The following is a 47,134-nucleotide window of genomic DNA, read 5'->3' as shown; positions in this document are numbered from 1 at the left end:
GGATATCCCCTGAGTTGAAAGCCGGATAAGGCCAAAACAAACCGCCATTGTACCGCTCGAGCGCTCAGTTATCCACATGTGGAAACATTCCAAGCCATGACAAAACAGTCAGTTAGCGGCCAAAACGCCTTCACGGAGTTGTGAATAAGCTCTGTGGATAACCGGGCTTGAAGTCTATGCACAACCCTGACCTAAGACCTGTGGATAAAACCTCTGTGGATAATGGGCAATTCTATCCACAGCCTTTACCCATGGCTGCCACAGGCGCAGCACCTGTTACCGACAAAGTTTCAAATCTCTGGAAGCCTCTTGATTATTGACGTGGAGCTAGTTATCCACAGAAGGTTGTCCACCTAAGATTTATAAGTTCTTTAGAAAAGCTTTTTATATCTCTCTTCTTTTTTCTAATTTTGTCCCCGCCCGTCCTACCGAGCAACCTCGCGGTGCCCCGTTCTCAGAAGTGCCTTCTATAAGGAAAGACTGGTTGGAAATTGACCTATGGGCTTGCTTTCTCTAGAATCGCCGATCTCTTAAAAAGGGGGCCATTCCGGCCCGTAGTCGACAAACCCAGGTAACAACGCCATGAAACGTACTTTCCAACCAAGCACCATCAAGCGCGCTCGCACCCACGGCTTCCGTGCCCGTATGGCTACCAAGAACGGCCGCGCTGTTCTGTCGCGTCGTCGTGCCAAAGGCCGTAAGCGTCTGGCCATTTGATTTTTCGGCACAGGTGGTGAGTCAGGACTTCAGTCGGGAAAAGCGACTGCTTACACCCCGGCACTTCAAAGCGGTCTTCGACTCCCCAACCGGCAAGGTTCCAGGGAAAAACCTGCTGATCCTTGCTCGCGAGAACGGCCTGGATCACCCGCGCCTCGGCCTGGTGATCGGCAAGAAGAGCGTCAAGCTCGCCGTTCAACGCAATCGCCTCAAGCGCTTGATGCGCGATTCCTTCCGGCTCAACCAGCAAGCACTGGGTGGCATGGATATAGTGATCGTCGCGCGCAAGGGATTGGGTGAGATGGAAAACCCGGAATTGCACCAACACTTTGGCAAGCTCTGGAAACGTCTGGCACGCAGCCGGCCCACTCCAGCGGCAGATGCCAATTCCGCAGGGGTAGACAGTCAACATGCGTAAACTGGCCATCGTCCCGATCCAGTTTTACCGTTACGCCATCAGCCCCCTGATGGCCAATCACTGTCGTTTCTACCCCAGTTGCTCCTGTTACGCTCTGGAAGCCATTGAAAACCATGGCCTCTTGCGTGGCGGGTGGCTAGCCGTTCGTCGCCTGGGGCGTTGTCATCCGTGGAACGACGGCGGTTTCGATCCCGTTCCTCCCGCTCCTTCCTCCCGAACTTCTTCGATAGCCGAGTAATCATGGATATTAAACGCACGATCCTGATCGTCGCCCTGGCAATCGTGTCCTACGTCATGGTCCTCAAGTGGAACGAGGACTACGGCCAGGCTGCCCTGCCGACTCAGAATACTGCTGCCAGCACTACTGCCCCGGCGTTGCCCGACGGCGTACCGGCCGGTAACGCCAGCGCCGATGTGCCAAGCGCCAATGCCGAATCCAGCCCTGCCGAACTGGCACCGGCCGCGGTCAGTAAAGACCTGATTCGGGTCAAGACCGATGTCCTGGACCTGGCTATCGATCCGGTCGGTGGTGACATCGTCCAGCTGAACCTGCCCAAGTACCCACGCCGCCAGGATCACCCGGATATTCCGTTCCAGCTGTTCGACAACGGCGGTGAGCGTGTCTACCTGGCACAAAGTGGCCTGACTGGTGCCAATGGTCCCGATGCTCGCTCGTCCGGTCGCCCGCTATACGCGGCCGAGCAGAAGAGCTACCAATTGGCTGACGGCCAGCAACAACTGGTGGTCGACCTCAAGTTCAGCGATAACGGCGTCAATTACATCAAGCGCTTCAGCTTCAAGCGCGGTGAGTACGACCTGAACGTCAGCTACCTGATCGACAACCAGAGCGGTCAGCCGTGGAACGGCAATTTCTTCGCCCAACTCAAGCGTGACGCCAGTTCCGACCCGTCGTCGAGCACGGCCACCGGCACCGCGACCTATCTGGGCGCCGCCATGTGGACTGCCTCGGAGCCTTACAAAAAGGTTTCGATGAAGGACATCGACAAGGGTAGTTTGAAAGAAAATGTGTCCGGTGGCTGGGTCGCCTGGCTGCAGCACTACTTCGTCACCGCGTGGATTCCTGAAAAATCGGATAACAACGTTGTCCAGACTCGCAAGGACAGCCAGGGCAACTACATCATCGGCTACACCGGCCCGGCTCTGAGCGTTCCTGCTGGCGGCAAGGCCGAAACCAGCGCCATGCTGTACGCCGGCCCGAAGATTCAGTCCAAGCTCAAGGAGTTGTCCCCAGGCCTGGAACTGACCGTCGACTACGGCTTCCTGTGGTTCATTGCCCAGCCGATCTTCTGGCTGCTGCAACATATCCACAGCCTGCTGGGTAACTGGGGCTGGTCGATCATCGTGCTGACCATGCTCATCAAAGGCCTGTTCTTCCCGCTGTCGGCTGCCAGCTACCGCTCGATGGCGCGCATGCGTGCCGTGGCGCCCAAGCTCGCCGCACTGAAGGAACGCTTCGGTGACGATCGCCAGAAGATGTCCCAGGCGATGATGGAGCTGTACAAGAAAGAGAAGATCAACCCACTGGGCGGCTGCTTGCCGATCCTGGTGCAGATGCCGGTCTTCCTGTCCTTGTACTGGGTACTGCTGGAAAGCGTGGAAATGCGCCAGGCCCCGTGGATGCTGTGGATCACCGACCTGTCGATCAAGGATCCGTTCTTCATCCTGCCGATCATCATGGGCGCTACCATGTTCATCCAGCAGCGTCTGAACCCGACTCCACCGGATCCGATGCAGGCCAAGGTGATGAAAATGATGCCGATCATCTTCACCTTCTTCTTCCTGTGGTTCCCGGCTGGTCTGGTGCTGTACTGGGTTGTGAACAACTGCCTGTCGATCACTCAGCAGTGGTACATCACCCGCCGTATCGAAGCAGCTACCAAAAAAGCGGCTGCTTGACGGGCTACTGCGCTAGCCTGTGAATAAAAACGCCCCTTCGGGGGCGTTTTTGCTATCTGTCGTATTTGTCGTAGAGGCTTTCGACCATGAACACTGTGCGTGAAACCATCGCTGCCATCGCCACCGCCCAAGGCCGCGGAGGCGTCGGGATCGTCAGGCTGTCCGGGCCATTGGCAGGCAAGGCCGGGCAGCTGATCACCGGCCGCACGCTGACACCACGCCATGCACACTACGGCCCTTTCCGCGATGAAGAGGGCCTGGTGCTGGATGAAGGCATTGCCCTGTTCTTTCCTGGGCCCAACTCCTTCACTGGCGAAGATGTGCTCGAACTGCAGGGCCATGGTGGGCCAGTGGTACTGGATATGCTGCTGCAGCGCTGTGTACAAGTGGGTTGCCGCCTGGCGCGTCCGGGGGAGTTCAGCGAGCGAGCGTTCCTCAATGACAAACTTGACCTGGCCCAGGCTGAAGCCATTGCCGACCTGATCGAAGCTAGCTCAAGCCAGGCTGCACGCAACGCGCTGCGCTCGTTGCAGGGGGAGTTCTCCAAACGTGTGCACGGCCTGACCGAAGCGTTAATTGCTTTGCGCATCTACGTCGAGGCTGCCATCGATTTTCCTGAGGAAGAAATCGACTTCCTTGCCGATGGCCATGTGCTTTCGATGCTCGATGCTGTGCGTGACCAGTTGTCTACCGTACAACGAGAGGCTGGGCAGGGCGCCTTGCTGCGCGATGGCATGACGGTAGTCATCGCCGGCCGGCCCAACGCCGGGAAATCGAGCTTGCTCAATCAGCTGGCTGGCCGGGAGGCCGCCATCGTGACGGATATCGCCGGTACTACACGGGACATTCTGCGTGAACATATCCACATCGACGGCATGCCGCTGCACGTGGTCGACACGGCAGGCCTGCGCGACACCGATGACCATGTGGAAAAGATCGGTGTAGAGCGGGCGTTGAAGGCTATTGGCGAGGCCGATCGAGTACTCTTGGTGGTTGATTCCACCGCGCCCGAGGCCAGCGACCCGTTCGCCTTGTGGCCTGAGTTTCTCGACCTGCGCCCCGAACCGGCCAAGGTCACGTTGATACGCAACAAGGCAGACCTCAGTGGCGAGCAAGTAGGGCTGGAACAGTCTGACGATGGCCATGTGACAATCACCCTGAGCGCCAAGGGGGACAACCAGGGGCTGCAACTGCTGCGTGACCACCTCAAAGCCTGCATGGGTTATGAACAGACTGCCGAAAGCGGCTTCAGCGCTCGCCGCCGCCACCTCGATGCCCTGCGCCAAGCCAGTTCGCATCTAGAGCATGGCCGTGCACAGCTGACTCTGGCAGGTGCCGGTGAGCTGTTGGCCGAGGACCTGCGTCAGGCGCAGCAGGCACTGGGTGAAATCACCGGCGCGTTCAGTTCTGACGACCTGCTGGGGAGGATATTTTCCAGTTTCTGCATCGGCAAATAGTCCACAGCTAGACAAGCTCAATGCCGCTCCCCATGGAGCGGCTTTTTTTTGCCTGAGATTTGGCCACTCGTCGGATCGTTGCGGGTAGCAGCGGGCTGTGCACAACTGATCCGACCGTCAGAGATGGCGAGTCCGGTGTACTGATATTCATCCACAGGCAGAAATTTCATGACAGGAGCCCTGTGGAAAACCCATCATAAGCCCTTTTGATAAACGGGCTTTTTTCATGGTGACAAATCCGCCTGTGGGTAAAGAGCCATTTAATCCACAGGCTGCTGAACGTTATCCATAGGCCTTAGGGTGGGTAAGCCACAGAGTTCAATTTCGCTGTAAACCACATGGATTGTGCCCTACAGAACTTTATCCACAGATAAGGCTGTGCATAAGAATAAACATAAAAACAAAGCTTTTTTAAATTTCTCTCTCTAATTTCTGTTGTCTGCCACTCATCCACAGGCTGGTCAAAATTTGCTCAGATGGTTTCTTTAAAGGGGGGTAAGTCCCTATACTTGTCTGCTTACCTTCTCTATTCGCAAAAACAGGCACGAGGTGCGTGGTGGATTTCCCTTCCCGTTTTGAAGTGATCGTCATCGGCGGCGGCCATGCCGGTACCGAGGCTGCGCTTGCGTCAGCACGCATGGGTGTGAAAACCCTGCTGTTGACCCATAACGTGGAAACCCTCGGTCACATGAGCTGCAACCCAGCGATCGGTGGCATTGGCAAGAGTCACCTGGTCAAAGAAATCGATGCGCTCGGCGGCGCCATGGCGCTGGCCACCGACAAGAGCGGCATCCAGTTCCGTATCCTGAACAACCGCAAAGGGCCGGCCGTGCGCGCAACCCGCGCCCAAGCCGACCGCGCCATTTACAAGGCGGTGGTACGCGAGATTCTGGAAAACCAGCCCAACCTGTGGATATTCCAGCAGTCCTGCGATGACCTGATCGTCGAACAGGATCAGGTCAAGGGCGTGGTCACACAGATGGGCCTGCGCTTCTTCGCGGAGTCCGTAGTGCTGACCACAGGTACTTTCCTGGGCGGCCTCATCCACATTGGTCTGCAGAACCATTCCGGCGGACGCGCCGGCGACCCGCCTTCGATTGCCCTGGCTCACCGTATGCGCGAGCTGCCGCTGCGCGTGGGCCGGCTCAAAACCGGTACGCCTCCACGTATCGACGGGCGTTCGGTGGATTTCTCGGTGATGACCGAACAGCCGGGCGACACGCCGATCCCGGTAATGTCCTTCATGGGCAACGCGCAGATGCATCCGCGCCAAGTCAGCTGCTGGATCACTCACACCAACAGCCGCACCCACGAAATAATTGCCTCGAACCTTGACCGTTCGCCAATGTATTCCGGGGTGATCGAGGGCGTGGGCCCACGCTATTGCCCATCGATCGAAGACAAGATCCACCGCTTCGCCGATAAAGAAAGCCACCAGGTGTTCATCGAGCCCGAAGGCCTGAACACCCATGAGCTGTACCCGAACGGCATTTCCACCTCGTTGCCATTCGACGTGCAACTGGAGCTGGTGCGCTCGATCCGCGGCATGGAAAACGCGCACATCGTGCGCCCTGGTTACGCGATCGAGTACGACTACTTCGATCCCCGCGACCTCAAGTACAGCCTCGAAACCAAAGTCATCGGTGGGCTGTTCTTTGCTGGCCAGATCAATGGCACCACCGGTTACGAAGAAGCCGGTGCCCAGGGCTTGCTGGCCGGTACCAACGCAGCACTACGTGCGCAGGGCCGCGACAGCTGGTGCCCGCGCCGCGACGAGGCGTACATCGGGGTACTGGTGGACGACCTGATTACGCTCGGCACCCAGGAGCCGTACCGCATGTTCACTTCGCGTGCCGAGTACCGGCTGATCCTGCGCGAAGACAACGCTGACCTTCGTCTGACCGAGAAAGGCCGCGAGCTGGGCCTGATCGACGATGATCGTTGGGCTGCATTCTGCGCCAAGCGCGATGGCATCGAGCGTGAAGAACAACGTCTGAAATCGACTTGGGTGCGCCCGAATACCGAACAAGGTCAAGCCATTGTGGATAAGTTCGGTACCCCGCTGGCTCACGAATACAGCCTGCTGAATCTGTTGGCGCGGCCCGAGATCGACTATGCCGGCCTGATCGAGGCTACTGGTGGTGATGCTATCGATCCACAAGTGGCCGAGCAGGTCGAGATCAAGACCAAGTACGCCGGTTACATCGACCGTCAGCAGGACGAAATCGCCCGCTTGCGCGCCAGCGAAGATACCCGGCTGCCTGTGGATATCGACTACACAGGCATTTCCGGCCTGTCGAAGGAGATCCAGAGCAAGCTTGGCCAGACCCGTCCTGAAACTCTGGGCCAGGCCTCGCGCATCCCTGGGGTAACCCCGGCGGCGATTTCCCTGCTGCTGATTCATCTGAAAAAACGCGGCGCTGGCCGCGAATTGGAGCAAAGCGCTTGAGTTCCTTGGTCACCCCGCAACATGCCGAAGAGTTGTCCACAGGTGCGCATCAGCTTGGTGTCGAGTTGAGCGCCGAGCAGCAGGAAAAGCTGCTGGGTTACCTGGCCCTGTTGATCAAGTGGAACAAAGCCTACAACCTTACCGCCGTGCGCGATCCTGACGAGATGGTTTCCCGTCATCTGCTGGACAGCCTCAGCGTGATGTCGTTTATCCACAGCGAACGTGACAGCTGGCTGGACGTGGGCAGTGGCGGTGGTATGCCTGGCATCCCCTTGGCTATCCTGCATCCGCAAAAGCGTGTGACGGTACTGGACGCCAACGGCAAAAAGACCCGCTTCCTGACTCAGGTCAAAATGGAGCTCAAGTTGGACAACCTTACGGTTATCCACAGCCGAGTGGAGGCCTTTACGCCGTCCTCTCCATTCAGCGGAATCATCTCGCGCGCCTTCAGCAGTATGGACAACTTCACCAACTGGACCCGCCATCTAGGCGACACCGGGACGCAATGGCTTGCAATGAAGGGGCTGCATCCTGCCGACGAACTGGTAGCATTGCCCGCAGACTTCACAGTGGAAAGCGAGCAGGCCCTGACCGTTCCAGGTTGCCAGGGCCAGCGCCATCTGCTGATACTGCGCCGCAAGGCTTGATTGGGAACACACGCAACAATGGCTAAGGTATTCGCAATCGCGAACCAGAAAGGTGGTGTCGGCAAGACCACCACCTGTATCAATCTCGCAGCATCGCTGGCCGCGACCAAGCGTCGTGTGCTGCTGATCGACCTCGATCCGCAGGGCAATGCGACCATGGGCAGCGGTGTGGACAAACACGAACTCGAGCATTCGGTCTATGACCTGCTGATCGGGGAATGCGACCTTGCCCAGGCCATGCACTACTCCGAGCATGGTGGCTTTCAGCTGCTGCCGGCCAACCGGGACCTGACCGCTGCGGAAGTAGTGCTGCTGGAAATGCAGGTCAAAGAAAGCCGTCTGCGTAACGCGCTGGCGCCTATCCGTGACAACTACGATTACATCCTCATCGACTGCCCACCGTCGCTGTCGATGCTGACGCTGAACGCGCTGGTGGCATCCGATGGCGTGATCATCCCGATGCAGTGCGAGTATTACGCGCTGGAAGGTCTTAGCGACCTTGTGGATAACATCAAGCGCATTGCGGCACGGTTGAACCCGCAATTGAAGATCGAGGGTCTGCTGCGGACCATGTACGACCCGCGTCTGAGCCTGAATAACGATGTTTCGGCGCAGCTCAAGGAACACTTTGGCGAGCAGTTGTACGACACTGTCATTCCGCGCAACATCCGCCTGGCCGAGGCGCCGAGTTTTGGCATGCCGGCGCTGGCCTACGACAAGCAATCGCGTGGCGCACTGGCCTACCTGGCCCTGGCCGGAGAACTGGTACGCCGTCAACGCCGTCAGTCACGCACTGCACAGACAACTTAAGGAATCCGCATGGCCGTTAAGAAACGAGGTCTCGGACGTGGGTTGGATGCACTGCTCAGTGGTCCGTCCGTCAGCGCGCTCGAAGAGCAGGCTGTGAAGATCGACCAGAAAGAATTGCAACACCTGCCTGTGGAACTGATTCAGCGTGGCAAGTACCAGCCACGCCGTGACATGGACCCCGAGGCACTGGAAGAACTCGCCCACTCGATCCGCAACCACGGGGTGATGCAGCCGATCGTGGTGCGCCCGATCGACGGTAGCCGCTATGAGATCATTGCTGGTGAGCGCCGTTGGCGTGCCACACAGCAGGCAGGCCTGGACACTATCCCGGCCATGGTGCGCGAAGTACCGGACGAGGCCGCCATTGCCATGGCCCTCATCGAGAACATTCAACGCGAAGATCTCAACCCGCTGGAAGAAGCCTTGGCTTTGCAGCGCCTGCAACAGGAATTCGAACTGACCCAGCAACAGGTCGCTGATGCCGTGGGCAAATCGCGAGTGACCGTGGCCAACCTGCTGCGGCTTATTTCGCTGCCGGAAGCGATCAAGACCATGCTCGCCCACGGTGATCTGGAGATGGGCCATGCCCGTGCTTTGCTCGGGCTTGAGGAAGATCGTCAGGAAGAGGGGGCGCGTCATGTTGTCGCACGTGGCCTCACCGTGCGCCAAACTGAGGCACTGGTGCGTCAATGGCTCAATGGCAAGCCTGAACCGGTAGAGCCGGGTAAACCTGATCCGGACATCGCACGCCTTGAACAACGGCTTGCAGAGCGCCTGGGCTCTGCCGTGCAGATACGGCATGGCAACAAGGGCAAAGGCCAGTTGGTTATTCGCTATAACTCGCTTGACGAGTTGCAAGGTGTGCTCGCACACATCCGCTGAAACAATTGCAATTGTAGCGAACAGTCGGAAATCACTACCCAAGAGTTGAATAGGGGTTAATCCACCCCTATACTCTGCGCGCATTTTGTCGGCACAAATTATGCCAAGTCGTTACTGACTTGTTGGTCGACTTCCGAGGAGCAGTTGTGATGGAAATCCGCACGCCAAACCGCCTGCCTTTCCATCGCTGGGCGGTTTTTCCGGTACTGCTGGCTCAATTCGTCGTACTACTGCTGGCAACCTTGGTGTTGTGGCAGTGGAAAGGGGCGGTCAGTGGATATTCAGGCCTTTGCGGAGGTTTGATTGCCTGGCTACCCAATGTGTATTTCGCCTGGAAGGCTTTTCGCTTTAGCGGAGCTCGGGCGGCACAAGCCATCGTCAAGTCGTTTTACGCGGGCGAGGCGGGCAAGATGATTTTGACGGCAGTGCTATTTGCACTGACCTTCGCAGGAGTGAAGCCACTGGCGCCGTTAGCAGTATTCGGCGTCTTCGTGTTGACCCTTTTGGTCAGCTGGTTCGCGCCCCTGCTGATGAATAAAAGACTTTCGAGACCTTAGGGCGTTTGAGGCAACCATGGCAGCAGAAACCGCTTCGGGCTATATCCAGCACCACTTGCAGAACCTGACCTACGGTCAACTACCAGACGGCAGCTGGGGCTTCGCCCATTCGGCTGCAGAAGCCAAGGCAATGGGCTTCTGGGCGTTCCACCTGGACACCCTGGGTTGGTCCGTCGCGCTGGGTCTGATCTTCCTGTTCATCTTCCGCATGGCGGCCAAGAAGGCGACTTCCGGCCAACCAAGCGGCCTGCAGAACTTCGTGGAAGTACTGGTGGACTTCGTCAACGGCAGCGTGAAGGACTCCTTCCACGGCCGTAGCCCAGTGATTGCCCCGCTGGCGCTGACCATTTTCGTCTGGGTATTCCTGATGAACGCCATCGACCTGGTTCCGGTCGACTGGATTCCTCAGCTGGCCATCCTGATCTCCGGTGATCCGCACATTCCGTTCCGCGCCGTGTCGACCACCGACCCGAACGCGACCTTGGCCATGGCCTTCTGCGTCTTTGCGCTGATCATTTTCTACAGCATCAAGGTCAAGGGCCTGGGCGGCTTCATAGGTGAGCTGACCCTGCACCCGTTCGGCAGCAAGAACATCTTCGTGCAGATCCTGCTGATCCCGGTCAACTTCCTGCTGGAATTCGTCACCCTGATCGCCAAGCCGATCTCCCTGGCACTGCGTCTGTTCGGCAACATGTACGCCGGCGAGCTGGTGTTCATCCTGATCGCGGTGATGTTCGGCGCCGGCATCCTCTGGCTGAGCGGCCTGGGTATCGTGCTGCAGTGGGCGTGGGCTGTGTTCCACATCCTGATCATCACCCTGCAAGCTTTCATCTTCATGATGCTCACCATCGTCTACCTGTCGATGGCTCACGAAGATAACCATTAAGACCGCCTGGCGTGTCTGATAGCCTTCCCCGCCTGTTTGGGGGGAGGGCTTAAAAAGTCCGCAAGGGCATGCTGTACCAAACGATTTGTTTTACCGCTTCAAACTAAAAACCTAACCAATACGACGTAAAAGTCGGGAGGAAAGATGGAAACTGTAGTTGGTCTGACCGCTATCGCTGTTGCTCTGCTGATCGGCCTGGGTGCTCTGGGTACCGCCATTGGTTTCGGCCTGCTGGGCGGCAAATTCCTGGAAGGCGCTGCTCGTCAGCCTGAGATGGTTCCGATGCTGCAGGTCAAAATGTTCATCGTTGCCGGTCTGCTCGACGCCGTAACCATGATCGGTGTTGGTATCGCTCTGTTCTTCACCTTCGCGAATCCGTTCGTTGGTCAGATCGCCGGCTAATCACTCGTCACTACGAGTTGATGGCTGTATGAATTAAGACCGAGCGAGGTGTTGGCGTGAACATTAATGCAACCCTGATTGGCCAATCCGTTGCTTTTCTGATTTTTGTACTCTTCTGCATGAAGTATGTATGGCCTCCGGTCATCACTGCCCTGCAAGAGCGCCAAAAGAAGATTGCCGACGGTTTGGACGCTGCCAACCGCGCAGCTCGCGACCTGGAGCTGGCCCAAGAGAAAGCGGGTCAGCAACTGCGTGAAGCTAAAGCCCAGGCAGCCGAAATCATTGAGCAAAGCAAGAAACGCGCTGCTCAGCTTGTCGAGGAAGCCCGTGAACAGGCCCGCGTCGAAGCTGACCGTGTGAAGGCTCAGGCTCTGGCCGAGATCGAACAGGAACTCAACAGCGCTAAAGACGCCCTGCGTGCCCAAGTGGGTGCCCTGGCCGTTGGCGGTGCCGAAAAGATCCTTGGCGCCACAATCGATCAAAACGCGCATGCGGAGCTGGTTAACAAACTGGCCGCTGAAATTTAAGCGAGGGCGATCATGGCAGAACTGACCACGTTGGCCCGACCTTACGCTAAGGCTGCCTTTGAGCATGCCCAGGCCCATCAGCAACTGGCCAATTGGTCAGCCATGCTCGGCCTGGCTGCTGCGGTTTCGCAAGACGAGACCATGCAGCGCCTGCTCAAGGCCCCGCGACTGACGAGCGCAGAAAAGGCCGCCACGTTCATTGACGTGTGCGGTGACAAGTTCAATGCACAGGCACAGAATTTCATTCATGTTGCCGCGGAAAACGACCGTCTCCTGCTTCTGCCGGAGATTGCCGCTCTGTTCGACCTGTACAAGGCCGAGCAAGAGAAATCCGTGGACGTGGAAGTCACCAGTGCCTTCGCGTTGGACCAAGAACAGCAAGACAAACTCGCCAAGGTTCTCAGTGCACGGTTAGGCCAGGAAGTGCGCCTGCACGCGTCGGAGGATGCCAGCCTTATTGGCGGCGTCGTCATCCGCGCAGGTGACCTGGTAATCGATGGCTCTGTTCGCGGCAAAATCGCGAAACTGGCCGAAGCATTGAAATCTTGAGTTTGAAGGGGCAGCAGAGCAATGCAGCAACTCAATCCTTCCGAAATTAGTGAAATCATCAAGGGCCGCATCGACAACCTCGATGTGAGCTCCCAAGCCCGTAACGAAGGTACCGTCGTTTCGGTTTCCGACGGTATCGTGCGCATCCACGGTCTGGCCGACGTCATGTACGGCGAAATGATCGAGTTCCCTGGCAGCGTATTCGGCATGGCCCTGAACCTGGAGCAAGACTCCGTAGGTGCAGTGATCCTGGGTGGCTATGACACCCTGGCCGAAGGCATGAGCGCCAAGTGCACCGGTCGTATCCTGGAAGTTCCGGTTGGTAAGGAACTGCTGGGTCGCGTCGTTGACGCCCTGGGCAACCCGATCGACGGCAAAGGTCCTCTGGGCAACACCCAGACCGACGCAGTCGAGAAAGTGGCTCCAGGCGTGATCTGGCGTAAGTCGGTAGACCAGCCTGTACAGACTGGCTACAAGTCCGTCGACGCCATGATCCCTGTCGGCCGTGGCCAGCGTGAGCTGATCATCGGTGACCGTCAGATCGGCAAGACCGCCATGGCCATCGACGCCATCATCAACCAGAAAGACTCCGGTATTTTCTGCGTTTATGTTGCTGTCGGCCAGAAGCGTTCCACCGTTGCCAACATCGTTCGCAAGCTGGAAGAAACCGGCGCCCTGGCCAACACCATCGTGGTCGTTGCCAGTGCTTCGGAATCCGCCGCGCTGCAGTTCCTGGCGCCATACGCCGGCTGCACCATGGGCGAGTTCTTCCGTGACCGCGGTGAAGATGCCCTGATCGTTTACGATGACCTGTCCAAGCAGGCCGTTGCGTACCGTCAGATCTCCCTGCTGCTGCGCCGTCCACCAGGACGTGAAGCGTACCCAGGTGACGTGTTCTATCTCCACTCCCGTCTGCTGGAGCGTGCGTCGCGCGTTTCCGAAGAGTACGTCGAGAAGTTCACCAACGGCGCAGTGACTGGCAAAACCGGTTCCCTGACTGCCCTGCCGATCATCGAAACCCAGGCTGGCGACGTTTCCGCGTTCGTTCCGACCAACGTGATTTCCATCACCGACGGTCAGATCTTCCTGGAATCGGCCATGTTCAACTCGGGCATCCGCCCTGCAGTGAACGCCGGTGTTTCGGTATCCCGCGTAGGTGGTGCCGCTCAGACCAAGATCATCAAGAAGCTGTCCGGTGGTATTCGTACCGCACTGGCTCAGTACCGTGAACTGGCTGCATTCGCCCAGTTCGCTTCCGATCTGGACGAAGCGACCCGCAAGCAGCTGGAGCATGGTCAGCGCGTAACCGAGCTGATGAAGCAGAAGCAGTACGCGCCAATGTCCATCGCGGACATGGCTCTGTCGCTGTACGCCGCTGAGCGTGGTTTCCTGACTGACGTGGAAGTCTCCAAGATCGGCAGCTTCGAGCAAGCACTGATCGCCTACTTCAACCGTGATCACGCCGAACTGATGGCGAAGATCAACGTGAAGGGTGACTTCAACGACGAAATCGACGCAGGCCTGAAAGCCGGTATCGAGAAGTTCAAGGCCACCCAGACCTGGTAAGCCGCAGCGGGGGCTCCGGCCCCCGCTTGCTAACCTGATAGGTGATACATGGCAGGCGCAAAAGAGATTCGCAGTAAGATTGCGAGCATCAAAAGCACGCAAAAAATTACCAGCGCCATGGAGAAAGTGGCGGTCAGCAAAATGCGCAAGGCACAAATGCGCATGGCTGCTAGCCGTCCTTACGCGGAGCGTATCCGCCAGGTGATCGGTCATCTGGCCAACGCCAACCCGGAATACCGCCACCCGTTCATGATCGAGCGCCCTGTGAAGCGCGCCGGTTATATCGTGGTGAGCAGTGACCGTGGTCTGTGCGGTGGCTTGAACACCAACCTGTTCAAGGCCCTGGTCAAGGACATGAGCGTAAACCGCGAACAGGGCGTGGAAATCGACCTGTGCGTGATCGGCAGCAAGGGTGCGACTTTCTTCCGCATCTTTGGCGGCAACGTCGTAGCCGCGATCAGCCACCTGGGCGAAGAGCCATCGATCAACGACTTGATCGGCTCCGTCAAAGTGATGCTGGACGCCTACCTGGACGGCCGTATCGATCGCCTCTCGGTGGTTTCGAACAAGTTCATCAACACCATGACCCAAAAACCGACGGTCGAGCAATTGGTACCGTTGGTGGCAACCCCGGATCAGGATCTCAAGCATCACTGGGATTACCTGTACGAACCCGACGCAAAAGAGCTGCTGGACGGCTTGATGGTGCGTTACGTGGAGTCGCAGGTGTACCAGGCGGTGGTCGAGAACAACGCTGCTGAACAAGCGGCCCGGATGATCGCCATGAAGAACGCCACAGACAACGCCGGTGATTTGATCAAAGAGCTTCAGTTGATCTACAACAAGGCGCGTCAGGCTGCGATCACCCAGGAGATCTCGGAAATCGTCGGCGGCGCTGCCGCGGTTTAACGGTTCAAAAATTCAGAGGATCCAGCTATGAGTAGCGGACGTATCGTTCAAATCATCGGCGCCGTCATCGACGTGGAATTCCCACGTGACGCGGTACCGAGTGTTTACAACGCGCTGAAAGTACAAGGCGCGGAAACCACCCTGGAAGTTCAGCAGCAGCTGGGCGACGGTGTGGTTCGTACCATTGCGATGGGCTCGACCGAAGGCCTCAAGCGCGGTCTGGATGTCGTCGACTCCGGCGCTGCCATTTCCGTTCCTGTTGGTAAGGCCACCCTGGGCCGCATCATGGACGTACTGGGCAACCCAATCGACGAAGCCGGCCCAATCGGCGAAGAAGAGCGTCGCGGTATCCACCAGCCAGCGCCTTCGTTCGCTGACCAGGCAGGCGGCAACGACCTGCTGGAAACCGGCATCAAGGTTATCGACCTGGTTTGCCCGTTCGCCAAGGGTGGTAAGGTTGGTCTGTTCGGTGGTGCCGGTGTCGGCAAGACCGTAAACATGATGGAACTGATCCGTAACATCGCCATGGAACACAGCGGTTACTCCGTGTTCGCTGGTGTGGGTGAGCGTACTCGTGAGGGTAACGACTTCTACCACGAGATGAAGGACTCCAATGTTCTCGACAAGGTAGCGCTGGTCTACGGTCAGATGAACGAGCCACCAGGAAACCGTCTGCGCGTAGCGCTGACCGGCCTGACCATGGCTGAGAAGTTCCGTGACGAAGGTAACGACGTTCTGCTGTTCGTCGACAACATCTATCGTTACACCCTGGCCGGTACCGAAGTATCCGCACTGCTGGGCCGTATGCCTTCGGCAGTAGGTTACCAGCCGACCCTGGCTGAAGAGATGGGCGTTCTGCAAGAGCGCATCACCTCCACCAAGGAAGGTTCGATCACCTCCGTTCAGGCCGTATACGTACCTGCGGACGACTTGACCGACCCGTCGCCTGCGACCACCTTCGCCCACTTGGACGCCACCGTCGTTCTGTCCCGTGACATCGCCTCCCTGGGTATCTACCCAGCTGTCGACCCACTGGACTCGACTTCGCGCCAGCTGGACCCGAACGTGATCGGCACCGAGCACTACGAGACCGCTCGTGGCGTTCAGTATGTTCTGCAGCGCTACAAAGAGCTGAAAGACATCATCGCCATTCTGGGTATGGACGAACTGTCCGAAGCCGACAAGCAACTGGTAGCCCGCGCTCGTAAGATCCAGCGCTTCCTGTCGCAGCCGTTCTTCGTGGCCGAGGTCTTCACCGGCTCGCCAGGCAAGTACGTTTCCCTGAAAGACACCATCGCTGGCTTCAGCGGCATCCTCAAAGGTGACTACGACCACCTGCCAGAACAAGCGTTCTACATGGTCGGCAGCATCGACGAAGCGATCGAGAAAGCCAAGAAACTGTAATCCCGGCGCCCCGCAAGGGGCGCTAATCAGGTTGAGGCAAGCAGATGGCTATGACAGTCCATTGCGATATCGTCAGCGCGGAAGGAGAAATCTTCTCCGGCCTGGTCGAGATGGTAGTAGCGCACGGCAACCTGGGCGATCTTGGTATCGCTCCAGGCCACGCCCCGCTGATCACCAATCTCAAGCCTGGTCCGATCACGCTGACCAAGCAAGGTGGCGATCGTGAGGTGTTTTACATCTCCGGTGGCTTCCTCGAAGTGCAGCCAAACATGGTCAAGGTTCTTGCCGACACCGTGCAGCGCGCTGCCGACCTGGACGAAGCTCAGGCTCAGGAAGCCCTCAAGGCTGCTGAGAACGCCCTGAACGCGAAAAGCTCGGACTTCGACTACGGTGCTGCCGCCGCACGCCTGGCCGAGGCTGCAGCTCAACTGCGAACCGTCCAGCAATTGCGCAAAGGCAAGTAATCCGGCCAAGCCGCTTACTTCCGTTGCGATTGAGTTAAAGGGTAGCCTCGGCTACCCTTTTTCTTTTTCTGAATTTCTTCTCAGGTCACGCCCCTGACCGCCCAGGATTGGTAGCCAGTCAATGTCCCTCGATATCGTTATTCTTGCCGCCGGCCAAGGCACCCGCATGCGCTCGGCGCTGCCCAAGGTGCTGCACCCTGTTGCCGGTAACTCCATGCTCGGCCACGTTATCCACAGTGCGCGCCAGCTCCAGCCTCAAGGCATCCACGTGGTGATCGGCCACGGCGCCGAGCAGGTGCGTGAGCGTTTGGCCGCCGATGACCTGAATTTCGTCATGCAGGACAAACAGCTGGGTACTGGCCATGCTGTTGCTCAAGCGTTGCCGGCGATCACTGCCGACACAGTGCTGGTGCTCTACGGTGACGTGCCGCTTATAGAAGTGGAAACCCTGCAGCGTCTGCTGGCCAAGGTCAGCGATAAGCAGCTAGGCCTGCTCACCGTCACTCTGCAGGACCCCACAGGCTATGGCCGCATCGTGCGCAACGACGAAGGCGAGGTTACCGCTATCGTCGAGCACAAAGATGCCAGTGAAGAGCAGAAGGCGATCAAGGAAGGCAATACCGGTATCCTGGCCCTCCCAGCGGCGCGCCTGGCCGACTGGATGGGCCGGCTGTCGAACAACAACGCCCAGGGCGAGTACTACCTTACTGACGTCATCGCTATGGCTGTGGCCGATGGGCTGGTGGTCGCCACCGAGCAGCCCCACGACCCCATGGAAGTGCAGGGCGCCAATGACCGTCGCCAGTTGTCGGAGCTTGAGCGTCACTATCAACTGCGTGAGGGCCGCCGGCTGATGGCTCAGGGTGTGACCCTGCGCGACCCCGCACGCTTCGATGTCCGTGGCCAGGTCACAGTGGGCCGCGATGTGCTGATCGACATCAACGTTATTTTTGAGGGCAAGGTTGTCATCGAAGACGACGTACAGATCGGCCCGAACTGCGTGATCAAGGACAGCACCCTGCGCAAGGGCGCGATCATCAAGGCCAACTCTCATCTGGACGGTGCGGTGATGGGCGAGGGTAGCGATGCCGGCCCGTTCGCCCGCCTGCGCCCGGGTAGCGTACTGGATGCCAAAGCCCATGTGGGTAACTTCGTCGAATTGAAAAATGCCCATCTCGGTGAGGGCGCCAAAGCTGGGCACCTGACCTACCTGGGCGACGCCGAGGTGGGGGCACGTACCAATATCGGCGCAGGCACTATCACCTGCAACTACGATGGCGCCAACAAGTTCAAGACCGTGATGGGCGAGGACGTATTCATCGGCTCCAACAACTCGCTGGTCGCGCCTGTGGATATCAAGAGTGGTGCGACGACCGCCGCCGGTTCGACTGTTACTCAGAACGTCGAAGCAGGCCAGTTGGCCGTCGCTCGCGCCCGCCAACGCAATATCGATGGCTGGAAACGTCCCGAGAAGATCGTGAAGGGCTGAGTTATACACAGCGGGTTCGATAAGAAGCCGACTTATGTGAATAAGTCGGCTTTTTTGTTGTCGTGATTCTTGAAGAAGCGGATTTATCCGCGATGAGCCTCACATTGCATCGGCAGGCCAGCATTCAAGGATAAAACCTGCACCTACGGGGCCGATTCGTCGGAATAAACTTATCCACAGCTTGACGGCGCCACGATCTTAGGTTTTGATTGCGATCATTATCTTTCGAATCGAAACTTAAGCGCTCATGTCGAAACGTAACACTCCTCAGCGTCGTCACAATATCCTTGCCTTGCTCAACGAACAGGGTGAGGTGAGTGTGGATGCTCTGGCACGGCGATTCGAAACTTCTGAAGTGACCATCCGCAAGGACCTCGCGGCCTTGGAGGCCAATGGCCTGCTGCTTCGCCGTTACGGTGGAGCCGTTCCCGTACCCCAGGAGATGCTCGTGGAAACCGCCCAACCGGTGTCGGCTTACAAAAAAGCCATCGCCCGCGCAGCGGTCGCCCGAATTCGCGAACACGCCCGCATCATCATCGACAGCGGTAGCACCACCGCCGCCATGATTCCTGAACTGGGACGTCAACCCGGCTTGGTGGTGATGACCAACTCGTTGAACGTCGCCCGCGCCATCAGCGAACTGGAGCACGAACCGGTGCTGCTGATGACCGGCGGCACCTGGGACCCGCATTCAGAATCATTTCAAGGCCAGGTCGCAGAGCAGGTGCTGCGCTCCTACGATTTCGACCAGCTGTTCATTGGTGCCGATGGCATCGACCTGCAGCGAGGTACCACCACGTTCAACGAGCTGCTCGGCTTGAGCCGAGTGATGGCGGAAGTTGCCCGTGAAGTGATCGTGATGGTCGAGTCCGATAAGGTCGGGCGCAAAATCCCCAACCTCGAGCTGCCCTGGGGCAGCGTGCATACCCTTATTACAGACGAACGCCTGCCCGCAGCGGCACGTGAACAAATTCAAGCTCGCGGCATCAACCTGATCTGCGCCGCGATCAGCCAGGAGCAATAACTATGTGTGGAATCGTTGGTGCCGTAGCCGAGCGTAACATCACAGCCATTCTCATCGAAGGCCTCAAGCGTCTTGAGTACCGCGGGTACGACAGTGCCGGCCTGGCCGTGTATACCCAGCAGGGCGAGCTGCAGCGCCGCCGCCGCATCGGCAAAGTCGCTGAATTGGAAGCCGCGGTAGCTGCCGAGCCGCTCAATGGCCAGCTGGGTATCGCCCACACCCGCTGGGCTACTCATGGCGCACCGACCGAGGGTAATGCTCACCCGCATTTCTCCAACAGTGAAGTGGCGGTTGTCCATAACGGCATCATCGAAAATCACGAAGAGCTACGCGAAGAGCTCAAAGCGCTGGGCTATGTGTTCAGCTCGCAGACCGATACCGAAGTCATCGTTCACCTGATCCACCACACGCTCAAGAGCAACCCGGACATCGCCGAGGCCCTCAAAGCTGCGGTCAAGCGCCTGCATGGCGCCTACGGCCTGGCCCTGATCAGCATCAAGCAGCCTGATCGCCTGGTGGCCGCACGCAGTGGCAGCCCGCTGGTGATCGGCCTAGGCCATGGGGAAAACTTCCTCGCGTCCGACCAATTGGCCCTGCGCCAGGTCACCGACCGCTTCATGTATCTGGAGGAGGGCGATATCGCCGAGATCCGCCGCGACCAGGTGAAGATCTGGGACCAGAGCGGCTTGCCGGTACAACGTGAGACCGTGCAGTACCACGAAGGCGCCGAAGCCGCCGACAAGGGCGCATACCGCCACTTCATGCTCAAAGAAATCCACGAGCAGCCAGCCGTGGTGCAGCGCACGCTCGAAGGCCGCCTGGGCAAGGACCACGTGATGGTTCAGGCTTTCGGCCCGCAGGCCGAGCAGCTGTTCGCCAAGGTTCGCAACGTGCAGATCGTCGCCTGTGGTACCAGCTACCATGCAGGCATGGTTGCTCGTTACTGGCTCGAAAGCCTGGCCGGTATCCCATGCCAAGTTGAAGTGGCTAGCGAGTTCCGCTACCGCAAGGTGGTGGTGCAGCCTGATACCCTGTTCGTCTCCATCTCCCAGTCCGGCGAAACCGCCGACACCCTGGCCGCCCTGCGCAATGCCAAGGAACTGGGTTTCCTCGGTAGCCTGGCGATCTGCAACGTGGGTATCAGCTCGCTGGTTCGCGAGTCGGACCTCACCCTGCTGACCCTGGCCGGCCCGGAAATCGGCGTGGCATCGACCAAGGCATTCACCACTCAGCTGGTCTCGCTGATGCTGCTGACCCTGGCCCTGGGCCAAGTGCGTGGCACCCTCGAAGCTGGCGTAGAAGCTGGGCTGGTGGAAGAACTCCGCCGCCTGCCTGCGCGCCTGGGCGAAGCCTTGGCCATGGACAGCACCGTAGAGAAAACCGCCGAGCTGTTCGCCGACAAGCACCACACCCTGTTCCTCGGCCGTGGCGCGCAATACCCGGTGGCCATGGAAGGTGCGCTGAAGCTCAAGGAAATCTCTTACATCCATGCTGAAGCCTACCCAGCAGGCGAGCTCAAGCACGGCCCGCTGGCGCTTGTGGATAACGACATGCCAGTGGTCACTGTGGCGCCGAACAACGAGCTGCTGGAAAAGTTAAAGTCCAACCTGCAGGAAGTGCGTGCCCGTGGTGGCGAGTTGGTGGTGTTCGCGGATGAGAACGCCGGTATGAGTAATGGCGAAGGCACCCATGTGATCAAAGTGCCGCACATCGTCGATGAACTGGCGCCGATTCTTTATACCATTCCGCTGCAGTTGCTCTCGTACTATGTTGCGGTGCTTAAAGGGACCGATGTTGACCAGCCGCGTAACTTGGCGAAGTCGGTGACGGTGGAGTAGGGCGCATAGTGTTCCGGAGCAGTTGGTTTCCGACAATAAAAGCGGTACCGCGACAATAAAAGCTGTCATGCGCGACCGCAGCCTTCTGTAGGGGCCGCGGTCGCGTGAGTCGGCACCACTCAGTTACGTTATCCAAGCAATCTCAGCATGCTCTCCATACCGCGTCTGCAAATTCAGCCTGAAGAGTCGATTCGCTCGTATCTGGAACGTTCTTTGTTCCTCAGCTGGGACTCTCATGCTGTCGACGACATCCGTAAACTTCAAAATAAGGTTCAGATTCTTCAAATCTGACCTGAAAGAAATTTCGGTTTTCTCGGGTGGGGTGGAAGCTACTGTTTCGATCGGCTGCATTTGAGCTCGGCGCGCAGCCTGCGCAGTTCGGCCTGCTGATCACTGTCTTGCTGACGCTGCTCTTGGGGCTTGCTGTAGACCTTGATCCAGGCGTGAAGGCTGTGTACGGACATCCCCAGCCGCTGGGCGACCTCGGCCACAGGTTTGCCTTCTCGGTCACTCGCTTGACCGCTTCGATCTTGAATTCTTTGGAGTAACGCTGGTGACTCATGGCACCTCCTATTTGGGCCTCATTTGAGGCTTGGAGGTGTCTAAGAAACCAGGCGCGAATCATTCAGCCGAGCCGAGCTTATCCCTACGTCACTCCTCGCAGGTGCAAGTCTAGCAATCAATCGCGCTTTGATAGATTCTGATAGAGCGACATCGGAACATCAATCAAATGGGATCAGCATGGTAAGCAAATCAGGGGAGTCTCTCGGCGGTCAGCGTGGGGGAGGTTCGAAAAAATCACTCAGCCCAACCTTAATCGATGTCGCCAAAGTCGCCGGCGTATCTCCCATCACTGTGTCTCGGGCACTGCATCGTCCTGAGGTAGTGAGCAAGGCTGCACGAGAGAAGGTTTTGACTGCTGTACGCCAAGTCGGGTACGTCTCGAACATGCTTGCCGGCAGCTTGGCGAGCAACAAGAGCCGCCTGGTTGCGATCCTGCTTCCAACTATTGCCAACTCGATCTTTGCCGACACAGTCCAAGCACTCATGGACTCGCTCACATCCGCTGGCTACCAAACACTTCTCGGACTCACTGGCTATTCCGCTGAGCAGGAAGAAAAGCTGATCGGCGCGTTGCTTGGCCGTCGTCCGGACGGGATCGTGCTCACTGGCACCCTGCATACCGAAGCCAGTCGTCAGCGGTTAGCTCAATCAGGTATTCCAGTAGTTGAGTCTTGGGATCTTAGTGAGAACCCACTGGACATGCAGGTAGGCTTCTCTCATGAAGCCGTTGGTGAGGCAATTGCACGCCACCTCATGGGCAAAGGGTATCAGCGTTATGGCGTCGTAAGCCTTGGCGACCCACGTGGTCTACGCCGCTGCAATAGCTTGGTCGCCGAGCTGGCACGTCACGGCTGCAGCAATGTGCCAACGGTAATCATGCCCCCGCCTGCTACGTTGGAGGTTGGCCGTGCAGGGCTGTGCCAACTCCTGGACGAAGGACACCATCCTCAAGTCATAGTTTGCAGCTCCGACACGGTCGCGCAGGGGGTACTGGCAGAGGCAGCTAGTCGAAACCTACGAGTTCCTGAAGATCTCGCAATCATGGGCTTCGGCGACTTGAGCAGCGCGGCTCAAGTGCATCCCCCCCTTTCTACGGTGCGCGTCGATGGCAAGTTTATCGGCGAGCAGATTGCCAAGGCCCTGCTAGACAGATTCCGCTATCCGGCAAGCAGTCACGAGCCGATTAGGGTCGACACAGGATTCCGCTTAATCGACCGTCAGAGCACCTGATACATCTTCATCACTTTTTTGAAAGCGACGAATGTGCTCTTGAATGATTGCGCAATCATTGTAAGATCAAAAACACGGTCACCTGCTGCCTACCTGCCGGTGGCTGTTTTTCGATCCAAAAATGGTTGCGCAATCATTGCGTAATCACAACCAGGGCCGAACATCACAACAAGGAAAACAACAGTGATCACTCCATCCTCAGAGGTGGCTAGGACAAATGTCCGCTACCTAATCCTGGCGATGATCTTCATCGTCACCGTATTCAATTATGTTGACCGCGCCACCCTGTCGATTGCCGCACCGGCAATGCGGGCTGACCTCGGCTTTGACGCCGTGACTATGGGCATCGCTTTCTCGGCATTTGGCTGGGCATATACTGCGATGCAGCTGCCCGGTGGTGTAATTCTTGACCGATTCGGGTCGCGTCTGGTGCTGGGCCTGAGCCTCATCATCTGGTCGAGCTTTACCTTTTTGCAGGGCTACGTCGACTTGTTCAGCTCGGCGTTTCTCGCGCTGTTCGTGCTTCGCTTCATGATGGGCGTGGCCGAGTCGCCGGCCTTCCCGGCCAACAATCGACTGACCGTAATGTGGTTCCCACGGCATGAGCGAGGTCTGGCCACGGCGATCTTCCAGTCGGCGCAATACTTCGCCTTGGCAGCGTTTACGCCGCTGATGGTGCTGCTGCTCAATAGCTTCGGCTGGCAACACGTGTTCTTCTGGACTGGCGGTGCCGGCATCCTAATTGGCCTGGCTTGGTTCAAATTTGTCCATGAGCCTCGCCGCGACAAACGCGTCAACCAGGCCGAACTGGACTACATCGAAAGCGGTGGCGGCCTGCCTGATATGGGTGATATCAAAACCCCCTTCAGCTGGGCGCGACTGCGTGATATTGCGGCCAACCGCATGATGGCCGGCATCTACCTGGGCCAGTTCTGCCTGACATCGATCACTTGGTTCTTCCTGACCTGGTTCCCCACCTACCTGATCGAAGCCAAGGGCATGACCCTCCTCAAGGTCGGACTAGTGGCAGCGATCCCACCTGTGGCTGGCTGCCTGGGCGGGATGATCGGTGGAGTATGGTCGGATTGGATGTTGAAGAAAGGTTTCAGCCTGACGGCTGCGCGCAAGACCCCAATCATCTGTGGCCTTCTACTGTCGAGCAGCATTGTAGTGGCCAATTACACCCAGTCGGTACCGCTCGTAATCTTGGTGATGTCCATAGCTTTCTTCGCAAAAGGCGTCGGCAACCTCGGATGGTGCATCGTCGGCGACATATCGCCCAAACGCGCCATGGGCACAAGCGGGGCGATGTTCAACTTCTGCGGCAACATCGCCAGCATCGTCACCCCCATCGCTATCGGCCTGTTGGTCAAGCAAGGCTCGTTTGATGCCGCGCTGGTCTACGTCGCTGCAATGGGCCTGCTAGGCGCCTTTGCCTACCTAGTCATCGTCGGGCCACTAACGCGTTTGGAGGTCGATGGCCTGGAAGACCCGGTTAGCTCATCCGACTCCAACCAACCTACCGTCTCTCAGCCTTTGCGTTGAAACATCACATTCGTCCATCAGGAGAGCCTCATGCTTACCCAAGAACAACAACATCTTTCCTCCGACCACGATCGCATTGCGTATGTGAAGGTCTCGTCAGTGTTCCTGCCACTGGCGAACCCAATCAGTGACGCCAAGGTACTCACTGGCCGACAAAAGCCAATGACTGAAATCGCGATATTGTTCGCTGAAATCGAAACAGAGGATGGGCACAAAGGTATAGGCTTCAGTTACTCCAAACGGGCAGGTGGACCAGGGCAATTTGCGCACGCCAAGGAGATCGCGCCTGCGCTGATCGGCGAAAATCCAAGTGACATTGCCAAATTGTGGACAAAGTTGTGCTGGGCCGGCGCTTCGGTGGGGCGGAGCGGACTTTCGACCCAGGCTATTGGTGCATTCGATGTAGCCCTGTGGGATCTCAAAGCAAAACGAGCCAATTTGTCGCTCTCTCGCCTGCTTGGTGCTCAACGTGATTCGGTGCGCTGCTACAACACCTCCGGAGGTTTCCTACACACCCCGCTCGACCAACTGTTGAAAAACACTGATCTTTCCCGTGAGAAAGGTATCGGTGGCATTAAGCTGAAGGTAGGCCAACCTGACTGCTCGATTGACCTCCATCGTGTGAGTACCGTTAGGGAACATCTGGGTGAGAACTTCCCCTTGATGGTCGATGCGAACCAACAATGGGACAGACCTACCGCCCAACGGATGTGCCGGCGATTCGAAGAATTCAACCTGGTATGGATCGAAGAGCCACTCGATTGCTATGACGCCGAAGGCCACGCGGCCCTTGCTCAGCAATTCGATACTCCAATCGCGACCGGTGAAATGCTGACCAGCGTGGCTGAGCACGCTGAATTCATCAAATTGCGCGGCGCAGACTACCTCATGCCAGACGCACCTCGTGTAGGCGGTATCACGCCATACCTGAAGGTGGCAGCGTTGGCAGAACAGGCTGGGGTGATGATTGCTCCACACTTTGCGATGGAGCTGCATGTGCATTTGGCGGCGACCTACCCTACAGAGCCATGGGTGGAGCACTTCGAATGGTTGGAACCGCTGTTCAACGAGCGACTGGAAACGCGTAATGGCCGCATGATTGTCCCGACCCGGCCTGGTCTGGGCCTGTCGCTCAGCGAGCAGGTGAAAACATGGACCGCCCAGATCGCAGAGGTTGGCAAACGCCCCTGAACAACCTCGCCAGCTACCGCTAATTTGAGTACTTGCTGACTCATATTATCGGTAAGCGTCCGGCGAACTCATCCTTCGAACTCCAGCTTTAAGGGCGATGGTGTCCGTGTATTTTTAAGTGGACGCCATCACCCTTATCGCCAGGATTTCCATGCGCCAACGGGCCTCTTAGACGCGTGCTTGACGCAGTGAATGGCCGGTGGGCTATCGACTGGTATAGCTTTCGCATGATAGAGGCTCTGGCCGGTGTCCTTAGAGGACAGCCTTGCCAATGCAGCGCACAGCCCAACGGACGAATGGCCCGAGTCGATGAAGAATGGTGGGCAAGGGAGCTTCTATCACACTTAGGGATAACTACGGCTATTCATGCCCGGCCAGAAGCGTTCGCAGCGCATCGCCAACGGCGCTTTTTCCTACGTTGTTGGGCCCGACCAGAACTTTCAACCCGGGGTGAAATTTCAGTTTTGTGTCACGCAGCATGCGGAAGTTTTTATGGTGAGTTCAGCGAGGTACATGAAGATCGTTTAATGTTCCATGCTGGCGAGAATGGAATCGATGAGGATTGTACGTTTTCCGATCATAAGGAGGTGAAATGCTAAAAATTCTGGGCAAGGCTTCTTCGATCAATGTTCGCAAGGTGGTTTGGACATGTGCCGAGTTGCAGATTCCCTTCGAGCGACAGGACTGGGGCTCTGGCTTCAGGAACACCGATACACCCGAATTCACTGCGCTGAACCCCAACGCAATGGTGCCGGTAATCGACGACGAGGGGTTCGTAATGTGGGAGTCCAACACGATCATTCGATACTTGGCGAACCGGGAAAATGCCATTCATCTTTATCCGGCAGAGGCGAAACCCAGAGCCCGGGTGGACCAGTGGATGGATTGGCAGGCTAGCGACTTCAATAAGTCTTGGGGCTATGCCTTCATGTCGCTAGTCAGAAAAAGTGTTACCCATCAGGACCCAGAAGCTCTGGCGCTAGGGTGTCGTGAATGGACTAGGCACATGGCGATTCTGGACAGACAGCTCGACAAAACGGGGGCGTACGTCAGTGGTTGCGAGTTCTCCCTGGCGGATATCCCGATCGGCCTTTCGGTGAACCGCTGGTTCGAAACGCCGCTGACCCACCCGGACTTTCCTGCGGTTAGTGCCTATTACGAGCGCCTGAGTGAGCGTACCGGCTTCCGGCTGCATGGCCGCAACGGCACGCCGTGAAGGGCACGTTCAAGGAAACCTAGGCTTATGTGGGGATATATTGCGCTCTATGTGCTGTTCGCAGCGGGCATCTATTGGTTGGATCGTAGTATTCATCGGCCGCTTTTCGTCCGAACTCAGAACCGACACTTTCGCTGGAAACTGAATTTCAATGTCAAACACTGGGCCGTCGACGAGTATCTCGCTGCGATGGTTATGACCTGTGCGTTTGTCTTGCAGGTCATGATGATGCTTCAGTGGTTGGGCAGCACACTTGATAAAACCTTGGCGAAGTGGATATTCGCGGTGCTCAGCCTGGGGTCGATAATGCTGGCTGTACGCTTGCTACGGCTGGTAGAGCGTTATACCCGGCACAAGGGATGGTTGACGGTACTGGCCGCATTGCTGACGGTAGCGGTGGGCCTCGTAGCCAGCGCTGAAGCTGACGCTTTCATCCTCGGGCAGACGCGTATCGAGCCGGGGCAGTTTCCCGGTGCACAGAAAACCCTGACATTCGTCTATTTGGTTTACATCTGGTATCTGGCAGCGAGTTTACTCCTGGCGATGGTGATGTTAATCGGTGCCTTGGTATTCGGCATGATGGCGCCGGCTTTCAAACAGCGTGTAAGGCGTAGCCACACTACTGCTATTTGCTGGAATCTTTTCGTACCCAGCTCGGACGGGTTCCGGCGCCAGTGGGTGAATGCATCGTGCGTGCTAGGCGTGATTTATACCGCCGTGATCCTTCTTGCGTTCTCCGAAGTAGTCAACAGCAAGCTCCGGTGGGCGTCACACGAGTTGTTGGTTTATGCGTCTTTTCACCTAGGCCCCGAAGACTGCGCGATGACTGGGTTACCTGCTGGCACACGGCTGGCGCTGTTGGCCGAAGGCGGGGTAGTAGTCGCCGAACCTGCAGGGGAGATGTATCGCTACAAAGAGCAGGCATGCTCGCTGCAGTCGCTTGAGCAAGTAGAGGCGGCGCGAGATGAACGAATCAGAGCAGCCAGATCCATTGATGATTACTTTTGAAAAGTATTGCTGGTTTGCCTGATCAACATGCCGGCTTTCATCGCAGCATCAGCAGCCTAACGGCCAAACCAGGGCTAAAGGTGAGAGCCGCTTGTGGTCGAAAGCAAGGCCGTTTTCCAAGCGTTCCTGAAACCCAAATACGACGCGCGCCAGAGGGTGAAGCAGGCTTCACCCATGCAGCCCACCGTCCGATGTCAGACCACGAACCGCGTTACCAGCTGATTCAAATTGATGGCCAATTGCGACATCTCACTGCTGGCGCTCGCCGTCTGGCTCGCACCGGCTGCGCTTTGCGAAGCCAGGTCGCGAATGCGCAGAAGGTTCTGGTCCACTTCACGCGCTACGTGGGACTGCTCCTCGGAGGCTGTGGCGATTTGCAGGTTACGTTCGTTGATCTGCGTGATCGCACTGGCGATTTCATCCAATGAGCTGCTCGCCTCCTGGGCGATACTCAGGGACTGGGTGGCCAGGTCACGGCTGGTATTCATCGCCTGAACCGCCTGCTCGGAGTCGGCCTGAATGGTTGCGATCATCTGTTCGATCTCTTGGGTCGACAACTGGGTGCGGTGTGCCAGCGCCCTGACTTCGTCTGCGACCACGGCAAAACCTCGGCCCTGTTCACCTGCGCGAGCCGCCTCGATTGCCGCATTCAGAGCCAGCAGGTTGGTTTGCTCGGCGATGCCGCGGATCACCTCGACGACTTTGGAGATATCTTGCGCGCGATCCGACAGGCCTTGGATTTGCTCGCTGGTCTGCTCCACGTTGCCGCTGAGCCGTTGAATCGACTTCAAGGTCTGCGCCACCCGCTCCTGACCACTTTGGGTGAAGCCTTGGGTACGTTTGGAGTCTTGCGAGGCGGATTCTGCATTACGAGCGACTTCATCCACGGCTGCGCTCATTTCGGTCACAGCCGTCGCCGCCTGGTTGACCTCGTCATTCTGAGCGACCAGGCCACGGCTGGAAGCCTCCGTCACCGCTGTCATTTCCTCGGAGGCCGAGGCCAACTGAGTGGATGAGTCCGAGATCTGCACAATGGTATTGCGCAAGTTCTCTTGCATCTGCGCCAACGCCTTGAGCAGCCGGCCTGCTTCATCGGCCCCAGTGACCTTCACGTCCTTGGACAGGTCACTGTTGGCGATGCGCTCAGCCACGGACAACGCATCGCTGATGGGGGAGACGATGCTTCGGGTCAGCAGCAGTGCTAGGCCCATGGTCAGCAGCACCACCCCGACAATGATCCCGATCACCAGCCAGCGACCTGTGGAGTAGAGGTTGGCTGCGGTCTGGCCCGCTTGTGCGGCCCCTTTGTCGTTGAAATCGGTAAGTTGATCGATCTGGTCTTCCATGGTGCTGGTCAGCGGACGAATGCTAGTGGCTACCAGATTGACGGCCTCAGCGATGTTGCCCGCGCTCATCAAGGGCACCAGCTGATCGAGCTGCTGCTGATAGGCCTGCGCGCTGGTTTTGACCGCAGAAAATAGGGTGCGCTCCTGATCGCTGGCAATCAGCGGCTCGTAGTTGGCTACGGCGTCCGACATTTCCTTGCGGTACTCAGGGAAGCTTTCCAGGGTTTTTTGAAGGCTACGGGGGTCTGCGATGGCGCGCTGAGTTTCCAAGCGCAGACGCAGCATCGAGGCGTTCATCACCGAGGTTTGGCGAATACTGGCCATCCAGTTGAGCTCGACGTCTTTTTCGATGTCCCGCAGGTTGCTCATTTGGGCGACTGCGAACACCCCAAGCACAACAACGAGCCCCACGATCAAGGAGAAGAACAGCGCTGCTCGCGGCGCCAAGTTGAGGTTTCTAACGTTCACGGACGGACTCCAAGACAAATGATGGCGGGCTGCCCCAGTTGTATCGGTTCGCTTCGCGGAAATTTGAGAGGGAGGAGGGCTTAAAAGAACTGGCTTCAAAGCTAGCCATGATCCAGGACAGCGCGCCGCCTTTGGCAGTTCTCGCACCTCAAGCCGCGCTTGCACGCGAGGCTTCACACACTGATTGATCTCATTCACGCATCAATTAATGAAAAATGAACGATTATCTCCAGCGCCGCTTTCGACGATCATTCCAGAAATAAGCACTTACAATTATTAAGAAACGCTGGAGATCCATCATGAGTCTGCCGTCAAGCTCGGTTTCCGAGGGCAAGTCCAAAGCCGGTATGGTCTTTCGGGTAACGTCCGGAAATTTCCTCGAACAGTTCGACTTCTTCCTGTTCGGCTTCTATGCCACCCACATCGCGGCGGCGTTCTTCCCCGCGTCCAACGAATTCGCGTCGCTGATGATGACCTTCGCCGTGTTCGGCGCAGGCTTCCTGATGCGCCCGCTGGGTGCCGTGATCCTGGGTGCTTACATCGACGACGTTGGCCGGCGCAAAGGGTTGATCGTCACCCTGGCGATTATGGCCAGCGGGACATTGCTGATCGTACTGGTGCCCAATTACGCCAGCATTGGCTTGCTTGCCCCTGCCTTGGTGCTGATTGGGCGCTTGCTGCAAGGCTTCTCGGCAGGTGCCGAGCTCGGTGGTGTGTCGGTATACCTGGCCGAGATGGCAACGCCGGGTCACAAGGGCTTCTACGCCAGCTGGCAATCGGCTAGCCAGCAGGTGGCGATCGTCGTCGCCGCGGCGCTGGGCTTTGCCCTCAACGAATGGCTGACCCCAAGCGAAATCTCCGATTGGGGCTGGCGCGTGCCGTTCGCCATCGGCTGCATGATCATTCCGGTCATCTTCCTGCTGCGTCGCAGCCTGCAGGAAACCGAGGAATTCGCCGCCCGCAAGCACCGTCCAACCATGAAGCAGGTGCTGGCTACCCTGGCTGCCAACTCCAGTATCGTGGTCTTCGGCATGCTGATGGTGGCCATGACCACCACCGCGTTCTACATGATTACCGTGTATGCGCCGACCTTCGGCAAGACCGTGCTGCAACTGAGCACCGGCGACGCATTGCTGGTGACCCTGCTCACGGCAGTTTCGAACTTCATCTGGCTACCCATCGGTGGCGCCATCAGTGACCGTGTAGGCCGCAAGCCGCTGCTGCTGGCGATGTCGCTGATGACCTTGATTACCGCGTACCCCGCGCTGACCTATCTGGCGCAGTCGCCCACCTTCGGTCACATGCTCGAAGTGCTGTTGTGGTTCTCGTTCCTGTACGGCATGTACAACGGCGCGATGATCCCGGCGCTGACCGAGATCATGCCGGTGGAGGTGCGCGTGGCAGGTTTCTCGCTGGCTTACAGCCTGGCGACTGCTCTGTTCGGTGGTTTCACCCCGGCAATCTCCACGTGGATGATCCACGTTACCAATGACAAGGCCGCTCCAGCTTACTGGATGATGTTCGCCGCGCTCTGTGCATTCGTCGCTACCTGGATGCTCTACCGTCGCCTGGCGCATCGTGCAGCGGTGGCCGCATGAGGACTTCAATGAAAGCGTTGCTCGCCGCGACATTGCTCGCAACCTGCAGCCTGGCACAGGCTGCAGAACTGACTGTCATGACCTCGGGCGGTTTCACCGCCGCCTACAAAGAACTGGGGCCAAAGTATGCCGCGAAAAGCGGTGATACCTTGGTCACCGTGCTGGGCCCGTCCATGGGTAAGGCGCCTGAGGCTATCCCCAATCGCCTGGCACGCGGCGAGCACGCCGATGTGGTGATCATGGTCGGCTACGCGCTGGACGAGTTGATCCGCCAAGGCAAGGTTGACCCATCATCGCGCGTCGAGCTTGCCGACTCTCGCATCGGTATGGTGGTCAAACAAGGGCAAGCCAAACCTGCCATCGGCACCCCGGACGAGCTGAAAAAGACCTTGCTGGCTGCCCGCTCGGTTGGCTACTCGGACAGCGCCAGTGGCGTGTATATCGAGAAGGAGTTGTACAAGAAGCTAGGCATCCAGGCCAAGCTTGCTCCAAAAAGCACCATGGTCGAGCGTGTGCCTGTGGCCTCGCAAGTTGCTCAGGGAACCTATGAACTGGGCTTCCAGCAGGTCGCCGAGCTGCTGCCCGTACCGGGTGTGACCTACGTAGGCAAGATTCCGGAAAGCCTGCAATCGGTCACCCGCTTCGCCGCCGGCATCCCTAAAGCCGCAGAGCACCCCGCCGAAGCTAAGCAGTTCCTCCAGTACCTGGCCTCGCCCCAGGTCCAGCCTGCGGTGCAGGCCACTGGGCTGGATTCAGTCGCCAGGTAAAACGCCAGGCAGTTCACGGATCAGCCTGATCATTTCCAGTGCCGCAGGTGTCAGCGTACGCCCTCGGCGCCGGAGCAGCCCCATCGTCCGGCTGACCTGTGGCTCGACCAGCGCAACGCTGGCGAGTATCGGATGGGGAGCCATCGGCAGGGCAATCGATGGCACTGCCGCAATACCCAGCCCCGCCTCGATCAAGCCCAGCAGGGTGGTTACGTGCCGAGCCTCGCATACGCTGTCTTTGCTGGTCTGCATCCCGGCCAGGGCTCGATCCAGCACCAGGCGGTTGCCCGAGGCTTTGTTCAAGGTGATGTAGTCGTGTTCATAGGCCTGCGCCCATGTCACCGACTGCGCTTTGGCCAAAGGATGATCGTGCCGACAGGCGATGACGTAGCGCTCTTCCAGCAACACGCTGAATTCGATCTCTGGGGCCAGGTTGCCGGTGAAGCTCAGGCCGAAGTCCGCTTCGCCCGATGCTACGGCGGCGCTGACTTCGTTGGCGGAAGCGTCATACAGATTGAGCCGCACTTTAGGGTATTGCGCGTGGAAGGCGCGGATTGCATGGGGCATGAAGTAGTAGGCCGCCGACGGTACGCACGCGATGGTCAGCGTACCGGTGCGCAGCGAGCCACCGTCGCCCACGCTCAGCAGCGCCAGGTCCAGGTCGTCGAGCAGTCGCTCGACTTGAGGCAGGAAGGCACGCCCCACATTGGTCAGCGAAACTTTGCGCGTAGTGCGCTCGAGTAGCTTGACCCCCAGTGCCGATTCAAGTTTTTCGATGCGCCGGCTCAGTGCCGACTGCGTGATACGAATGGTCTCTGCGGCGCGGCGGAAACTGCCTTGCTCTACCACAGCGCGGAAAGCCTGCAGGTCGTTCAGATCGAAGTTGATGCTCACCCGGTGGGCTCCGCTGGTTTGATCGAAAGCGTGCATCAATGGTATTTCGAAAAAACCGGCGGAGCCAGCAGCCTCAGATTTGCATGGCCATGCCGTGCACATTCATCGCAGCCTGACGCAGAGCCTCTGAGCGGGTAGGGTGGGGGTGGCAGATCAGGGCAATGTCCTCAGCGGAGGCTGCAAACTCCATGGCCACGCAGAATTCGCCGATCATTTCGCTCACGCTTGGGCCGACCAAATGCACGCCCAGCACTTCGTCGGTGTTGGCATCGGCAATGACCTTGGCGAAGCCTTCGGTTTCATGATTGATCTTGGCGCGGCTGTTGGCCGTGAACGGGAACTTGCCAACCTTGTAGGACCGGCCTTCGGCTTTGAGTTGCTCTTCAGTCTTGCCCACGGTAGCCATTTCAGGGCGGGTGTAGATCACGCCAGGGATCAGATTGTAATTCACCTCATGCGGCTTACCGGCGATGCGCTCGATGCAGGCTACCGCTTCGTCCTCAGCCTTGTGCGCCAGCATTGGCCCAGAGGTAACGTCCCCGATCACCCACAGGCCAGGGACTGAGGTGCGATGGTGCTCGTTGCTCAACATACCGCGCTTGTCAGGTTGAAGGCCCACGCTTTCCAGATTAAGACCTTGGGTATACGGACGGCGCCCGATGGCGACCAATACATAGTCGGCCTGAAGGGTCTGCGCGGGGCCACCAGCGGCCGGTTCGAGGGTGAGGTTGACACCCTCGGCGTCAGTCTTGGCCTGGGTGACCTTGCTGCCCAGTTTGAATGCCATGCCCTGCTTGGCCAGCGCTTTTTGCAGGGTCTTGGCGGTTTCTTCATCAGTACCAGGGCAGATGCGATCGAGGTATTCGATGACGGTGACTTGAGCACCCAACCGACGCCACACCGAACCCAGCTCCAGGCCGATCACGCCTGCCCCGATCACCACCAGGTGCTTGGGCACCTGTGGCAGGGCAAGGGCGCCGGTAGAGTCGATGATGCGCTGGTTGTCCACGTTCACCCCTGGCAGGGGAGTAGGCTCGGAGCCAGTGGCGATGACGATGTCCTTGGCTTGCAGCGCGGTTTCGCTGCCGTCCTCTGCCTTGACGATGACCCTGCCGGCGCCATCCAGGCGGCCCCAGCCTTTGACCCAGTCCACCTTGTTCTTGCGGAACAGGTATTCGATGCCCTTGGTCAGGCCGGCCACGCTCTCGTCTTTCTGTTTCATCATCTGAGCAAGATTCAGCGTTGGCTTGACCTCGATGCCGAGGTGAGCGAATTCATCGCCACTGGCGGCCTCGTAAAGCTCGGAGGCATGCAGCAATGCTTTGGACGGCATGCAACCGACATTCAGGCAAGTGCCACCTAGGGTTGGGCGGCCTTCCACGCACGCCACGCTCAGGCCCAATTGGCCCGCACGGATTGCTGCGTTATAGCCGCCAGGACCGCCGCCGATGATCACTACGTCGTAGGATTTCATGGGTGTGTACTCCAGATGAGGAAGCGCGAGAGGGGCATAAGATTAAGCTGAGAAGGTTGGATTGTATACAATCTAGGGGTTGCGACTGACCAGCTCGCTCTAGACTTTGGTCTGCACTACAGGAAACATCCCACGAATGAACTACTCTTTTCCGGCGACGTTCGAAATATCAGGCGTCGTGGCCTATTAGGGAATGGAGGGGTGATTCATGCTTGCTCAACTTCCACCGGCACTGCAGAGCCTGCATCTGCCGCTGCGGCTCAAACTGTGGGACGGTAATCAATTCGATCTGGGCCCAAGCCCCCAGGTCACGATCCTGGTCAAGGAGCCTCAGTTGATCAGCCAGTTGACCCATCCAAGCATGGACCAGCTGGGCACCGCATTTGTGGAGGGCAAGCTGGAGCTGGAAGGCGATATTGGCGAAGCCATCCGGGTGTGTGACGAACTCAGTGAAGCGTTGCTGGTTGATTCGGATCAAGCGCCGCCTCAGCGCCTTGCCCACGACAAGAGCACGGATGCCGAGGCCATTTCTTACCACTACGACGTCTCCAACGCGTTTTACCAACTGTGGCTCGATCAAGACATGGTCTATTCGTGTGCCTACTTCCGCGAGCCGGACAACACACTCGATCAAGCCCAGCAGGACAAGTTCGACCATCTGTGCCGCAAACTACGCCTTGATGCTGGCGAATACCTATTGGATGTGGGCTGTGGCTGGGGCGGGCTGTCGCGTTTTGCTGCTCGCGAATACGGCGCCAAAGTGTTCGGCATCACCTTGAGCAAGGAGCAGCTGAAGCTGGGCCGCGAGCGGGTAAAGGCCGAGGGCTTGGCGGACAAAGTTGATCTGCAGATTCTCGATTATCGTGACCTTCCTCAGGACGGCCGCTTCGACAAAGTGGTGAGCGTTGGTATGTTCGAGCATGTCGGGCACGCCAACTTGGCGCTGTATTGCCAGAAGCTGTTCGGGGCAGTGCGCGAGGGTGGGGTGGTGATGAACCACGGCATCACTGCCAAGCATATCGACGGCCGACCTGTGGGGCGTGGAGCAGGTGAGTTCATAGACCGGTACGTTTTCCCCCATGGTGAATTGCCTCACCTTTCAATGATCAGTGCCAGCATCTGTGAAGCAGGGCTCGAGGTGGTGGACGTTGAAAGCCTGCGTTTGCACTACGCCAAGACACTGCATCACTGGAGCGCGAACCTGGAGAATCAATTGCATAAGGCAGCCGCACTGGTGCCTGAGAAGACCCTGCGCATCTGGCGCTTGTACCTGGCCGGTTGTGCCTATGCATTCGAGAAGGGCTGGATCAACTTGCATCAGATTCTAGCCGTGAAACCTTACGCCGATGGGCACCATGACCTGCCTTGGACGCGTGAAGACCTTTACCGCTGAACCTGAAGGGGCCGCGTAAGCGGCCCCTTCAGCATTCAGAGGATAGGTGAAATCAGCCTCGCGATGCGCATACCCAGCTGTTGCACCCTGTGGGTGTCACGGCTGTCCTCTGCAGTGATCTCCCGAGCTTGCGCAAAGTCGTCCAGCAACATCGCCTCCACTTGATCGGCGAAGGTACGGTCTACAGTGAGCAAGGTGATTTCGAAATTGAGCCTGAATGAACGGTTGTCCAGGTTGGCACTGCCGACCGCACTCACCTCGTCATCCACCAGTACAACCTTCTGGTGCAGAAAACCCGGCTGATAGCGAAACATACGCACGCCAGCCCGAACTGCTTCGAATGCGAAAAGGCTTGATGCCGCGTAGACGATTTTATGGTCGGGGCGCGCGGGGATCAGTACCCGTACGTCCACCCCGCGCAGTACCGCCAGACGCAACGCCGCAAACACGGCTTCATCAGGGATGAAATAGGGCGTGGTGATCCACACGCGCTTGGTTGCCGACTGAATAGCTTCGATGAAAAACAGCGAGCAGGTTTCCTGCGGGTCCGCTGGCCCACTGGCAAGGGCCTGGCAGAGCACGCCATTGTCAGGATAGGTATCGGGCAGTATCAAAGGGGGCAGCTCGCGGGTTGCCCAGTACCAATCTTCGGCAAACGATTCTTGCAGGCAAGCCAGAACTGGCCCCTCGATCTGAACATGAGTATCGCGCCAGGGTGACAAGACTCGGTGTTTGCCTAGGTACTCATCACCCACATTGTGACCCCCGACAAAACCGATCAGGCCATCGATCACAACGATTTTGCGGTGATTGCGGAAATTTACCTGCAGGCGATTGAACCACCCGCGGCGTGTAGCGAAAGCATGAATCTGTACACCGCCATCACGTAGCACTTGGCTATAGCTGGCGGGTAATGCGTGGCTGCCCACCCCGTCGTACAGAACAAAAACTTGCACCCCTTCTGCCGCCTTACGCAGCAGCAATCGCTGAAGGGCCTGGCCCAATTCGTCATCATGGATGATGAAGAATTGCACCAGCACGACTTCGCGAGCCTGCTCGATGGCATTGAATATGGCATCGAAGGTGGCCTGACCATTGACGAGCAACCTGACTTGGTTGTTCGCCAGGCACGGCATCCGTCCCAGTTTTGGCATGGCGCGCAACGCGGCGTAGCTTTCTGACTCTCTGGCGGTCAGCGCTTCCTCCACCCACGGCCGCCAGTTCAGGTTGGCCATGGCAACGTGCATTTCCTGGTTGGCCTGGCGCCGAGCTTTGATGTAAGCGTTGAATGAGCGAGCCCCGAAAACCAGATAAGGAATCAGTGTGAAATAAGGTATGAAGAACAGTGACATCGCCCACGCGATTGCTCCTTGTGCGGTGCGCACGGTGAACACCGCATGCAACGCGGCGATGATCCCGAGCAAGTGAATCAGCCCGAGCACATAGCCGAAGAAGTAGGGGCTGTGGTAATCCATACGCATCCTGCCTGCCGAATACACAGCAGGTAACAGAACACGTTCCAGGTCTGCCTGCAACCTGAAAGCGGATTTGGCGTCTAACCCTGAGTCCGGCTCGATGGCCGGTTTTTCGAGGAGCGTTGTTTCATGAAAATTCGTCTTCCACTGTTGGCTCTGGCGTTGGGCCTGAGCAGTCCACTGGTACATGCACAGATGTTGCAACCTGGCCTGTGGGAGCTAACCACCAGCAATATGCAGGTCGATGGCAAGCCGTTACCTGACATGCAGTTCATGCTGGGCCAGTTGAAGAATCTACCGCCTGAACAGCGGGCCATGATGGAAGGGATGCTGGCCAAGCAGGGCGTCACCATAGGTGGCAATGGTGTGCGCTCGTGCCTGACGCCTGAACAGGTGCAGACCAACGACATTCCTTTGCAAGACCCTAAATCTGGCTGCACTCAGAAGATCACCGACCGTACAGATAATGTCTGGAAGTTTCAGTTCAGTTGCCCCAAAGCCCAAGGTACCGGGCAGGCAACCTTCCTCAGCGACAAGGAATTCACTACGCAGGTCAATGGCACATTCAATGCCTCGGGTGTTCAGCAGCAAGGCAGCATGAATACCCGAGCTGTGTGGCTTGGCAATGACTGTGGAACGGTCAAGCCACGTACTTGAGATTCACCACTGCCATTGGCTGGCGGCGACCGCATCGTGGGCATGCAGGCTTTCTGCATGCACCACACGTAGCTTGAACGCCGTGGCCCACTCCAACGCACGTAGCGCTTTATGCAAGCGCCTTGCGGCGTCCTCACAAAACATTAGGTTCTGCCCATTCGCCAACGCGAAGGCTTGTTCATCTGCGCGTTTTACTGCCGTCTGCACGGCGGTGCCAAGGCTGGCTTCGACCTGATCGATAAGCTCCTTGATAGGTAATGCAGCGAGATTGTTCTTCAGACGAACTTCGATCTGCGCCTCGCTCCGCTGGCTGTGGGGCGTGGCTACAATCCCTTCACTGCTGCCTAACCACTGCACCACTGCCTCGCGTTCGAGCGATTGCTCCGGGAAGTCTGCCTCGAACTGCTGCTGGATGAGTTGCCTGGCCAGCGCTGCCGAGCAAGGGCAAGTCGAGGAATAGGGCACACCGACAGATAGTTCCACGTGGAACATTTCATTCTCAATCTTGGCGCGCAGCGTGATTGGATAGTGCTTCCAGCCGGCGAGTGGGCTGATCAACGCAGGCCTTTTGAGAAGATAGTCAAAGCTAAGGTCGATGTACGCTGCGTCTGATAGACCTTCGTGGCTTGCAATAAAGTCTGCCAGCAGATGCCGCAGGGCCAAAGGGGTCAACGGCTGGTGTTCGAGCGATTCCAACGCAAGGTAGAGCCGAGACATATGGATACCCCTTGCTGTCCCATCGACCAGGCTGACGCCGGCACTGGCGATGGCCGCCATCGTTTGGCCGGCAAACTGGATGGGTAAAGCGATGCCGCTCATCCCGACCCAATCAAGTGGTGCGGTTTGCTCTTGGGGCTGTGTGGCGATGTCTGGAAGGGTCAGGCTAGTCATAGGGGTACCAGGCGTTGAGGTCAGCGACATCCGCCGACCAGGCTGCAATGCAAATTGAAACGTTGACCACTGGAGCTGGAGACACGGTTAAAGGTGGTCCAGCCAACGCGACGGCTATAGCCAAACCAAGCTTCACCATCGCTTGCCACGCCGGTGAATAACGTTAGTGAGCCGTAGCGGCTGTTGGTCTGCGCCCACAGCCGGCGTGTTTGGGTATCGAACCCGCGCAGGTAGAGCTGGGTACCTTCGGTACGCACGCTGTAGTAACTGCCCTTGTTATCCTGGCACGCCAGCAAGGTAGCGCTGCGGGTGCACAGCGCCAGTGAACTGCCTTGCGCTGATGCAACTGCAGGCAACGGCATCAGGCACAGCAGTATCAGGGCGAGGGACGACCGGGTCATGTGCGTATCCAGAGATGCGTTCGACGAGTGTGACTTGGCGAAATTGTATTGTTACTTTATAACATTGTGCAATGCATCGTTTCGAATGCGCAGCCTGAAGGGGTTTCACCATGTCCAATCGTCTTCCTGTCACTGTACTTTCCGGCTTCCTCGGTGCCGGGAAAAGCACCTTGCTCAATCATGTACTGCGCAACCGCGACAATCTCAGGGTTGCGGTTATCGTCAACGACATGAGTGAAATCAACATCGATGCCAGTGAAGTGCAGCGCAACGTCAGCCTTAACCGTGCCGAAGAAAAACTCGTTGAAATGAGCAACGGCTGCATTTGCTGCACCTTGCGCGAAGACCTGTTGGAGGAAGTGGCGCGGCTCGCGCAAGAGGGCCGTTTTGACTACCTGTTGATCGAGTCCACTGGGATCTCCGAGCCGTTGCCTGTGGCTGAAACCTTCACCTTCCGCGATGAACAAGGTCGTAGTTTGTCCGACATGGCGCGTTTGGACACCATGGTCACCGTGGTCGATGGCCTGAACTTTCTGCGTGATTATCAGCAAGCCGAGAGCCTGGCCAGCCGCGGCGAAACCCTGGGCGAAGAAGATGAGCGCTCCATCACTGACCTGTTGATCGAACAGGTCGAGTTTGCCGACGTGCTGTTGTTGAGCAAGATCGATCTGATCAGCCAGCACGAACGCGAAGAACTGATCGCCATCTTGCGCAGCCTCAACGCCCGCGCTCAGATCGTGCCGATGGTCATGGGCCAGGTCCCGCTGGGACGGATTCTAGATACTGGTCTGTTCGATTTTGATCAGGCCGCTCAGGCGCCCGGCTGGTTGCAGACTTTGCGCGGGGCGCACGTGCCTGAAACCGAAGAATACGGTATTTCGGCGAGCACCTGGGTAGCTCGTCGGCCCTTGCACCCACAACGCTTCTACGACTTTATCCACAACACCGGAAGCAACGGCCGGTTGCTGCGTTCCAAGGGCTTTTTCTGGCTGGCCAGTAAATATCAGGAAGCCGGTAGCTGGTCGCAGGCTGGCGGCATGATGCGCTATGGCCTGGCAGGGCGGTGGTGGCGGTTTGTACCGCGTGAGCATTGGCCGCAGGATGAGCAGAGCACAGCAGATATCCTCAAGCATTGGCAGGCAGACACCGGTGACTGCCGCCAGGAGTTGGTCTTCATCGGCCAGAACATTGATTTCGCACAGTTATCCACAGCGCTGGACGCCTGCCTGCTCAACGATGAAGAAATGGCCCTCGGGCCAAAAGGCTGGGCCAGGCTGCCTGACCCCTTCGGTGCATGGGATGCCGAGGTTGCTGCATGAACATGGCGTTGAAGACTGCGGCTATTCGTCAGGTTTTCGGTGAGGCGCCATCGGTGTTTACCGAGGTCTATCAGGACGGGGTAAACATGGCGGTCTGGCAGCGGCGCTTGCCAGCCCAGTTGGAAGACTTCGCAGTTTTGGCCGTCAGCCTCGGCCAGCCGTGGGCTGACCAGCGCGTTATCGATGTGAACGAACATGAACCGCCGGCTCTGCCTGGCTTGCTGCAGGAGGCAGCAGATCTGCAAGGTTACGAGAGCTTCGTGGCTGACGTGAAGTGGTTGGTGTCGGCCTATACCTGCCTGCTCGGCGCACGGCGGGTGGGGTTGCGATTAAGGGTGCTGCAAGGAGCGATGTGCCCGCGCTTTCATGTGGATAACGTGCCTGTGCGTCTGTTGACGACCTACGTGGGGCCCGGCAGCGAGTGGGTTGAAGAAGGCGCTATGGAACGGGTCGGCTTACACCTGGCTGAGGCCCCTGTGGATAACATTCGAAGCCTACGCGTGGGAGACGTTGCATTGGTCAAAGGCGAAAAATGGGCCGGTAATGAGGGCGCCGGGCTCATCCACCGCTCCCCGGCCAGCCAGCAGCGGCGACTGTTGCTCAGCCTTGACTGGCTGGCATGACGGGGCATAGTGGACTGAATTCCACTTAGAAGCGCTGGCATGCTGCGAAATATCCCCACCCACGTCATCGCTGGCCCCCTGGGGGCCGGCAAGACCAGCCTGATCCGGCAGCTAATGGCCCAGCGCCCGGCCAATGAACGCTGGGCGGTGCTGGTCAATGAGTTTGGTCAAATCGGTCTCGATGCGGCGCTGCTCAGCCATAACGATGACGGCATCGCCATCGGTGAGGTGGCTGGCGGTTGCTTGTGCTGCGTGAACGGTATGCCATTTCAGGTTGGCCTGGGCCGCCTGCTGCGTAAGGCGAGGCCAGATCGGCTATTCATTGAACCGTCCGGGCTGGGTCATCCATTGCAGTTACTCAACCAGTTGGGCAAATCTCCATGGGTCGGAGTGCTGGCGTTGCAGCCATTGGTCATGGTTTTGGATGGCCAGGCGTTAGCCAAGGGTGAGGAATTGCCCGAAGCTCAACAACAGGCTCTGCAGGCGGCAGGCTTGGTGCTGCTGAACAAGGCTGACACTGTGGATGATTTCGGTAAGCTGTTGATAAATAACAGATTAAAAGATATCAACAGTGTTTGGACCCAGCAGGCTCTGGTTGACATGAAAACCCTGCCCAGTTCATCCACAACACAACCGCTCGGTTTGCTTGTGGGTAATTTGGTGGATGCTGATCTGTCCACAGCCCCTGAGCCCCTGTGGATAGATAAAACCCTGCCGCTCTGTACTGCACTGTCAGGGGATGGCGGTTGGAGCATCGGGTGGCGCTGGCACCCGAGCCAGCAATTCGACCCGCAGCGCATGCAGGCATTTCTCGCCGCTTGGCCTTGGCGGCGCGCCAAGGGTGTTATCCACACCCAGCATGGCTGGCAATCGTTCAATGGGCTGGAAGGCCAAGTGCCGCAGTGGCAGCCCAGCGAATGGCGCAAAGATACGCGCATCGAGTTAATCTTTGAGCAGGCTCAGCCAGCACCACCTCTGCAGGTGGCGCTGGCGCAATGCTTGATCACATAAACGCGGCGCGCCTCAGTTGTGCCAGCGGTTATGCTCCTGGCGCCATTGCTGCATCTGAATCACATTGTCGGCCCGTGGCGGTGTCTTGATCTCGAACGGGTAGGGCGCCAGCTCAATCTGTGCGCTGTGGGCACCGAACTGGGTCACGCTGCCGGGGTGGCGCTGCTCGCCGGTGACGGTGAACTCGAAGGCATAGACCCGCGCCAGGCGTTTCCTGCCTTTGGCATCACGGATGAACGCGATGCGTTTGAGCGCAACGGCGTCATCCAGCAGTTCCAGATCGAGTTTGGCGCAATGCTGTTTGACCCGCTCCAGGGCCTTCTCGCGCAGCCCGTGGTTATGCCATAACCAAGCGCCTGCCGTGGCCAACAGCATCAGGACGAAGAGATTCTCCAGGGTCAACATTTACGTATGCTCCAAACAGGTCGAACCAGCTTAACTGCGCCACTGGCCTGTCGTACAGGTGGCGATCGAGTTCATACTGCGCGCCGCACAAACCTTGAAACAGCTTTGGAATCCGCTCCCATGAAACGTACTCCGCACCTGCTCGCCATCCAATCCCACGTGGTGTTCGGCCACGCCGGCAACAGCGCTGCGGTGTTTCCCATGCAGCGAGTTGGAGTCAACGTCTGGCCTCTTAATACAGTACAGTTTTCCAACCACACACAGTATGGCCAGTGGGCGGGGGAAGTGCTTGCTCCAGCGCAAATTCCTGCGTTGGTGGAAGGGATTTCCAATATTGGCGAGCTGGGCCACTGTGATGCGGTGCTGTCCGGGTACCTGGGCAGTGCCGCCCAGGGCCGGGCGATCCTCGCGGGTGTGCAGCGGATCAAAGCGGTGAACGCCAAGGCTTTGTATCTGTGCGACCCTGTCATGGGCCATGCCGAGAAGGGTTGCATCGTGCCGCAGGAGGTCAGTGATTTTCTGCTCGATGAGGCCGTGGCCAGCGCGGATATCCTCTGCCCCAATCAACTGGAACTCGACAGTTTTTGCGGGCGCCGTGCGCAATCGCTCGAAGACTGCGTGAGCATGGCGCGCAGCCTGCTGGCGCGCGGCCCGCAGGTCGTGTTGGTCAAGCACCTGGCGTATCCGGGGCGCCCTCAAGACATGTTCGAAATGTTGCTGGTTACCCGCGAAGAAAGCTGGCACCTTGGCCGTCCGCTGCTGGCTTTCCCACGGCAACCAGTAGGTGTGGGCGACCTGACCTCGGGCTTGTTCCTGGCTCGGGTTCTGCTGGGAGACAGCTGGCGACAAGCGTTCGAGTACACCGCAGCGGCGGTGCATGAGGTGCTGCTGGAAACCCAGGCCTGCACCAGCTACGAATTGCAACTGGTGCGGGCCCAGGATCGTATCGCCCACCCGCGCGTGCGGTTCGAGGCGCAGCGCCTGGCGGTCTAGATCGAATCGGTTTTCAGGTTCTGGTAGCGTTTTTCCAGTTCCTGACGGATCTGCCGGCGTTGCTGGCCTTGCAGGAAGCGGCGTTTCTCTTCGCTGGACTGCGGCTGGCGCGCAGGGACCGGCACCGGGCGACGGTTGTCATCTACTGCAACCATGGTGAAGAAGCAGCTATTGGAGTGGCGTACCGAGCGCTCGCGGATGTTCTCCGTGATTACTTTGATGCCCACTTCCATCGAGGTATTGCCGGTGTAGTTGACTGAGGCCAGGAAGGTCACCAGTTCGCCGACGTGCACCGGCTCGCGGAAGATCACCTGGTCAACCGACAAGGTCACCACATAGCTGCCGGCATAGCGGCTGGCGCAGGCGTAGGCCACTTCGTCGAGGTATTTGAGCAAGGTGCCGCCGTGTACGTTGCCAGAAAAGTTGGCCATGTCCGGGGTCATCAGGACGGTCATGCTCAGCTGGGCGTTTCCAGGTTCCATAGTGTGCTCACGGTGAAATTGCGCTGAATCGGGGCGGGTATCTGCTGACACTTCTGTTTCCCCCTTTCTGAAGGTTTGCCTTCCTTTTACGGGACGTTGCCCGATGTGGCGTCGTCACGCCTGCGTTGCCATTTGGGGCGGCTGATCAGCCGATCTGTTTCTGCATATTGCACCGGCAATTTGTGACGGGGTGCGATGTTACCCTGAGTACGCCCATGCAACATGGGCTTTCCTGCATTCAATACAGTATGTACTTGCTTCTTGCTTGGCTCGGCCTTGACAGAGGAGCGGTCTGCCCCGGCATTGAGCAACGTCGAAAAGGAGTATCGCGCCATGCATGCCATCAGCTTCATCCAGGACCTGGCAGTGATAATGCTGGTCGCAGGTGTCGTGACGATTCTTTTTCATCGGTTGAAACAGCCCGTGGTGCTGGGCTACATCGTCGCAGGCTTCATCATCGGGCCACACACCCCGCCCTTTGGGCTGATCCATGACGAAGACACGATCAAGACCCTGGCCGAGCTTGGGGTGATTTTCCTGATGTTCTGTCTTGGCCTGGAATTCAGCCTGCGCAAGCTGTTCAAGGTCGGTGCCACGGCGTTCATCGCGGCGTTCCTGGAAATCGTGCTGATGATCTGGATCGGTTTTGAGATCGGCCGGTGGTTCGGTTGGAGTACCATGGACTCGCTGTTCCTCGGTGCCATCCTGGCGATTTCCTCGACGACCATCATCGTCAAGGCGCTCAACGACTTGAAGATGAAGAACGAGCGCTTCGCCCAGTTGATCTTCGGGGTGTTGATCGTCGAAGACATTCTCGGCATTGGCATCATCGCCTTGCTTTCAGGCATCGCCGTAAGTGGTTCGGTGAGCTCCGGCGAGGTGTTCTCGACCGTCGGCAAGTTGTCGCTATTCATGATCGTGGCGCTGGTCATCGGCATTCTGCTGGTGCCGCGGCTGCTGGCCTATGTGGCCAAATTCGAAAGCAACGAGATGTTGTTGATCACAGTGCTGGGCCTGTGTTTCGGCTTCTGCTTGCTGGTCGTGAAGCTCGAGTACAGCATGGTACTGGGAGCCTTCCTGATCGGTGCGATCATGGCTGAATCGCGCCAGTTGCTGAAGATCGAGCGGCTGATCGAGCCGGTACGGGACTTGTTCAGCGCAATTTTCTTCGTTGCCATCGGCCTGATGATCGACCCCCAGGTGCTGGTCGATTACGCCTGGCCTATCGTGGTCATCACCCTGGCTGTGGTACTGGGCAAAATGCTGTCGTGCGGCATGGGCGCCTTCATAGCCGGTAACGATGGGCGGACCTCGCTGCGCGTAGGTATGGGCCTTTCGCAGATCGGTGAATTTTCGTTCATCATCGCGGCGCTTGGGATGACGCTGCAGGTCACCAGTGACTTTCTCTACCCTGTGGCAGTGGCGGTGTCTGCCATTACCACGCTGCTGACGCCTTACCTGATTCGCGCTGCCGACCCGCTTTCGCACAAGCTGGGTCATATGGTGCCAGGGCGTCTGGCGCGGGTGTTATCGCTTTATGGAGAATGGTTGCGCAGTATTCAGCCGCAAGGAGAAGGCGCCATGCTGGCGGCCATGATTCGGCGTATCTTGTTGCAGGTAGGTGTCAATCTGGCGCTGGTGATCGCAATCTTCTTCAGCGGCGGTTATTTCGCTGCGCGCATTGGCGCCTGGCTCAGCGAGTGGGTGACGGATGTCAGCCAGCAGAAGGCGCTGATCTGGGGCGCAGCATTGCTGCTGTCACTGCCGTTTCTGATTGCGGCTTATCGCAAGCTCAAAGCCCTGTCCATGCTGCTGGCCGAGATGGGGGTCAAGCCGGAAATGGCCGGGCGGCATACCCAGCGTGTGCGCCGGGTGGTGGCCGAGGTGATTCCGCTGCTCTCGCTGCTGGTGATCTTCCTGCTGCTGTCGGCCTTGTCGGCGAGCATCCTGCCGACCAGCGAGCTGTTGCTGGTGATTGCAGTGGTAGCAGCGGTGGTGGTGGCACTGCTGTGGCGCTGGTTTATCCGCGTGCATTCACGCATGCAGATAGCCTTGCTGGAAACGCTGGAGAACAGTCGCGACCACTCTCACTGACAGCGCCACAACGGGGCGTCAGCTCTCCAGCCAGACGTCCCGTGCCCAGTGCCACACCGATTCCCAGCTTTCTTCAGTGATGGCTTCTTCATCGCCATCCCAGAGCACCACGGTGCCGTCTTCCTCGACACAGTAATAGCTATCGCCGTCCTGGCACAGGGGGATAAGGTCGCGCGGTACGCCCGCTTCCCAGGCGTTGGCGGCCACATCAGGCAAAAAGGTGTGGGACTGCGGGTCGGTGCAGGTCACAGGCTCCAGGGAGCCATAAACCACATCGCTGACCGTCAGCAGAAACTCTTTGAAAACGAACGGAATGTTGATGAACAGCTGTTCTTCGATTTCGACCAGTTGATCCTCATCGGGAAGCTCCAGTGGCACTGGCACGGGTTCATTGGCTTCACGGAGTTGTTCGATCACTTCTTCCACGGTTACATCCTCTGACCTTGATGACAACGCTGCGGGTTATACCCTAGTAGCCCGCTCTGGCAAAAGCAAAACCCCGGGCAAGCCCGGGGTTTTTTGTGCAACGTGAGTCGGTTAACCGTTTTGGCGGATACCGGCCACCAGCCAAGGCTGGTTCTCGCCCTGGGCGCGCACCATGTGCCAGCTTTCGCTGAAAGCTTCGCCCTGGTCGAAGCGCGAAGTCTTCGACACGCCACGGAAGGTAAGGGTGGCGTCGGTGCGGTCGGCACGATCGTCGACGCCATCGAGCTGCACGTCGAGGTCATCGATGTAGGTGGACTGGAAGCCGTCACCCAGGTCAGCACGCTCGCGCTTGAGGAACTCGAGCATTTGCGGTGTGACGAACTCTGCGATCTTGTCCATTTCATTGGCATCCCAGTGCTGCTGCAGCGACTGGAAGTGGCTGCGGGCTGCGGCAAGGAAGCTTTGCTCGTTGAACCAGGCCGGGGCATTGATCACCGGCGCGGCTGTGGCAGCAGGCGCTGCCGAACCGCCGAAGATCGAAGGCTGAGCAGGCTGGCCATGGGCTTCACGCTGGAGCGGCGCGTGACCTGGCGCGGCCATTTGCGGCTGCTGCTGGCGACGGCGTGCTGCAATGAAGCGGAATACCAGGAAGGCGATCAGGCCGATGATCAGGAAGTCCATGATCTGCATGCCCTGGAAGCCGTCACCCATGAACATGGAAGCCAGCAGGCCACCGGCGGCGAGGCCGGCC

At 58.2% G+C, this 47,134-nt stretch carries 46 protein-coding genes and 1 pseudogene (1 of these 47 only partly in view); 35 read left to right on the top strand and 12 right to left on the bottom strand.

The features are described 5' to 3' along the window. The first annotated feature begins 582 nt into the window (after positions 1-582). The 21 genes from rpmH (at position 583) to glmS (ending at position 20,912) form a co-directional block, all read left to right on the top strand. Positions 583-717, top strand: coding sequence for a 50S ribosomal protein L34 (gene rpmH / locus HU725_RS22860; protein WP_003253163.1), 135 nt, complete (start codon positions 583-585; stop codon positions 715-717). A 13-nt stretch (positions 718-730) separates the two neighbouring features. Further along, on the top strand, positions 731-1,135 hold the full coding sequence (gene rnpA / locus HU725_RS22855; protein WP_081016619.1) for a ribonuclease P protein component: 405 nt from the start codon (positions 731-733) through the stop codon (positions 1,133-1,135). After that, positions 1,128-1,373: a membrane protein insertion efficiency factor YidD gene (gene yidD / locus HU725_RS22850; protein ID WP_081016618.1), complete on the top strand. Its 246-nt coding sequence runs from the start codon at positions 1,128-1,130 to the stop codon at positions 1,371-1,373. The genes rnpA and yidD overlap by 8 nt, the downstream gene beginning before the upstream one ends. Positions 1,374-1,375: 2 nt before the next feature. Continuing rightward, complete coding sequence (yidC, locus tag HU725_RS22845; RefSeq protein WP_060477650.1) at positions 1,376-3,052, top strand: membrane protein insertase YidC; 1,677 nt, start codon at positions 1,376-1,378, stop codon at positions 3,050-3,052. 86 nt (positions 3,053-3,138) lie between these two features. After that, the gene (gene mnmE / locus HU725_RS22840) at positions 3,139-4,509 is read left to right on the top strand and encodes a tRNA uridine-5-carboxymethylaminomethyl(34) synthesis GTPase MnmE (protein WP_186476112.1); all 1,371 of its coding nucleotides are present in this window, start codon (positions 3,139-3,141) and stop codon (positions 4,507-4,509) included. A 556-nt stretch (positions 4,510-5,065) separates the two neighbouring features. Continuing rightward, on the top strand, positions 5,066-6,958 hold the full coding sequence (mnmG, locus tag HU725_RS22835) for a tRNA uridine-5-carboxymethylaminomethyl(34) synthesis enzyme MnmG (RefSeq protein ID WP_186476113.1): 1,893 nt from the start codon (positions 5,066-5,068) through the stop codon (positions 6,956-6,958). Then, positions 6,955-7,605, top strand: a complete 651-nt coding sequence (gene rsmG, locus HU725_RS22830) for a 16S rRNA (guanine(527)-N(7))-methyltransferase RsmG (protein ID WP_186476114.1) — start codon at positions 6,955-6,957, stop codon at positions 7,603-7,605. Before mnmG ends, rsmG begins: the two co-directional genes overlap by 4 nt. Positions 7,606-7,623: 18 nt before the next feature. Then, a complete protein-coding gene (locus HU725_RS22825) occupies positions 7,624-8,415 on the top strand; it encodes a ParA family protein (RefSeq protein WP_060477646.1) in 792 nt (263 codons plus the stop codon). 9 nt (positions 8,416-8,424) lie between these two features. Continuing rightward, positions 8,425-9,297 (top strand): ParB/RepB/Spo0J family partition protein, encoded by an 873-nt coding sequence (locus tag HU725_RS22820; protein WP_186476115.1) that lies wholly within the window; start codon positions 8,425-8,427, stop codon positions 9,295-9,297. A gap of 149 nt (positions 9,298-9,446) precedes the next feature. Continuing rightward, positions 9,447-9,854, top strand: a complete 408-nt coding sequence (locus HU725_RS22815) for a F0F1 ATP synthase subunit I (RefSeq protein WP_008092225.1) — start codon at positions 9,447-9,449, stop codon at positions 9,852-9,854. A 16-nt stretch (positions 9,855-9,870) separates the two neighbouring features. Further along, complete coding sequence (atpB, locus tag HU725_RS22810; protein WP_186476116.1) at positions 9,871-10,740, top strand: F0F1 ATP synthase subunit A; 870 nt, start codon at positions 9,871-9,873, stop codon at positions 10,738-10,740. A 144-nt stretch (positions 10,741-10,884) separates the two neighbouring features. Next, positions 10,885-11,142, top strand: coding sequence for a F0F1 ATP synthase subunit C (atpE, locus tag HU725_RS22805; RefSeq protein WP_003097235.1), 258 nt, complete (start codon positions 10,885-10,887; stop codon positions 11,140-11,142). 56 nt (positions 11,143-11,198) lie between these two features. Next, positions 11,199-11,669: a F0F1 ATP synthase subunit B gene (locus HU725_RS22800; protein WP_003253189.1), complete on the top strand. Its 471-nt coding sequence runs from the start codon at positions 11,199-11,201 to the stop codon at positions 11,667-11,669. Between the two features lie 12 nt (positions 11,670-11,681). Then, positions 11,682-12,218 carry a F0F1 ATP synthase subunit delta gene (locus tag HU725_RS22795; RefSeq protein WP_060477643.1) on the top strand — a complete coding sequence of 179 codons (537 nt, stop codon included), beginning with the start codon at positions 11,682-11,684 and terminating at the stop codon, positions 12,216-12,218. A gap of 21 nt (positions 12,219-12,239) precedes the next feature. Continuing rightward, complete coding sequence (gene atpA / locus HU725_RS22790) at positions 12,240-13,784, top strand: F0F1 ATP synthase subunit alpha (RefSeq protein ID WP_186476117.1); 1,545 nt, start codon at positions 12,240-12,242, stop codon at positions 13,782-13,784. Positions 13,785-13,832: 48 nt separating this feature from the next. Further along, on the top strand, positions 13,833-14,693 hold the full coding sequence (atpG, locus tag HU725_RS22785) for a F0F1 ATP synthase subunit gamma (protein WP_054893005.1): 861 nt from the start codon (positions 13,833-13,835) through the stop codon (positions 14,691-14,693). A gap of 27 nt (positions 14,694-14,720) precedes the next feature. Continuing rightward, positions 14,721-16,097, top strand: coding sequence for a F0F1 ATP synthase subunit beta (gene atpD / locus HU725_RS22780; RefSeq protein ID WP_060477641.1), 1,377 nt, complete (start codon positions 14,721-14,723; stop codon positions 16,095-16,097). A 44-nt stretch (positions 16,098-16,141) separates the two neighbouring features. After that, a complete protein-coding gene (locus tag HU725_RS22775; RefSeq protein ID WP_011536500.1) occupies positions 16,142-16,561 on the top strand; it encodes a F0F1 ATP synthase subunit epsilon in 420 nt (139 codons plus the stop codon). A gap of 121 nt (positions 16,562-16,682) precedes the next feature. Next, positions 16,683-18,050 carry a bifunctional UDP-N-acetylglucosamine diphosphorylase/glucosamine-1-phosphate N-acetyltransferase GlmU gene (gene glmU / locus HU725_RS22770; protein WP_186476118.1) on the top strand — a complete coding sequence of 456 codons (1,368 nt, stop codon included), beginning with the start codon at positions 16,683-16,685 and terminating at the stop codon, positions 18,048-18,050. A 247-nt stretch (positions 18,051-18,297) separates the two neighbouring features. Beyond that, positions 18,298-19,074, top strand: a complete 777-nt coding sequence (locus tag HU725_RS22765; RefSeq protein ID WP_060477639.1) for a DeoR/GlpR family DNA-binding transcription regulator — start codon at positions 18,298-18,300, stop codon at positions 19,072-19,074. A 2-nt stretch (positions 19,075-19,076) separates the two neighbouring features. Continuing rightward, a complete protein-coding gene (gene glmS / locus HU725_RS22760) occupies positions 19,077-20,912 on the top strand; it encodes a glutamine--fructose-6-phosphate transaminase (isomerizing) (protein WP_186476119.1) in 1,836 nt (611 codons plus the stop codon). A gap of 350 nt (positions 20,913-21,262) precedes the next feature. Here the strand turns inward: glmS and HU725_RS22755 are convergent. Further along, positions 21,263-21,474 (bottom strand): annotated as a pseudogene (locus HU725_RS22755) (transposase); the annotation flags it as partial. 179 nt (positions 21,475-21,653) lie between these two features. On the opposite strand from HU725_RS22755, the gene HU725_RS22750 reads away from it, so the two are divergent. From HU725_RS22750 to HU725_RS22740, 3 genes are all read left to right on the top strand, one after another. After that, positions 21,654-22,706, top strand: coding sequence for a LacI family DNA-binding transcriptional regulator (locus HU725_RS22750; RefSeq protein WP_186476120.1), 1,053 nt, complete (start codon positions 21,654-21,656; stop codon positions 22,704-22,706). Positions 22,707-22,889: 183 nt separating this feature from the next. Then, a complete protein-coding gene (locus HU725_RS22745; RefSeq protein ID WP_186476121.1) occupies positions 22,890-24,251 on the top strand; it encodes an MFS transporter in 1,362 nt (453 codons plus the stop codon). A 30-nt stretch (positions 24,252-24,281) separates the two neighbouring features. Next, positions 24,282-25,442: an L-talarate/galactarate dehydratase gene (locus HU725_RS22740; RefSeq protein WP_186476122.1), complete on the top strand. Its 1,161-nt coding sequence runs from the start codon at positions 24,282-24,284 to the stop codon at positions 25,440-25,442. A gap of 360 nt (positions 25,443-25,802) precedes the next feature. Here HU725_RS22740 and HU725_RS22735 read toward each other — a convergent pair whose 3' ends face one another. Beyond that, on the bottom strand, positions 25,803-25,922 hold the full coding sequence (locus HU725_RS22735) for an AAA family ATPase (protein WP_225915506.1): 120 nt from the start codon (positions 25,920-25,922) through the stop codon (positions 25,803-25,805). A 112-nt stretch (positions 25,923-26,034) separates the two neighbouring features. Between HU725_RS22735 and HU725_RS22730 the strand changes: the two genes are divergently transcribed. Both HU725_RS22730 and HU725_RS22725 read left to right on the top strand, forming a co-directional pair. Beyond that, the gene (locus HU725_RS22730) at positions 26,035-26,658 is read left to right on the top strand and encodes a glutathione S-transferase family protein (protein ID WP_186476123.1); all 624 of its coding nucleotides are present in this window, start codon (positions 26,035-26,037) and stop codon (positions 26,656-26,658) included. Between the two features lie 27 nt (positions 26,659-26,685). Beyond that, complete coding sequence (locus HU725_RS22725) at positions 26,686-27,666, top strand: hypothetical protein (protein ID WP_186476124.1); 981 nt, start codon at positions 26,686-26,688, stop codon at positions 27,664-27,666. Between the two features lie 194 nt (positions 27,667-27,860). Here HU725_RS22725 and HU725_RS22720 read toward each other — a convergent pair whose 3' ends face one another. After that, positions 27,861-29,459, bottom strand: a complete 1,599-nt coding sequence (locus HU725_RS22720; RefSeq protein WP_437180339.1) for a methyl-accepting chemotaxis protein — start codon at positions 29,457-29,459, stop codon at positions 27,861-27,863. 320 nt (positions 29,460-29,779) lie between these two features. Between HU725_RS22720 and HU725_RS22715 the strand changes: the two genes are divergently transcribed. Together HU725_RS22715 and HU725_RS22710 are read left to right on the top strand one after the other, a co-directional pair. Continuing rightward, positions 29,780-31,078, top strand: a complete 1,299-nt coding sequence (locus HU725_RS22715; protein ID WP_186476126.1) for an MFS transporter — start codon at positions 29,780-29,782, stop codon at positions 31,076-31,078. A gap of 8 nt (positions 31,079-31,086) precedes the next feature. After that, positions 31,087-31,845 carry a substrate-binding domain-containing protein gene (locus HU725_RS22710; protein WP_437180301.1) on the top strand — a complete coding sequence of 253 codons (759 nt, stop codon included), beginning with the start codon at positions 31,087-31,089 and terminating at the stop codon, positions 31,843-31,845. On the opposite strand, the gene HU725_RS22705 is transcribed toward HU725_RS22710, so the two are convergent. Both HU725_RS22705 and lpdA read right to left on the bottom strand, forming a co-directional pair. Further along, on the bottom strand, positions 31,831-32,739 hold the full coding sequence (locus tag HU725_RS22705) for a LysR family transcriptional regulator (protein ID WP_186476128.1): 909 nt from the start codon (positions 32,737-32,739) through the stop codon (positions 31,831-31,833). The two genes, HU725_RS22710 and HU725_RS22705, sit on opposite strands and share 15 nt — an antisense overlap. Before the next feature lie 73 nt (positions 32,740-32,812). Further along, positions 32,813-34,213: a dihydrolipoyl dehydrogenase gene (gene lpdA / locus HU725_RS22700; RefSeq protein ID WP_186476129.1), complete on the bottom strand. Its 1,401-nt coding sequence runs from the start codon at positions 34,211-34,213 to the stop codon at positions 32,813-32,815. A gap of 208 nt (positions 34,214-34,421) precedes the next feature. Between lpdA and cfaB the strand changes: the two genes are divergently transcribed. Beyond that, entirely contained in the window at positions 34,422-35,606 is a 1,185-nt protein-coding gene (gene cfaB / locus HU725_RS22695) for a C17 cyclopropane fatty acid synthase CfaB (protein ID WP_186476130.1), read from the top strand. 35 nt (positions 35,607-35,641) lie between these two features. Here the strand turns inward: cfaB and cls are convergent, their stop codons facing one another. Next, positions 35,642-37,081 (bottom strand): cardiolipin synthase, encoded by a 1,440-nt coding sequence (gene cls, locus HU725_RS22690; protein ID WP_186476131.1) that lies wholly within the window; start codon positions 37,079-37,081, stop codon positions 35,642-35,644. 129 nt (positions 37,082-37,210) lie between these two features. Here cls and HU725_RS22685 point away from each other — a divergent pair, with 129 nt between their 5' ends. Continuing rightward, positions 37,211-37,738, top strand: a complete 528-nt coding sequence (locus HU725_RS22685) for a DUF3617 domain-containing protein (RefSeq protein WP_186476132.1) — start codon at positions 37,211-37,213, stop codon at positions 37,736-37,738. A gap of 3 nt (positions 37,739-37,741) precedes the next feature. Here the strand turns inward: HU725_RS22685 and folE2 are convergent, their stop codons facing one another. After that, positions 37,742-38,629, bottom strand: coding sequence for a GTP cyclohydrolase FolE2 (folE2, locus tag HU725_RS22680; RefSeq protein ID WP_186476133.1), 888 nt, complete (start codon positions 38,627-38,629; stop codon positions 37,742-37,744). A 20-nt stretch (positions 38,630-38,649) separates the two neighbouring features. Further along, positions 38,650-38,991 (bottom strand): glutamine synthetase, encoded by a 342-nt coding sequence (locus HU725_RS22675; RefSeq protein ID WP_155500243.1) that lies wholly within the window; start codon positions 38,989-38,991, stop codon positions 38,650-38,652. 149 nt (positions 38,992-39,140) lie between these two features. Between HU725_RS22675 and zigA the strand changes: the two genes are divergently transcribed. Genes zigA through HU725_RS22660 form a run of 3 tightly spaced genes read left to right on the top strand, consistent with a single transcriptional unit; the run spans position 39,141 to position 41,983 of the window. Continuing rightward, entirely contained in the window at positions 39,141-40,349 is a 1,209-nt protein-coding gene (zigA, locus tag HU725_RS22670; RefSeq protein ID WP_060477621.1) for a zinc metallochaperone GTPase ZigA, read from the top strand. Further along, positions 40,346-40,972: a DUF1826 domain-containing protein gene (locus HU725_RS22665; protein ID WP_186476134.1), complete on the top strand. Its 627-nt coding sequence runs from the start codon at positions 40,346-40,348 to the stop codon at positions 40,970-40,972. Before zigA ends, HU725_RS22665 begins: the two co-directional genes overlap by 4 nt. A 39-nt stretch (positions 40,973-41,011) precedes the next feature. Then, on the top strand, positions 41,012-41,983 hold the full coding sequence (locus tag HU725_RS22660) for a CobW family GTP-binding protein (protein WP_186476135.1): 972 nt from the start codon (positions 41,012-41,014) through the stop codon (positions 41,981-41,983). Positions 41,984-41,995: 12 nt separating this feature from the next. On the opposite strand, the gene HU725_RS22655 is transcribed toward HU725_RS22660, so the two are convergent. Next, positions 41,996-42,388: a DUF3301 domain-containing protein gene (locus HU725_RS22655; RefSeq protein ID WP_060477618.1), complete on the bottom strand. Its 393-nt coding sequence runs from the start codon at positions 42,386-42,388 to the stop codon at positions 41,996-41,998. A 120-nt stretch (positions 42,389-42,508) separates the two neighbouring features. Here HU725_RS22655 and pdxY point away from each other — a divergent pair, with 120 nt between their 5' ends. Then, positions 42,509-43,381 (top strand): pyridoxal kinase PdxY, encoded by an 873-nt coding sequence (gene pdxY / locus HU725_RS22650; RefSeq protein WP_186476136.1) that lies wholly within the window; start codon positions 42,509-42,511, stop codon positions 43,379-43,381. Here the strand turns inward: pdxY and HU725_RS22645 are convergent. Further along, entirely contained in the window at positions 43,378-43,863 is a 486-nt protein-coding gene (locus HU725_RS22645) for an acyl-CoA thioesterase (RefSeq protein WP_060477616.1), read from the bottom strand. The two genes, pdxY and HU725_RS22645, sit on opposite strands and share 4 nt — an antisense overlap. Before the next feature lie 333 nt (positions 43,864-44,196). On the opposite strand from HU725_RS22645, the gene HU725_RS22640 reads away from it, so the two are divergent. Continuing rightward, positions 44,197-45,957, top strand: a complete 1,761-nt coding sequence (locus HU725_RS22640) for a cation:proton antiporter (protein ID WP_060477615.1) — start codon at positions 44,197-44,199, stop codon at positions 45,955-45,957. A gap of 18 nt (positions 45,958-45,975) precedes the next feature. Here the strand turns inward: HU725_RS22640 and HU725_RS22635 are convergent, their stop codons facing one another. Together HU725_RS22635 and HU725_RS22630 are read right to left on the bottom strand one after the other, a co-directional pair. Beyond that, on the bottom strand, positions 45,976-46,383 hold the full coding sequence (locus HU725_RS22635) for an SMI1/KNR4 family protein (RefSeq protein WP_060477614.1): 408 nt from the start codon (positions 46,381-46,383) through the stop codon (positions 45,976-45,978). 111 nt (positions 46,384-46,494) lie between these two features. After that, a protein-coding gene (locus tag HU725_RS22630; protein WP_186476137.1) for a Tim44 domain-containing protein crosses the window boundary here: on the bottom strand, positions 46,495-47,134 show its 3' portion. The gene runs 215 nt beyond the window's last position; 640 of the gene's 855 nt are visible here — the last part of the coding sequence; its start codon lies beyond the right edge, outside the window — the gene reads right to left on this strand; the stop codon is at positions 46,495-46,497.

The sequence above is a fragment of the Pseudomonas promysalinigenes genome, from assembly GCF_014269025.2.
Classification (GTDB): Bacteria; Pseudomonadota; Gammaproteobacteria; order Pseudomonadales; family Pseudomonadaceae; genus Aquipseudomonas; species Aquipseudomonas promysalinigenes.
Note: the sequence above shows the minus strand (reverse complement) of the source record. Positions and strands in the feature narration are given on the sequence as shown.

Excerpts from the sequence above, each read along its gene's own strand:
- zigA (WP_060477621.1), top strand. The coding sequence starts at position 39,141 with ATGTCCAATCGTCTTCCTGTCACTGTACTTTCCGGCTTCCTCGGTGCC.
- cls (WP_186476131.1), bottom strand. The coding sequence starts at position 37,081 with ATGGATTACCACAGCCCCTACTTCTTCGGCTATGTGCTCGGGCTGATT.
- HU725_RS22730 (WP_186476123.1), top strand. The coding sequence starts at position 26,035 with ATGCTAAAAATTCTGGGCAAGGCTTCTTCGATCAATGTTCGCAAGGTG.
- atpA (WP_186476117.1), top strand. The coding sequence starts at position 12,240 with ATGCAGCAACTCAATCCTTCCGAAATTAGTGAAATCATCAAGGGCCGC.
- glmU (WP_186476118.1), top strand. The coding sequence starts at position 16,683 with ATGTCCCTCGATATCGTTATTCTTGCCGCCGGCCAAGGCACCCGCATG.
- mnmE (WP_186476112.1), top strand. The coding sequence starts at position 3,139 with ATGAACACTGTGCGTGAAACCATCGCTGCCATCGCCACCGCCCAAGGC.
- HU725_RS22640 (WP_060477615.1), top strand. The coding sequence starts at position 44,197 with ATGCATGCCATCAGCTTCATCCAGGACCTGGCAGTGATAATGCTGGTC.
- atpD (WP_060477641.1), top strand. The coding sequence starts at position 14,721 with ATGAGTAGCGGACGTATCGTTCAAATCATCGGCGCCGTCATCGACGTG.
- HU725_RS22740 (WP_186476122.1), top strand. The coding sequence starts at position 24,282 with ATGCTTACCCAAGAACAACAACATCTTTCCTCCGACCACGATCGCATT.
- HU725_RS22795 (WP_060477643.1), top strand. The coding sequence starts at position 11,682 with ATGGCAGAACTGACCACGTTGGCCCGACCTTACGCTAAGGCTGCCTTT.
- HU725_RS22815 (WP_008092225.1), top strand. The coding sequence starts at position 9,447 with ATGGAAATCCGCACGCCAAACCGCCTGCCTTTCCATCGCTGGGCGGTT.
- atpG (WP_054893005.1), top strand. The coding sequence starts at position 13,833 with ATGGCAGGCGCAAAAGAGATTCGCAGTAAGATTGCGAGCATCAAAAGC.
- HU725_RS22715 (WP_186476126.1), top strand. The coding sequence starts at position 29,780 with ATGAGTCTGCCGTCAAGCTCGGTTTCCGAGGGCAAGTCCAAAGCCGGT.
- pdxY (WP_186476136.1), top strand. The coding sequence starts at position 42,509 with ATGAAACGTACTCCGCACCTGCTCGCCATCCAATCCCACGTGGTGTTC.
- HU725_RS22675 (WP_155500243.1), bottom strand. The coding sequence starts at position 38,991 with ATGCCGTTGCCTGCAGTTGCATCAGCGCAAGGCAGTTCACTGGCGCTG.
- rpmH (WP_003253163.1), top strand. The coding sequence starts at position 583 with ATGAAACGTACTTTCCAACCAAGCACCATCAAGCGCGCTCGCACCCAC.
- HU725_RS22710 (WP_437180301.1), top strand. The coding sequence starts at position 31,087 with ATGAAAGCGTTGCTCGCCGCGACATTGCTCGCAACCTGCAGCCTGGCA.
- atpB (WP_186476116.1), top strand. The coding sequence starts at position 9,871 with ATGGCAGCAGAAACCGCTTCGGGCTATATCCAGCACCACTTGCAGAAC.
- yidD (WP_081016618.1), top strand. The coding sequence starts at position 1,128 with ATGCGTAAACTGGCCATCGTCCCGATCCAGTTTTACCGTTACGCCATC.
- HU725_RS22660 (WP_186476135.1), top strand. The coding sequence starts at position 41,012 with ATGCTGCGAAATATCCCCACCCACGTCATCGCTGGCCCCCTGGGGGCC.
- lpdA (WP_186476129.1), bottom strand. The coding sequence starts at position 34,213 with ATGAAATCCTACGACGTAGTGATCATCGGCGGCGGTCCTGGCGGCTAT.
- HU725_RS22735 (WP_225915506.1), bottom strand. The coding sequence starts at position 25,922 with ATGCTGCGTGACACAAAACTGAAATTTCACCCCGGGTTGAAAGTTCTG.
- HU725_RS22765 (WP_060477639.1), top strand. The coding sequence starts at position 18,298 with ATGTCGAAACGTAACACTCCTCAGCGTCGTCACAATATCCTTGCCTTG.
- yidC (WP_060477650.1), top strand. The coding sequence starts at position 1,376 with ATGGATATTAAACGCACGATCCTGATCGTCGCCCTGGCAATCGTGTCC.
- HU725_RS22820 (WP_186476115.1), top strand. The coding sequence starts at position 8,425 with ATGGCCGTTAAGAAACGAGGTCTCGGACGTGGGTTGGATGCACTGCTC.
- cfaB (WP_186476130.1), top strand. The coding sequence starts at position 34,422 with ATGCTTGCTCAACTTCCACCGGCACTGCAGAGCCTGCATCTGCCGCTG.
- HU725_RS22825 (WP_060477646.1), top strand. The coding sequence starts at position 7,624 with ATGGCTAAGGTATTCGCAATCGCGAACCAGAAAGGTGGTGTCGGCAAG.
- HU725_RS22750 (WP_186476120.1), top strand. The coding sequence starts at position 21,654 with ATGGTAAGCAAATCAGGGGAGTCTCTCGGCGGTCAGCGTGGGGGAGGT.
- HU725_RS22645 (WP_060477616.1), bottom strand. The coding sequence starts at position 43,863 with ATGGAACCTGGAAACGCCCAGCTGAGCATGACCGTCCTGATGACCCCG.
- HU725_RS22655 (WP_060477618.1), bottom strand. The coding sequence starts at position 42,388 with ATGTTGACCCTGGAGAATCTCTTCGTCCTGATGCTGTTGGCCACGGCA.
- atpE (WP_003097235.1), top strand. The coding sequence starts at position 10,885 with ATGGAAACTGTAGTTGGTCTGACCGCTATCGCTGTTGCTCTGCTGATC.
- HU725_RS22665 (WP_186476134.1), top strand. The coding sequence starts at position 40,346 with ATGAACATGGCGTTGAAGACTGCGGCTATTCGTCAGGTTTTCGGTGAG.
- HU725_RS22685 (WP_186476132.1), top strand. The coding sequence starts at position 37,211 with ATGAAAATTCGTCTTCCACTGTTGGCTCTGGCGTTGGGCCTGAGCAGT.
- glmS (WP_186476119.1), top strand. The coding sequence starts at position 19,077 with ATGTGTGGAATCGTTGGTGCCGTAGCCGAGCGTAACATCACAGCCATT.
- folE2 (WP_186476133.1), bottom strand. The coding sequence starts at position 38,629 with ATGACTAGCCTGACCCTTCCAGACATCGCCACACAGCCCCAAGAGCAA.
- HU725_RS22725 (WP_186476124.1), top strand. The coding sequence starts at position 26,686 with ATGTGGGGATATATTGCGCTCTATGTGCTGTTCGCAGCGGGCATCTAT.
- HU725_RS22775 (WP_011536500.1), top strand. The coding sequence starts at position 16,142 with ATGGCTATGACAGTCCATTGCGATATCGTCAGCGCGGAAGGAGAAATC.